At 63.3% G+C, this 57671-nt stretch carries 44 protein-coding genes and 1 pseudogene (2 of these 45 running past the window's edge); 30 read left to right on the plus strand and 15 right to left on the minus strand.

From position 1 onward, the window contains the following. Window positions 1-196: the final stretch of an MFS transporter gene (locus tag AB6809_RS03930; RefSeq protein WP_029967314.1), read on the plus strand. It extends 1136 nt beyond the left edge of the window; the window shows 196 of its 1332 coding nt (coding positions 1137-1332); its start codon lies beyond the left edge, outside the window; the stop codon is at window positions 194-196. A 112-nt stretch (window positions 197-308) separates the two neighbouring features. On the opposite strand, the gene AB6809_RS03935 is transcribed toward AB6809_RS03930, so the two are convergent. After that, complete coding sequence (locus tag AB6809_RS03935; RefSeq protein WP_029967316.1) at window positions 309-548, minus strand: hypothetical protein; 240 nt, start codon at window positions 546-548, stop codon at window positions 309-311. Between the two features lie 112 nt (window positions 549-660). Here AB6809_RS03935 and AB6809_RS03940 point away from each other — a divergent pair, with 112 nt between their 5' ends. Beyond that, a complete protein-coding gene (locus AB6809_RS03940; protein ID WP_307260399.1) occupies window positions 661-1119 on the plus strand; it encodes a hypothetical protein in 459 nt (152 codons plus the stop codon). A 329-nt stretch (window positions 1120-1448) separates the two neighbouring features. On the opposite strand, the gene AB6809_RS03945 is transcribed toward AB6809_RS03940, so the two are convergent. Continuing rightward, complete coding sequence (locus tag AB6809_RS03945) at window positions 1449-2177, minus strand: GntR family transcriptional regulator (protein ID WP_006047482.1); 729 nt, start codon at window positions 2175-2177, stop codon at window positions 1449-1451. 162 nt (window positions 2178-2339) lie between these two features. Between AB6809_RS03945 and AB6809_RS03950 the strand changes: the two genes are divergently transcribed. The 4 genes from AB6809_RS03950 to AB6809_RS03965 all read left to right on the plus strand — a co-directional run bounded on the left by AB6809_RS03950 (window position 2340) and on the right by AB6809_RS03965 (window position 8924). After that, the gene (locus tag AB6809_RS03950; protein ID WP_029967319.1) at window positions 2340-3560 is read left to right on the plus strand and encodes an aminotransferase class V-fold PLP-dependent enzyme; all 1221 of its coding nucleotides are present in this window, start codon (window positions 2340-2342) and stop codon (window positions 3558-3560) included. 173 nt (window positions 3561-3733) lie between these two features. Continuing rightward, window positions 3734-5020 carry an MFS transporter gene (locus AB6809_RS03955; RefSeq protein WP_029967320.1) on the plus strand — a complete coding sequence of 429 codons (1287 nt, stop codon included), beginning with the start codon at window positions 3734-3736 and terminating at the stop codon, window positions 5018-5020. A 3-nt stretch (window positions 5021-5023) separates the two neighbouring features. Then, a complete protein-coding gene (locus AB6809_RS03960; RefSeq protein ID WP_051153901.1) occupies window positions 5024-5809 on the plus strand; it encodes a 2-keto-4-pentenoate hydratase in 786 nt (261 codons plus the stop codon). A 94-nt stretch (window positions 5810-5903) separates the two neighbouring features. Then, the gene (locus tag AB6809_RS03965; protein ID WP_029967326.1) at window positions 5904-8924 is read left to right on the plus strand and encodes an FAD-binding and (Fe-S)-binding domain-containing protein; all 3021 of its coding nucleotides are present in this window, start codon (window positions 5904-5906) and stop codon (window positions 8922-8924) included. 34 nt (window positions 8925-8958) lie between these two features. Here AB6809_RS03965 and AB6809_RS03970 read toward each other — a convergent pair whose 3' ends face one another. Next, window positions 8959-9879: an AraC family transcriptional regulator gene (locus AB6809_RS03970; protein ID WP_029967327.1), complete on the minus strand. Its 921-nt coding sequence runs from the start codon at window positions 9877-9879 to the stop codon at window positions 8959-8961. Between the two features lie 171 nt (window positions 9880-10050). Here AB6809_RS03970 and AB6809_RS03975 point away from each other — a divergent pair, with 171 nt between their 5' ends. The 3 genes from AB6809_RS03975 to AB6809_RS03985 all read left to right on the plus strand — a co-directional run bounded on the left by AB6809_RS03975 (window position 10051) and on the right by AB6809_RS03985 (window position 12174). Further along, window positions 10051-10962: a DMT family transporter gene (locus AB6809_RS03975; RefSeq protein WP_029967329.1), complete on the plus strand. Its 912-nt coding sequence runs from the start codon at window positions 10051-10053 to the stop codon at window positions 10960-10962. 221 nt (window positions 10963-11183) lie between these two features. Next, the gene (locus AB6809_RS03980; protein ID WP_006047489.1) at window positions 11184-11447 is read left to right on the plus strand and encodes a hypothetical protein; all 264 of its coding nucleotides are present in this window, start codon (window positions 11184-11186) and stop codon (window positions 11445-11447) included. A 127-nt stretch (window positions 11448-11574) separates the two neighbouring features. Further along, window positions 11575-12174, plus strand: a complete 600-nt coding sequence (locus tag AB6809_RS03985) for a LysE family transporter (protein WP_029967330.1) — start codon at window positions 11575-11577, stop codon at window positions 12172-12174. Between the two features lie 21 nt (window positions 12175-12195). Here the strand turns inward: AB6809_RS03985 and AB6809_RS03990 are convergent, their stop codons facing one another. The 6 genes from AB6809_RS03990 to AB6809_RS04015 form a co-directional block, all read right to left on the minus strand. Beyond that, complete coding sequence (locus AB6809_RS03990; protein WP_029967331.1) at window positions 12196-13467, minus strand: winged helix-turn-helix domain-containing protein; 1272 nt, start codon at window positions 13465-13467, stop codon at window positions 12196-12198. Between the two features lie 166 nt (window positions 13468-13633). Continuing rightward, window positions 13634-13909 carry a hypothetical protein gene (locus AB6809_RS03995; RefSeq protein WP_006047492.1) on the minus strand — a complete coding sequence of 92 codons (276 nt, stop codon included), beginning with the start codon at window positions 13907-13909 and terminating at the stop codon, window positions 13634-13636. Window positions 13910-14115: 206 nt separating this feature from the next. Continuing rightward, window positions 14116-15831, minus strand: coding sequence for an FAD-dependent oxidoreductase (locus AB6809_RS04000; protein WP_006047493.1), 1716 nt, complete (start codon window positions 15829-15831; stop codon window positions 14116-14118). A 95-nt stretch (window positions 15832-15926) separates the two neighbouring features. Then, window positions 15927-16919 (minus strand): DedA family protein/thiosulfate sulfurtransferase GlpE, encoded by a 993-nt coding sequence (locus AB6809_RS04005; protein WP_006047494.1) that lies wholly within the window; start codon window positions 16917-16919, stop codon window positions 15927-15929. 355 nt (window positions 16920-17274) lie between these two features. Next, window positions 17275-17526, minus strand: a complete 252-nt coding sequence (locus AB6809_RS04010) for a hypothetical protein (RefSeq protein WP_006047495.1) — start codon at window positions 17524-17526, stop codon at window positions 17275-17277. A gap of 417 nt (window positions 17527-17943) precedes the next feature. Further along, window positions 17944-18549, minus strand: coding sequence for a DinB family protein (locus tag AB6809_RS04015; protein WP_029967333.1), 606 nt, complete (start codon window positions 18547-18549; stop codon window positions 17944-17946). A 371-nt stretch (window positions 18550-18920) separates the two neighbouring features. Between AB6809_RS04015 and AB6809_RS04020 the strand changes: the two genes are divergently transcribed. Continuing rightward, a complete protein-coding gene (locus tag AB6809_RS04020; RefSeq protein WP_029967334.1) occupies window positions 18921-22448 on the plus strand; it encodes a response regulator in 3528 nt (1175 codons plus the stop codon). Window positions 22449-22606: 158 nt separating this feature from the next. Here the strand turns inward: AB6809_RS04020 and AB6809_RS04025 are convergent, their stop codons facing one another. Further along, window positions 22607-25993, minus strand: a complete 3387-nt coding sequence (locus tag AB6809_RS04025; protein ID WP_371026012.1) for a YadA-like family protein — start codon at window positions 25991-25993, stop codon at window positions 22607-22609. 988 nt (window positions 25994-26981) lie between these two features. On the opposite strand from AB6809_RS04025, the pseudogene AB6809_RS04030 reads away from it, so the two are divergent. Next, window positions 26982-27088, plus strand: a pseudogene (locus AB6809_RS04030) (IS5/IS1182 family transposase); the annotation flags it as partial. Between the two features lie 46 nt (window positions 27089-27134). Here AB6809_RS04030 and AB6809_RS04035 read toward each other — a convergent pair. Together AB6809_RS04035 and AB6809_RS04040 are read right to left on the minus strand one after the other, a co-directional pair. Next, the gene (locus AB6809_RS04035; protein WP_029967342.1) at window positions 27135-27536 is read right to left on the minus strand and encodes a RidA family protein; all 402 of its coding nucleotides are present in this window, start codon (window positions 27534-27536) and stop codon (window positions 27135-27137) included. 709 nt (window positions 27537-28245) lie between these two features. Next, window positions 28246-29646 (minus strand): GntP family permease, encoded by a 1401-nt coding sequence (locus AB6809_RS04040; protein ID WP_006047500.1) that lies wholly within the window; start codon window positions 29644-29646, stop codon window positions 28246-28248. A 328-nt stretch (window positions 29647-29974) separates the two neighbouring features. Between AB6809_RS04040 and AB6809_RS04045 the strand changes: the two genes are divergently transcribed. The 10 genes from AB6809_RS04045 to AB6809_RS04090 all read left to right on the plus strand — a co-directional run bounded on the left by AB6809_RS04045 (window position 29975) and on the right by AB6809_RS04090 (window position 41464). Continuing rightward, the gene (locus AB6809_RS04045; RefSeq protein WP_029967346.1) at window positions 29975-31450 is read left to right on the plus strand and encodes a sigma-54-dependent Fis family transcriptional regulator; all 1476 of its coding nucleotides are present in this window, start codon (window positions 29975-29977) and stop codon (window positions 31448-31450) included. Window positions 31451-31538: 88 nt separating this feature from the next. Next, entirely contained in the window at window positions 31539-31802 is a 264-nt protein-coding gene (locus tag AB6809_RS04050) for a hypothetical protein (RefSeq protein WP_029967347.1), read from the plus strand. Window positions 31803-32331: 529 nt separating this feature from the next. Continuing rightward, window positions 32332-32535 (plus strand): hypothetical protein, encoded by a 204-nt coding sequence (locus tag AB6809_RS04055; protein ID WP_006047503.1) that lies wholly within the window; start codon window positions 32332-32334, stop codon window positions 32533-32535. Between the two features lie 78 nt (window positions 32536-32613). Beyond that, the gene (locus AB6809_RS04060) at window positions 32614-33813 is read left to right on the plus strand and encodes a serine hydrolase domain-containing protein (RefSeq protein WP_371026014.1); all 1200 of its coding nucleotides are present in this window, start codon (window positions 32614-32616) and stop codon (window positions 33811-33813) included. A 128-nt stretch (window positions 33814-33941) separates the two neighbouring features. Next, window positions 33942-34232, plus strand: a complete 291-nt coding sequence (locus AB6809_RS04065; protein ID WP_006047505.1) for an H-NS family nucleoid-associated regulatory protein — start codon at window positions 33942-33944, stop codon at window positions 34230-34232. A gap of 599 nt (window positions 34233-34831) precedes the next feature. Beyond that, window positions 34832-35356, plus strand: coding sequence for a formaldehyde-activating enzyme (gene fae, locus AB6809_RS04070; RefSeq protein ID WP_029967349.1), 525 nt, complete (start codon window positions 34832-34834; stop codon window positions 35354-35356). Window positions 35357-35418: 62 nt separating this feature from the next. Further along, window positions 35419-36456, plus strand: a complete 1038-nt coding sequence (locus tag AB6809_RS04075; protein WP_029967350.1) for an aldo/keto reductase — start codon at window positions 35419-35421, stop codon at window positions 36454-36456. Further along, complete coding sequence (locus AB6809_RS04080; RefSeq protein ID WP_029967351.1) at window positions 36453-37892, plus strand: NAD-dependent succinate-semialdehyde dehydrogenase; 1440 nt, start codon at window positions 36453-36455, stop codon at window positions 37890-37892. Before AB6809_RS04075 ends, AB6809_RS04080 begins: the two co-directional genes overlap by 4 nt. A 65-nt stretch (window positions 37893-37957) precedes the next feature. Continuing rightward, complete coding sequence (locus AB6809_RS04085) at window positions 37958-39340, plus strand: MFS transporter (protein WP_371026015.1); 1383 nt, start codon at window positions 37958-37960, stop codon at window positions 39338-39340. Between the two features lie 522 nt (window positions 39341-39862). Beyond that, the gene (locus tag AB6809_RS04090; RefSeq protein ID WP_006047510.1) at window positions 39863-41464 is read left to right on the plus strand and encodes a peptide chain release factor 3; all 1602 of its coding nucleotides are present in this window, start codon (window positions 39863-39865) and stop codon (window positions 41462-41464) included. Between the two features lie 147 nt (window positions 41465-41611). On the opposite strand, the gene AB6809_RS04095 is transcribed toward AB6809_RS04090, so the two are convergent. Continuing rightward, window positions 41612-42481 (minus strand): LysR substrate-binding domain-containing protein, encoded by an 870-nt coding sequence (locus AB6809_RS04095; RefSeq protein ID WP_029967355.1) that lies wholly within the window; start codon window positions 42479-42481, stop codon window positions 41612-41614. Between the two features lie 266 nt (window positions 42482-42747). Here AB6809_RS04095 and AB6809_RS04100 point away from each other — a divergent pair, with 266 nt between their 5' ends. The 3 genes from AB6809_RS04100 (at window position 42748) to AB6809_RS04110 (ending at window position 49254) form a co-directional block, all read left to right on the plus strand. After that, window positions 42748-45126 (plus strand): GNAT family N-acetyltransferase, encoded by a 2379-nt coding sequence (locus AB6809_RS04100; RefSeq protein WP_371026016.1) that lies wholly within the window; start codon window positions 42748-42750, stop codon window positions 45124-45126. A gap of 273 nt (window positions 45127-45399) precedes the next feature. Further along, window positions 45400-47310 (plus strand): filamentous hemagglutinin N-terminal domain-containing protein, encoded by a 1911-nt coding sequence (locus tag AB6809_RS04105; protein ID WP_371026017.1) that lies wholly within the window; start codon window positions 45400-45402, stop codon window positions 47308-47310. A gap of 210 nt (window positions 47311-47520) precedes the next feature. Then, a complete protein-coding gene (locus tag AB6809_RS04110; RefSeq protein WP_371026018.1) occupies window positions 47521-49254 on the plus strand; it encodes a ShlB/FhaC/HecB family hemolysin secretion/activation protein in 1734 nt (577 codons plus the stop codon). A 66-nt stretch (window positions 49255-49320) separates the two neighbouring features. On the opposite strand, the gene AB6809_RS04115 is transcribed toward AB6809_RS04110, so the two are convergent. Together AB6809_RS04115 and AB6809_RS04120 are read right to left on the minus strand one after the other, a co-directional pair. Continuing rightward, window positions 49321-49866 (minus strand): hypothetical protein, encoded by a 546-nt coding sequence (locus AB6809_RS04115; RefSeq protein WP_053859735.1) that lies wholly within the window; start codon window positions 49864-49866, stop codon window positions 49321-49323. Window positions 49867-50029: 163 nt separating this feature from the next. After that, on the minus strand, window positions 50030-50818 hold the full coding sequence (locus AB6809_RS04120) for an IclR family transcriptional regulator (RefSeq protein ID WP_006047516.1): 789 nt from the start codon (window positions 50816-50818) through the stop codon (window positions 50030-50032). A 282-nt stretch (window positions 50819-51100) separates the two neighbouring features. Between AB6809_RS04120 and AB6809_RS04125 the strand changes: the two genes are divergently transcribed. From AB6809_RS04125 to AB6809_RS04150, 6 genes are all read left to right on the plus strand, one after another. Further along, complete coding sequence (locus AB6809_RS04125) at window positions 51101-52162, plus strand: sugar ABC transporter substrate-binding protein (RefSeq protein WP_006047517.1); 1062 nt, start codon at window positions 51101-51103, stop codon at window positions 52160-52162. Window positions 52163-52239: 77 nt separating this feature from the next. Beyond that, window positions 52240-53748: a sugar ABC transporter ATP-binding protein gene (locus AB6809_RS04130; protein WP_371026038.1), complete on the plus strand. Its 1509-nt coding sequence runs from the start codon at window positions 52240-52242 to the stop codon at window positions 53746-53748. Further along, complete coding sequence (locus tag AB6809_RS04135) at window positions 53738-54805, plus strand: ABC transporter permease (protein ID WP_371026019.1); 1068 nt, start codon at window positions 53738-53740, stop codon at window positions 54803-54805. Before AB6809_RS04130 ends, AB6809_RS04135 begins: the two co-directional genes overlap by 11 nt. A gap of 36 nt (window positions 54806-54841) precedes the next feature. Continuing rightward, window positions 54842-55168, plus strand: a complete 327-nt coding sequence (locus tag AB6809_RS04140; protein WP_371026020.1) for a UxaA family hydrolase — start codon at window positions 54842-54844, stop codon at window positions 55166-55168. A gap of 42 nt (window positions 55169-55210) precedes the next feature. Then, window positions 55211-56524: a UxaA family hydrolase gene (locus AB6809_RS04145; protein WP_107710675.1), complete on the plus strand. Its 1314-nt coding sequence runs from the start codon at window positions 55211-55213 to the stop codon at window positions 56522-56524. 111 nt (window positions 56525-56635) lie between these two features. Continuing rightward, window positions 56636-57671, plus strand: partial view of an aldo/keto reductase gene (locus tag AB6809_RS04150; protein ID WP_371026021.1) — the 5' portion only. The gene runs 5 nt beyond the window's last position; only the first 1036 of its 1041 coding nucleotides appear in the window; the start codon lies at window positions 56636-56638; its stop codon lies beyond the right edge, outside the window.

Here is a 57671-nt window from a genome sequence, read left to right on the forward strand (position 1 = left end):
GGGCGGCATCGCGTTGATCAACACGCTCGGACAGCTGGGCGGGATCGTGAGTCCGATCATGGTGGGACGCGTCAGGGATCTGACTGGGAGCACGACGCCGGCTTTGTATGTGATCGGGACGATGAGCGTGATTTGTGCGTTGATTGTGTTGCGGGGGTTGCCGGAGTCGCTTAGGGCCAGGGATGGGGTGCGGTAGGGCGTTTGAGGTGTAGTGCGTTTCTATGTGGGGAGACGCGCACTTTGGTGCGCGTTTGCGCAGTTGGGGCGCGGTGTCCCGCGCCCTGCGCCCTGCTTTGTCCTGCGGTGCCTCAATCAGTGATGCCACTCACGCGCAGTCCTTCGGGGACAAGTATCGGGTGCTCCTTGTAGATGGGGATAAGGGCTTCTTCGAACACCTTGTACATAATCTCGCCCATAGCCCGTTTGAACGCCTGAATCTCGATAGCAGAACAGTTGTCCTGAACGAAGACGACTGCTTCGTCTAGCGCGCCGTTCACTTGCAATAGTCGGTCGCTTACTTGCTGCGCGATCGCTTGATCTTGAATCATAGAGGTCCTGCTCCTTCATGCTTGCGCAGTTGATAAAAATCGAGAACGATACGCTCGAGTTGGCACAATGGGCCCGTAGAACTTCTCGAATCAATTACCGCACGATTTGCCCATGACCTACCGCGCCATTACAGTAACCCTTGACGACATAGGAGGCGTTGTTTTTGAGAAAGACAGGAGTGGCGGCACGGTCGCCACAATGTTTAACGTAACGATCGCTGGACGACGTCAGTACTCCGTGAAGATGGACGGCAAGCCGAGGCTTGAAAGCGGCACGGTAGTGACCGCAGTACTGCGCGACCCGGATAACTGGCAGACACTGGTCGGCTGGCTGGATCACGCGACTGGGCAGATCTGCGGCGTCAATTCGCCCGCAAAGTCTTTGGGTTCGTTTGTCGTTATTGCCGTTATCTCAGCCGCTTTTTCAATTAAGTGGTTGGGTGAAGTCCTCAGTGGAGGCGCCAATACGGTCGGAACCGTCGTTTGCCTTCTCGCGGGTTTGGCGATGAATGCATGGGCGCTCTCCCGTTGGCGGAAGTCAGCGACGGTGTACAAACTGCTGAGGCCATGAAGTTGCATCGCTGCCACTGCGTTGCGCCTGGGGTTTTGCCACCTTCCGGCGCGGAATGGCAGATGTCATCCGTAGGCTATTCGAGACAGCGATTGGGAGAACGGCCGTTTCCCTGCACCGCAGCGGGCGTGCGGGGAAACGTAGGTGAACAAATGTTCGAACGACAGCGAGGAATACATTTTTCCGCGCAGGCCGCGATGAAAGCGTACCAAGGGCAGAGTACTCAAACCCACCCCTCCCTGCCCATACATCACCCGCCTGCAAATTCAGCCATCGCATCAACCACTTGCGCCGACTATAAGAACGTTGTCCACAGCCCTATGAACAATTTACGTGGATAACCCCGCTCCCCCCGCCGCCTCTTCCCGCGACTGAACCTGCAACACCGCATCGCGCTTATCAAGCAGATGCTGCCGAAGAATCGCGCTGAGCTTCTTGCCGTCGCGCGCCTCGAGCGCCTTCAGCATTTCATCGTGATCGTGAATCGCGCGATCCCACTTCGGAATCTGAAAATTCGATCGAAAGCGCAGCGCCTGCAAACGCCGGTTCACCGACACATACGTCTGCCGCAGCGCCGAATTGCGCGCGGCCTCGTTGATCTTGTCGTGAATCGCCTGATTGCGGCTGTAGTACCCGGCCAGATCGTTCTGCGCGCGACAAGCGAGCATTGCGTAATGCAATGCCTTGATCTCGGCGAGCTCGGCCGCCGTCATCCGCTCGGCCGCGAGTTCGCCCGAGAAAGCCTCGAGACCGCTCATCAGTTCAAACGTCTCGCGCAGTTCGGCTTCCGACATCTTCGACACCGACGCGCCGCGATTCGGCGAAATCTCGATTAGCCCTTCAGCGGCCAACACCTTGAGCGCCTCGCGCAACGGCGTGCGTGAAATGCCGAGCGTTTCGCACAACTCGCGCTCGTTCAACTTCTTGCCCGGCTCCAATACGCCTTCGACGATAAACCGGCGAATGTGCTCGACCACCGTGTCGTGCAAACGCTGACGCTCCACTTTCGGCAACACTGCCGAACCCGCCGAACCTGCTTCGATTTCAGAATTTTGCATACAAACGTCCTCAGGTGCCTCTCCAGCGCAATTTTATCGGATCACCGCCGACCGCGATACAGCGCGGGTAAACACCTGTGCCCGCACGCAATTTTCGCCTTTCGCTCGCGCAACTTCGTCTGATATAGTTTTTTGCATGCAAAATTCAATCGGAGGAGCGTAATGCTGAAGTTAGATTTCCATCCCGCTGGCCGTCACTTCCTGCAGATCCCTGGGCCGAGTCCGGTGCCGGATCGCATCCTCCGGGCGATGAGCTATCCCACCATCGACCATCGCGGGCCGGAATTCGGCGAACTGGGTTTGAAGGTGCTCGACGGAATCAAGAAGATCTTCAAGACGCAGCATCCGGTCGTGATTTATCCGGCGTCCGGCACCGGCGCATGGGAAGCGGCGCTCTCGAACACATTGAGTCCCGGCGATCACGTGCTGATGTACGAGACCGGCCATTTCGCGACGCTCTGGAAAAAGATGGCGGAGAGTCTCGGCCTGAAGCCCGAGTTCCTCGGCCTGCCGGGTATCGAAGGATGGCGGCGCGGCGTTCAACCGAACCTGATCGAAGAACGGCTGCGCGCCGACACGCAGCATTCCATCAAGGCAGTGTGCGTCGTGCACAACGAAACGTCGACGGGTGTCACGTCCGACATTGCCGCCGTGCGCCGCGCAATCGACGCCGCGGGCCATCCCGCGCTGTTGCTCGTCGACACGATTTCGGGTCTCGCCTGCGCCGATTATCGCCACGATGAGTGGGGCGTCGACGTGACGGTGTCAGGCTCGCAGAAGGGCTTGATGCTGCCGCCGGGCATCAGCTTCAACGCGATTTCGCCGAAGGGTCTGGCCGCCAGCAAGCAGGCAAAACTGCCGCGCAGCTTTTGGGACTGGAGCGACATCGTCGAGATGAACAAGACCGGCTACTGGCCGTACACGCCGAACACGAATCTGCTCTACGGCCTTCACGAGGCAATCGACATGATTCTCGGCGAAGGGCTCGACAACGTCTTTGCGCGTCACGAGCGTCTTGCCGAGGCGACGCGTCGCGCGGTGCGTGCGTGGGGGCTCCAGATTCAGTGCGCCGATCCTTCCGTGTATAGCCCGGTGCTGACCGGCGTGATGATGCCCGAGGGTATCGACGCCGACGCGGTGCGCAAGCTCATCTACGAACGGTTCGACATGTCGCTCGGCACGGGCCTCGGCAAGATGAAAGGCCGCATGTTCCGCATCGGCCATCTGGGCGATTGCAACGATCTGATGTTGCTCGCCACCTTGGCCGGCTGCGAAATGGGCATGCGGCTCGCGGGCGTGCCGCTCGACGAAAGCGGTCTGCCTGCCGCGATGGACTGGTTGAGCGAGCCGACGCAAGCCTCGGGTTTGAGGGCGGCAGCGTAAGCGAGGCCGCATCAATAACAACAAGCAGGCATCAACGAAGTCAGTTCCGTCATGAAGCCGCGCAGTAGAACGCGGCCCCGAACAATGCGATGGCGAGGCGGCGCGTGCCGTCTCGCGACGACGAAGCGCGCCATCTCAGGAACGCCGTCGATACATGCAAATGGAGAGAGACGATGAAGCGGTTTCGTGTGACCAGTGCGACCAGTATCGTTCTATTGATGCTCTGCATCATGTACTTCATCACTTACCTGGACCGCGTCAACGTCAGTACGGCGGCGGCGGGCTTCGGCAAGGAATTCCATCTTTCGCATACGGAAGTCGGCCTGGTGTTCTCGGCTTTCGCGTATCCGTATCTGCTTTTCCAGATCATCGGCGGATGGGTCAGCGACCGTTTCGGCGCTCGACGCACGCTGCTCGCGTGCGGCGCGGTGTGGGGCATCGCGACCTTGCTGACCGGTTTTGCCGGTGGCCTCATCTCGCTGCTGGCAGCGCGCGTGCTGCTCGGTTTCGGTGAAGGCGCGACCTTTCCGGCGGCGACATCCGCGATGGCGCGCTGGGTCGCGAAAGAAAAACGCGGTTTCGCGCAGGGCATCACGCATGCGGCGTCGCGCGTCGGCAATGCGGTCGCGCCCGGCATCGTCGTACTCGTGATGGCGAACTGGGGATGGCGCGAATCGTTCTACATCTGCGGTGCGTTCAGTCTGTTGTGGGTCGTCGTGTGGGCTTTGACGTTCACCGAGCATCCGAAAGACCATCCGCGTATCACGAAGGAAGAACTCGAAGTGCTGCCCGCGCCGAAAGCAAAGTCGGCGGGCGTGCCCTGGAGCAAGCTGTTTCGCCGCATGGCGCCGGTCACGATCGTCTACTTCTGCTACGGCTGGACACTGTGGCTGTTCCTGAGCTGGATTCCGCAGTACTTCCTGCACAGCTATCACCTGGAATTGAAGAAGTCGGCGATCTTCGCTTCGGCCGTGTTTCTCGCGGGTGTCGTCGGCGACACGCTCGGCGGCATCGTGACCGACTTCATCTATACGCGCACGGGGAGCCTGAAGCGCGCGCGTAGCTGGATGGTGTCGGTGTGCATGTTCTTCTGCCTGCTGTCGCTGATTCCGCTGATGTTCACGCACCACCTGTATCTGTCGATGGCGTGTCTCGCGTCGGGCTTCTTCTTCGCCGAAATGACGATTGGACCGATGTGGGCGATTCCGATGGACATCGCGCCGGACGCCTCGGGCACCGCGAGCGGCATGATGAACACGGGCTCGGCGCTCGCGGCGATCATCTCGCCAGTGGTGGGCGGCTTCCTGATCGACTATTTCGGCAGTTGGGAATTGCCGTTCGTCGGCAGCATGCTGTTGATGGCGCTCGGTGTCGTGCTCGCGTTCCGCATGCAGCCGGAAAGCAAGTTCGCAGGCAATGCCGCGGACAAGGGGCAGGTTTCCACCAGCATGGGCGTGTGAGCGATGCTCAAGTCCCCTCACGCCGACGCAATGAAGCCCGGCGCCTCGCCCCTTAGCCGCCTGCTTGCCGATGCCCGCCACGATCATGCGACGCTCGGCAAGCCGCAGCCCAACCTCACGCCCGCCGACGCCGACGCGGCCTATGCGATCCAGCACGAGATTCTGGCGATCGGCGGCGCGCGCATCGGCGGCTGGAAGATCGGCGCCAAGTCGCCAACGGGCCCGATCCAGGGTGCGCCGCTGCCGCGCATCGACTTGCATTCCGACGGCTCCACGTTGCCGCGCGCGGCCTTTGCACCGTTGGGGCTGGAACTCGAAATCGCCTTTCGCTTCGGCCGCCGCTTCGAGCCTTCGGCAACGCCTTATAGCGAGGCCGACGTGCACGCGGCAATCGGTTCGTTCGGCGCGACGATTGAAATTGTCGCGAGCCGTTTCGCCGCGTGGCCCGACATCGACAAGCTCGCGCAACTCGCGGATTTGCAGAACTTTGGCGCGCTGATCGTCGGCGAATTCATGCCGTATCACGACGATTTTCCGTTTGCCTCGCCTGCGCTGCGCTTCGATTTCAACGGACGCGATGTCGTCGAACTGACGCCCGCCAACCCGGCCGGCGATCCGCGCCGCTTGCTCACGTGGCTCGTCAATCACGCGACATCGCGCGGCATTGCGGTGACGCCGGACATGGTCGTCACCACGGGTTCATACACCGGCATGTTCTTCCCGCGAAGCGCGGGCCTCGCGCACGGACGCATCGAAGGACTGCCGTCCGTGAGCGTCACGTTGTACTGAACCTTCGCGCGATGCACGCAACGCACGCAATGCACGCAATGCACGCAATGCACGCAATGCACGCAATGCACGCAATGCAACAACCATCGACGTTATGACGAATCCCACTTCCGCTTTGCTGGTCAAGCCGATTCATCTTGTGCCGTCCGCCGCGCGTCTGACGAGTCCGCTTGCGCAACATCTGCGCAAGGCATTGCGCGGCGACGTGCTGTTCGATGCGGCGAGCCGCGGCCGTTATGCGACCGATGCGTCCATCTACCAGATCATGCCGGTCGGTGTCGTGGTGCCGCGAGATCAGGATGATTTGCGCATCGCGCTGGACATCGCGCGCAGCGAAAAAGTGCCGCTGCTCGCGCGCGGCGCCGGCACGAGTCAATGCGGACAGACTGTCGGTGAAGCGCTCGTGATCGACACGAGCAAGTGGCTCAATAACATCGTCGATTTCGATGCGGACGCACGCACGGTTACCGTCGAGCCAGGCGTCGTGCTCGATCATCTGAACGCGTGGCTCAAGCCGCATGGCTTGTGGTTTCCCGTGGATGTATCGACGGCAGCGCAATGCACGATCGGCGGCATGGCGGGCAACAATTCGTGCGGCTCGCGTTCGATCGAATACGGCAACATGGTGCACAACGTCGAGGCCATCGACGCGATTCTCGCCGACGGCAGCGAAGCGCGTTTCGCATCGTTGCGACAAGTGCCGCAAGGCGCGCGCTTGCAGCAGATACTCGAAGGCGTGAAGCGGATCGCGGAGCGCGAGCGCGACGAAATCGCGGCGCGCGTGCCGAAAGTGTTGCGCCGCGTGGCCGGCTACAACATCGACCTGTTCGATTGTCAGAACCCGCGCGCTTATACCGACGACGGCGTCGCCAACCTCGCGCATCTGCTGGTCGGTTCGGAAGGCACGCTTGCGTTCAGCCGTCAGTTGACGTTGAAGCTCGCGCCGCTGCCCGCGCACAAGACGCTCGGCGTCGTCAACTTTCCGACCTTCTGGCAGGCGATGGATTTCACGCAGCACATCGTCAAGCTGAAGCCGGTCGCGGTTGAACTGGTCGATCGCACGATGATCGATCTCGCGATGAGCAACCCCGCGTTTCGTCCGGTGGTCGCGAAGGCGCTGGTCGGCGAACCGCAAGCGGTGTTGCTAGTCGAGTTCGCCGGCGAATCGCGCGACGCACAACTCGAGTCACTCAGGCAGCTCACCGAATTGATGGCCGATCTCGGCTTGCCTGGCTCTGTCGTCGAAATGCCGGACATGAATGCGCAAAAGGCGCTGTGGGAAGTGCGCAAGGCCGGGCTCAACATCATGATGAGCATGAAGGGCGACGGCAAACCCGTGTCCTTTATCGAAGACTGCGCCGTGCCGCTCGAACATCTCGCCGAATACACGAGCAAGCTGACGGAAGTTTTTCATCGGCATGGCACGGAAGGCACCTGGTACGCGCACGCAAGCGTCGGCACGCTGCATGTGCGGCCGATTCTCGACATGCGCCGCGACGGCGCCGTCAAAATGCGTGCGATCGCCGAGGAAGCCGCGGCGCTGGTGCGCGAATACAAGGGCGCCTATTCGGGCGAACACGGCGATGGCCTGTGCCGCGGTGAATGGGTCGCGTGGCAATACGGCCCGAAACTGAACGAGGCGTTCAGCGAGATCAAAACGCTGTTCGATCCGGACAACCGCTTCAATCCCGACAAGATGGTGCGTCCGCCGAAAATGGACGACGCGCGCTACTTCCGCTTCGCTCCAGGCTATCGCGAACGGCGCATCGACACCGCGCTCGACTGGTCCGCGTGGAATGTGGAACGCGATCCGCTGACGGGCCGCGAGAGCGCGCCGGGCAGCGGCAACGATCTGTCGGGCGGTCTCGCGAAGGCCGTCGAAATGTGCAACAACAACGGCCACTGCCGCAAGTTCGACGCGGGCACCATGTGCCCGAGTTATCGCGTGACGAAAGACGAGCAGCATGTGACGCGCGGGCGCGCGAACACGTTGCGCCTCGCGATCTCGGGACAACTCGGCGAAGCCGGCCTTGCAAGCGACGACGTCAAGGACACGCTCGATCTCTGCGTATCGTGCAAGGGCTGCAAGCGCGATTGCCCGACCGGCGTCGATATGGCGAAGTTCAAGATCGAGGCGCGCGCGGCGCGCGTGAAGCGGCACGGACTGACGCTGCGCGACAAGCTGGTTGCCTTCATGCCGCGTTACGCGGCAACGGCGAGCCGCGTGCCGGGCCTCATCGCATTTGCCGACAACGTGCCGCTGCTGTCGACGTGGTTCAAGCGTTCGGTCGGCTTTGCAAGCGAACGGAGCTTGCCGCGTTTCGCAAAACCGTTTCTGTCGAGCGCGAAGCCGACTGTGAACGCGCGCGGCGCGGCGTTGAACGAAGTGCTGCTGTTCGTCGATACGTTCAATAACAACATGGAGCCCGACAACGCGCGGGCCGCGCAGAAGGTGTTGGAAGCCGCGGGCTACACGGTGCATTTCAACACGCGGCAAGGCGAGCGGCCGGTCTGCTGCGGGCGCACGTTCCTGGCCGCAGGACTTGTCGATGAAGCGAAGCACGAAGCGCGGCGCATGCTTGATCTGTTCAAGCCCTACGTGGAGCGCGGCGTGCCGATTGTCGGACTCGAGCCTTCGTGCCTGCTGTCGTTGCGCGACGAATTCCTGCACTACGGTTTCGGCGACGAAGCGAAGCGGCTCGCGAAACAGGCGTTTCTCCTCGAAGAATTCCTCGTGCACGAGCAACAGGCCGGGCGCTTGCAGCTTGCGCTGAAGCCTTTGGCGACGCAGCAGGCGCTCGTGCATGGCCATTGCCATCAGAAGGCATTCGACGCCTTTACGCCCGTGCAAACCGTGTTGAAATGGATTCCTGAACTGACGGTATCGACGGTGGAATCGTCGTGCTGCGGAATGGCCGGCAGCTTCGGCTACGAAGCGGAGCACTACGCGACTTCGCAGGCGATGGCCGAGCTGTCGCTACTGCCGGCGGTGCGCAAAATGGACGCCGGTACGATCATGGTCGCCGACGGCACGAGCTGCCGTCATCAGATTCATGACGGCGCGGGTGTCGAGGCGATCCACGTCGCGCGCGTGCTGGCGATGGCGCTGCAATGACATGACGCGCGCGCTGCGCTGGAGCCCGCTGCTATCAGACCGCCGACATAGCCTGCCGGTACGCGCCCGGCGACACACCGACGCCTTCGCGGAAACGATGGCTCAGGTGGCTGGCGTTCGCATAGCCGCATAATCCGGCGACTTGGGCGAGCGGCAGCGCGGTGGTGCGCAGCAGCGTCCGGGCGCGTTCTAGCCGCTGCTGCGCGATCCATGCAGCGGGCGGCAATCCGAACGACGTGCGGAACATCCGCGCCAAGTGAAACTCCGACAATGCGGCGACACTCGCGAGTTCGCCGAGCGTGAGCGGCTCGGCGAGATGGCTCTCGATGTAATCGCGCAGACGCCGCCGCGTCCCGACCGACAAGCCGCCCTTCAGCGCGACGCCGCTGCGCCGCACGCCTTGCGCCTGCAGCAGCAGACTCAGCACTTCATGCGCGGTTTCGTTGGTGCGCAGCAAGCCGTCGGCATCGTCCCAATGCTCGTTGGCGAGCGACTGACATAACCCGGCAATGCGCGCATCCTCGAAATACGTGCGATCGGCGAGCGTCAGCTCGCGCGGTTCGCGGTCGAGTTCCTGCACGGCGCGCTGCGTGAAGTGCTCGGGCAGAAAATACAGGTGCATGAAGTGCATATGGCCGCGGACCCACCAACGCGATTCATGATCGCCGGGCAATGCGCACAGCCGGGACGGCGCACCATAACGCCCCGGCATTTTCTGACGCTCCGTGCGATAGCCGCCGTCCAGATAGCACGACAGCGTGTGATGGCCTGGGCGCTCGTAGACGGTTTCCGCGACTTCCGTGTCGCGCGTCCAGACGGCAATCGCGAGACCGTCGCCGAGCCACGCGAAGCGGTCCAGCTTCGCATTCGAGGTGCCCAGCGTGTGACATACCGACTGAATGCCGAACGGCGTTTCAGTGGCGTCGATCACGGGGACGGGCGGGCTCGTGTTCACGGAATGGGCGGGTGTCTTTCTTGCGAGGAATAGTGGCAAGTATACGACCCGCCGCGCATGACGACACACGCCCCGGCGACGCACGCCAAAAAATGCGCAATCCTGGACAAGTGCCGCGAGCCGCGCCGACGCATAGTCGAACTCCCGTATCCGCTGCTTGCAGGCTTGACCATGAATCTCTTTCTTTATGCCATTACCGTCCTGATCTGGGGCACCACGTGGATCGCGATCAAGTGGCAACTGGGCTCGGTGCCGCCGCCGGTGTCGATCGCGTGGCGCTTCTGGATCGCGGCCTTAGTGCTGTTCGCGCTGTTGCGCATCATGCGCCGGCCGATGTGGCCGCCGCGCGCCGCATGGCGCTTTCTGTTCGCGCAAGGGCTCGCGCTTTTCTGCGTCAACTTTCTGTGCTTTTACTACGCCGAACAGGTGGTGCCGAGCGGGCTCGTCGCCGTCGTATTCTCGACGGCGCCGCTTCTCAATTCGATCAACGGACGGCTTTTCATGGGGCGCCCGTTGCAGCCTTCGGCGATTGCGGGCGCGATGCTCGGCCTCGTCGGCATCGTGTGTCTGTTCGTCCAGCAGATGAGCGGGCATCTCGGCGATCACGCGGCGTGGCTCGGGCTTGGCATCGCGTTTCTCGGCACCTTGTGTTTTTCGGCGGGCAATCTGCTGTCGAGCCGTATGCAATCGATGGGCTTGCATCCGTTCGCCACGAATAGCTGGGCCATGCTGATCGGCGCGAGCGTGCTGACAGTGGGCAGCGTGGTCGCCGGTTTCCCGTTCGCGATCGAGCCCTCCGCGCGTTACGTCGGCGCGCTCGCCTATCTCGCGATCTTCGGCTCGGTGATTGGCTTTACCGCGTATCTGATGCTGGTGGGGCGCATCGGCCCGGAGCGCGCGGCCTATTCGACGGTGCTCTTTCCGATTGTGGCGCTCGCGGTGTCGACGGTATTCGAAGGCTATCAGTGGTCCGCGTTGGCCGTGGTCGGATTGCTGCTCGTGGTGGCCGGCAACCTCGTCGCCTTCGACATGACCCGGCGCATCTTCGGGCGACGCGGCCATTGCACGAACATGAAGGCATAAAGACATAATGACATAGAGACGACGACGCACGGACGCCGCGTTCATCAAGGCCATCGGTGAGCTCTTTCGGGAGCGCTGTGAACCCCAGCGCGCGGGCCCGTGCGGCGAATCGCTGCGGGCTCGTCGCGCGGATCACGAATAGACGGCAACGCGCGATCGGTATATAACAAACGTGAAAGGATCGCTCGTTTACCGAAGCTTCAACGGGGAGATGCATCATCATGACGCAAGACGTAACGCCCACGCCCAAGCCGCCCACCGGCGACCGGCCCGATCTCGACAACCTCGACGCGGCGCTCAGTCACGTGAATCAGCAGGTGTCATCCGGCAGCATTGCGTCGGGTGCCGCGAAGGGCATTCTGTACAGCCTGATCGAAACGCTAGGCACGTTCGTCGGCGATCCCGACTTGCCCGAGCATGCGCGTTCCGGTTACGAAGGCTTGCTCGAAGCCGCCCGCGAACTGCGAGCGAAGCTCGAGCACTGAGCGGACTCTCGCGGCTCGCCGCTTGACCCTTGACGATTGCGGCCGGTCATCGCGATAGAGCCTGTTTGCGGGCCGAATCCGCTTCTGTGATAAAAAGGCGCACTGTTTCCAACATTGCGCCTTTTCCATGTTCTCTGTGTCCGCTATCGCGTTATTAGCCGTCGGCATTGTCGTCGTGCTGATCACGCCGGGCCCCACCAATACGTTGCTCGCGTCGGCCGGTCTGCGCCAGGGCGTGCGGCGCTCGCTGCCGCTCATAGCCGCCGAACTCGCCGGCTATCTCGTCGCCATTTCCGTCTGGGGACGCTTTCTCGCACAGGCCGCGCACGCGCTGCCCTGGCTGTCCGTGCTGCTGCGCGTGGCGGCGGGGACGTACATCGCGTGGCTCGCCGTCGATATGTGGCGCGCGGCCGTCGCGTTGCCGGACTCGACGCAAAAAGCGAGCGGCACACTGCGCCTGTTCATCGCGACGCTGCTCAATCCCAAGGCGCTGCTGTTCGCGGGCACCATCTTTCCGGCGGCTGCTTTCGTGCTTTGGCCGGCGTATCTGCTGTCGATGCTGATATTCGCGTGCCTTCTCGCGCCGATCGCGCTCGCGTGGATTGCGTTCGGCGCGGCGCTCGGCAGCGGCAAGCTCGGCTGGCTCGATCCGGCGAAGATCCAGCGCGGCGCGTCGGTCGTGCTCGGCGTGTTTTCGCTGACGCTTGCATGGTCGGCGTTGCATTGACGGCACGCGCTGAAGGCGTGCCTACGCGCTCGCTTTCGCTTTCGCTTTCGGTTTCACGTCTTCGGCTTCGGTTTCCGCTTCGTTGTCACCCGCGCTGAGCGCTTCGCGCCATTCCGGCGCCGCCGACGTGATCTGCAGATGCGGCGTGCCGTGCCAATCCGCACACCGTTGCAACGCGCGCCGCAGATCGCCCGCGAGCCGCGCGCTTGGGCGTGCGCCCGCTTCCAGGTGCACCGATTTCAATTCGAAAACGCCTTCTGCGCGGTGCGCTTTCGCATCGACGCGACCGACCAGACGCCCGCGGCTTAGCAGAGGCAGCACGAAGTAGCCGTATTTGCGCTTCGCTGCCGGCGTATAGCATTCGATCGCGTAGTCGAAGTCGAACAGCGCGGCCACGCGTTTGCGATCCCACACGACCGGGTCGAATGGCGAGAGCACCGTCGTCACCGTCGATGCGAGCTTGCCGCTCGCGGCGTCGTCGAGCATGGGCGCGAAGTCGCGATGCACGAACGTGTCCTGCTTCCAGCCGGGCACCTGCACAGGAATCAATTCGCCTTGGTCGGCAAGCGCATGAAGTTCGTCGCGATACGGACGGCGCGGCAGCCGGTAGTAGTCCGCGACCCAGTCGGCCCGCGCGACGCCGAGCGCGCGGCACGTGCGGCGCAGCAGTTCGTCGGCGACGGCCTGTTGCGGCGGCAGATCGCGGGCGTCGTCCCAATGCGGCAACACGCGTTCCGTGACGTCGTAGACGCGCTGAAAATTGCGCCGCTCGGCCACCATCAATTGCCCGATGGCGAACAGCACTTCCAGATGACGCTTCTCCGGCTTCCAGTCCCACCAGCCGTTGCCTTTGCCCGACTCGCGAGCGAAATCCGCCGAGCGCACGGGGCCCGTTGCTCGAATGTGTTCGAGCAGTGCGTCGATGTCCTTGCGATGTTTGTGGTGCCAGTCGGCCGCGTATTTCCAGCCCATGCCGCTCGGGTCCAGCATGCGATGGCGCAGCAGTCCGTAGTCTTCGATCGGCAGAAAACAGGCTTCATGCGACCAGTATTCGAACAGCTTGCCTGCGGCGAGATGTTCGTCGAGCCATTGCTGCGGATAGGCGCCGAGCCGGCTAAAGAGCACGAGATAAGGACTGCGCGCGACCACATGAATCGTGTCGATCTGCAATTGCGCCATGCGGCGGATTGCTTCGAGCACGTCGGCTTTGGTGGCCTTGCGGCGCGGCGGCGACAGCAGACCTTGCGCGGCCAGGTGGAGTGTGCGGGCGGCGGAAAGCGAAAGAGTCTTCACGCGGACGTCGTTCAGTAAGTGACTGCGATGAAGCGGGCAGAAAGCCCGCCTGAATCAGCAGACGCTACTGTAGCGTGAATGCGTCGGCGCTGTGGTTGACGTCGTGACGAGCGAAGCGCGCAGTGACAAGCGAAGCGGCGAGCGGCCGCGTTGCTCGCTCCGACGATTACCAGCCGCGGCCGTGATGCTTGTCCCAGCCGCGATGACGGCCGTGATCGTGATGCCAGCGGCGCTCCCGGTAATAGTCGTCGCGATAGCCGTAACCGTAGACCGGCTGAGGCGCATAGACGACCGGCGGCGGCGCGTACATGACCGGCGGCGCGGCATAGACGGGGCCCGGCGTGTTGACGAACACGCCCACGTCGACGCGAGCGGAAGCGGCAGTCGATGCGCAGGCGGCGGCAAGTCCGAAGGCGGCGAAGACGATCGCGCGTGTGTTCATGCTTTTCTCCTGTGTCCCAGCAAGACAATGGCTGTTTCGACGGTCGGCATTCACTGTCCAATGGCTGACGTCTATCTTACGAGGCAGAAAGAAAAGCAGGTGCAACGAGTTGCAGGCGTGTGTAACAGGGGATTACTTCGGAGGGGACTACTTCAGGGCCGCCGCCCCGCGTGTGGCGGCGGCAACGGCCCTTGTATGAGCGCGGTTCAGGCCACGGAGGCGACGGCTTCGTCCGCGGAAACGGCCAGCAGCTGATGAATCTGCGCGACCACGGCCGCGCCTTCGCCGACCGCCGCCGCCACGCGTTTGGTCGAGCCCGCGCGCGCGTCGCCGATCGCGTACACGCCTTTGACGGTGGTCGCCAGATCGCAAGCCGACGCGCCGTCCGCGCCGGTGCCCGTCAACACGAAGCCCTTCTCGTCAAGTTCCACGCCGCAGGTGCGCAGCCAGTCGGTGTTCGGGTCCGCGCCGGTGAAGAGGAACAGATGCCGCGTGTCGATCTGCTCCGTGCCGTCGGGCAGGGGCTTTTTCAGGGCGACCGCCGCGAGTCCGCTTTCGTCCGCGATGAGCTGGCCGATCTCCGAATTCGGATGAACGACGACGTTCGGCAACGAGCGGATACGGTCGATCAGATAGCGCGACATGGTCGCCTCGAAGCCGCTGCGCCGGATCAGTACGTGGACCTTGGCCGCGTGCGTCGCCAGATAGACGATCGCCTGGCCGGCCGAATTGCCGCCGCCCACCAGCACGACTTGCTGGCGCTTGCACAGCTTCGCTTCGACGGGCGACGCCCAGTAGTACACGCCGCGTCCCTCGAAACGGTCGAGTCCTTCCAGCGCGGGGCGCCGGTACACGGCGCCGCTCGCGATGACGATTGTCCGCGCGCTGATATGGCCGCCGCATTTGAGCTCGAGCCGGTACGGCGCCTCGCCGCAATGCAGCGCCTTCACATGCACAGGAATGGCGACGTGTGCGCCGAACTTCTGCGCCTGCACGAACGCGCGGCCCGCCAACGCCTGACCGGAGATGCCGGTGGGGAAGCCCAGATAGTTTTCGATTCGCGAGCTCGCGCCCGCCTGGCCGCCCGGCGCGCGGCTGTCGAGCACGATCACCGAGAGACCTTCCGACGCCGCATAGACCGCGGTGGCAAGTCCGGCCGGCCCCGCGCCGACGATCGCGACGTCGTAGACCATGCAGTCGTTCAGATCGGGCAGCAGGCCGAGCGCGGTTGCCAGTTCCGGCATGCTCGGATGGCGCAGCACTGAGCCGTCGGGGCAAATCACCAGCGGCATGTCTCCGTCCTGCGCGCCGAACTGCTCGACGAGGCGCAACGCGTCCTCATCGCATTCGTCGATCGTGGAGTGCGGATGGCCGTTGCGCGACAGGAAGCCTTGCAGCATCACGAGCCGTGCGTCGGTACTGCTGCCGATCAGGATCGGCCCGCCCGCGCCTTTTTCGATCAGCGATACGCGCCGCAGAATCAGCGCGCGCATGATGCGCTCGCCAAGCTCGGCTTCCGCCACCAGCAGCGCGCGCAGCCTCTCCGGCGGAATCAGCAACGCCTTGACGTGAGTGAGCGCCATGCCGTTGACGAGCGCGTGACGCCCGGACAGTTGACCGACCTCAGCGAGGAAATGCCCCGGCCCGTGTTCGCCGATCACCACTTCACGGCCGATGCCGTCGCGCTGGGAAATCTTCACGCGCCCTTCGAGCAGCACGAACATGCCCGGGCCGGTGTGGCCCGTCTCGAACAGCAGCTCGCCAGCCTGCCATTGGCCGACTTCGCCGAACTTGCGCACGCGATCGATTTCCGCCGCGGTGAGCTCGGGAAACATCTGGTGCATGCGCGTCGACAGATTGGAAAACGGTGCGTCCGCGACTACCGCATCGGGCTGTACTTCGGGTTCTGCAGTGGAAAGCATCGAACCGCTCCCTCGATGTTCGTTGATTGACTGAACGAAGGCGCGACGGCGCGCATCCGCCAGCGCGCGCGCTAGCGAAGGTGCCGCGCGCGGCGTCAGACCGCTTTCGGCGCGATATGCTCGACGGCGGCTTCGGGTGGCGGCATGCCGGGCAAGCCCTCGACGGGCCGGCCGGAGTCGCGCCAGGCTTCCATGCCGCCGCGCAACGGCAGCACGTCGTCGAAGCCCGCTTCGTTCAACTGCTTGGCCATCCATGCGGCCGAAATTTCATTCGGGCACGAACAGTAGATCACCAGTTTCTGATCGCGCGGATAAGTGGCGACGATCTGATCGAGCTGCCGTTCGTCGGCGAATTGCGAGCCGGGAATCACGAACGGATCGAGCTTGCGCTTCTCGTGCGAGCGGATGTCGAACAGCACCGGCGTGTTGCCCGCGGCGACCAGCTCGGCGAGCTCGTCCACTTCGATGCGGGCGGACGCGAGCTTGTTGATCAACTGACGACGGCGAATCCAGCGGTACACCGCATACAACAGCAGCAACGCGATGGCGACCGCGCCGGCAGTGCGCCCGAGACGCCCGGCGGCTGCGAATACCATGTCGATCTGACGCGCGAACAACGCGCCGACGATGAGCCCCGTGCCCGACCACAACGCGGCGCCAATGCTGTCGTAGGTGAGGAATGTGCGGTAGCGCGTGCCCATTGCGCCCGCCATCGGAATAGACACGATCGACAGGCCGGGGACGAACTTGGCGACGGCCAGCACGCGCACGCCCCAACGCCCGAAAAAGCGCTCGGTTTTCTTGACGCACGTGTCACGCGACAGCGACAGACGGCAGATCGTTTTCAGCGTATTGCCGCCGTACAGCCGGCCCGCCAGATACCAGGCGCTGTCGCCGATCAGCGTCGCGAAGATCGACAGCACGAGCACCGGCAGCAATTCCGTGCCGACGGAGCCGGGATGCATTGCGGCCATCGCGCCGAACAACACGAGCGACGGCATGGCCGGCACCGGCAGGCCGATGGAGGCGGCCAGCACGTTCACAAAGATGAGCGCCGGGCCATATTGCTCGACGAGGTCATGTAGCATCGACTTACATCCGCGGCCTTTTCAGGCACGGCGCGCAGTAGGGAAGCAAAGGAGAATGGAGCGATTATGGACCATTTTCAAGACGTGCAAAGCCCTTGAAATGCCCCGGTTATTCGGGGTTGGAAGCGGCGTTGGAAGCGCTACCGCCGCGCGGCCCGGATTCTAATAATCAAAAACGATTAAAGCTCGCGCGCTCTGAATAAAATCGGCGCGCGAAGACTGCGGGAAGGACGAGCAACAGAGCGGCGAGCATCAGAACCGCGAGCATCAGAACCGCGAGCAACAAACGCCGACTGCAATGCCGGCGAAAACCGCTGCCTACGCGGCGCCCACCGCAAGGCGCCGCACCTTTGCGTTATTGACGATGATTGTGCTGCTCGCCGGGCAACTCGGCGCCGTGCGCGCGAATCGCGGCAATCAGTTCCGCCGGCGTGATTTCGTAGCGGACTTCCCGATGGATGCCTGGCTTGCGCTCGTCGACTTCGACCAGAAGGATGCCTTTGCCGTCTTCTGTCGACTCGAGGCGCAGCGTGCGCAGTTCACGCCCGGTTGCGTCGTCGTATTCGGTGAGCAGGGCCATTGACCCGGAGGACCCGGTAGTGCGCATCGAAGTTGTCCTTGTTCCGTTGTTGATCGAATCATTGTACGGGCAGCATGACGCGCCGTCTGTCGCGCAATGTTGACGCTTTTGGCGATTGCCGGCGCCTCCGCCTGCAAGCCCGAGCGCCGCCGTGCGCGTGGCCTTGCGGGCCGCGAGTCCATGCAGGCGATGACGTTCGCAGTGACAATGAGTTTAACGGAGTCGTCGCGACGACGGCTGCATTTTTCCTGCCCCGTCGCGGTGCAATCGTTCTTCGACGTTGTCATGCGCATGACGCGCGGTACGGTTAGACGCGACGCGCAACCGCGTGCGCGCTTATCGGCAAAAACGCCCGATGCAAAGCGCACCTGAAGAGATCATGAGGCGCGTGTCGCAGCCTCGGCCCGCAACCCTTGCGCGCCGCAACCCTTGCGCGCCGCGACGCTATAGCGGCGGACGATCACGCTCGTCACGCATGCGCTCCAACTCCCGCATCTCCGAGGCGCGCAGCGGCGCGTCGGCATCGAGAAAGAACTCGTCGAGTTGCGGCGGCGCGATGGCGGTGCCGCTCAACATCGCATGAACCTGTCCGCGATGATGGATCTGATGCACGAACACATGCGGCAGCACGTTGCCGATGCGTTCGCGTTGCACGCCGATCGACGGACCCCGGTCGATTTGCACTTCGCGCTGCAAGTCGTCGGCCGTCAGCGATTCGCAGAAGCTCAGCAGCGCGTGGTCGCTGTCCGCCTGGGCCTGCCATAGTTGCGCGGCGCGCGGATAGGGCACTTCGTCGTCGAAAATCGTGAGGCCCTGGCCGCCGTCGATCAGCGCGTCGAAGTAGTAGCGGTCCACCAGCAGAATGTGATTCAGCGTGAGCTGCAACGACGGAAAGAAGCTCACCCGGTGCGCGGCGAACGCTTCGTCGCTCAATCTCAGACACGCGCGGTAAAGGCGCAGGTTGGACCACGCGTTGTTGCGCGCCATATCGCTGAAATGCTCAGACAGCGCATCGCGCGGCGCAGCGCCTCGCGAGTCGGAACGAACCATGTCTGCCTCCGTGGATGGTGTGCGCACATCGACCTCTGCGCCTGAACAGCATAGACCGCGCACAAAAAAAACGGCCCGTCTTGCGACGGGCCGCTAAACGCCGTTGTTACTTGGGTCAGTCCGCCCCATGCATTCATCGGGCACTGACGCATGCATCGTGGGTCGCCAATTCATCGCTGTCGAGGTGGGAGTAATGCTGATCTATCCGATCAATGCGTAAGGTCAATGCGTGAAAGGTCAATGCGTAAAAGGTGCCGGATGCGTCGCGCATCATCTTCAAAAAGACTACACTGCGCCGGTATAGGTCAGCAGACGTGGTTTGCCAAAGATCGCAGCGGTCTGCCTGCGCGAACCGCAACGTACTTGGGCCGATGCAGAAAATCCTTGATCGTACTCAAGAGTCACTCGCTCAGGCGTTTGCCTCGCTCGCAAAAAACGCGAAGCGCCAGCGGCGGGTTTATCTCGCGACAATCGGCTCATTGATGCTGATGGTGGTGATCTTTTCGCTCCTGCTGGCTGTGGTCGCGGGGCTGAAGCAACTGGAATACCGCCGGACGTTCGCGACGCAAAGCGCCACCGACCTGTCGCTACTCCTGCATCGCAAAGAGTCGTTCTTGCGGCGCACCGAATTCACTCTCGACTATTACTACAGCGCGACCCAGGTGCGGCGCGCACCCGAAGCGGTGGAGCGATCCATCGCGCAGACGGGCGCGGCGCGCGGCAAGGTCGACCGGGTCGACGCGGAATTCGACATCGTCATCGGCCAGGCAACGCGCGCGGCGTGGGGTGCGCAGTTCGGCGACAAAGTCTGGCGGCTGTATGAATCCGCACAATCGACGCTGGTCACGCAGCAGGCGTTCGAACTCGCGCAGCACGCGACGCTGATCGGCCTCGATGAAAATTACGCCGTGATTTTGCCTTCGCTCGCGGATTCGGCAACCGACGTTGGAGCCGGGGCCACGCGGGCGCCGCCGCCGCAAGAGGCGGTAATCGGCACGTTGCGCGACACGATCGAGCACGAACTGCAAGCGCAAACAGGCAAGCGCGTGCCCGGCAAAGGCGAGCACGTGTGGATCGGACCGTATCGCGATCCGCTGCGCAACACGCCGGTCATCTCGGTGGTGAGTGCCTACTACGAAGGCGACAAGCCTGTCACGCTGATCACCACAAGCGTTTCGCTCGACGTGCTCGCCGCGCGCCTTGCGCCGCCCGGCGGCGCGGGCGCGACTTTGCTGATGGGCCCTGACCGGCGCATTCTCGTATCTTCCGCCGCGCTCAGCGCGCAAACCGGCGCGAGGCTGCAACGGACGATAGCCGCGACCCCGTCTCACGCCTTCCACTTCGGCCGCGAAGGCGCGATTTTTCACGAGCCGTTGATGCCGGGCTTCGGCTCGCTGGTCGGCTACGTGCCGTGGGGCGCGCTCGCCGTGGCGCTCGGCTGGCAGCTCGGCGTGATCGGCGGGCTCGCGTTGCTGGTGCTGCTGGCGATCGCGCTGACCGCGCGCTTCTTCGGACTACGGCTTCTGCGCAGTGCGTTCGCCGAGACCTCGCGCGCGCTGGAAAGCGAGACGCTCAATCACATTCTGGTGAGCGCGACGCCGGTCGGACTGTGCATCGTCCGGCGAAGCGACTGTTCGATATTGACGGCGAATGCACTCGCCACCGAACTCCTGGGCATCGAGCCGGGCACGAGCCGCCTGCCCCCGCATATTGCCGCCGAGTTTCTGACGAAGGTGCCGGAGCAGGTGTCGGCGGCCGCGTTGGCGCGGATTGCCGCTTTCGTCGCACCGGCGGGGCCCGTGCAGGAAGTTCAGCCGGCGCCTCCGCAAGCGTCCTCGGCGCCGGTTCAGACGGACAGCACGCCCGCCCGCTTCCTGCAGTTCACCTATGCGCCCGCTCGTTATGCCGGCGAGGACGTGTTGTTCTGCGCGATCCTCGACGTGACCGCGCAGCACGAGCTCGAACAGCAACTGCGGCAAGCGCAGCAGACGTCGGAAGCGATGATGCGCGCGCGCACGAATTTTTTTGCCGCTATGAGTCACGAAATCCGTACGCCGTTGAATGCGCTGCTCGGCAATCTCGAACTGTTCGCGCGTACGCCTGGGCTCGACGCGCATGCGCAGCGGCTCGCCAGTCTGAACGTGGCGGGCGATGCGCTGCGCCGCGTCGTCAACGACATTCTCGATTTCTCCAAGATCGATGCGGGCGAAATGCTTCTGGTGCGCGCGCCCTTTGCGCTGCTCGACGCATTCGAGAACATCGCACTGTCGTATGCGTCGATGGCGGGCGATCGGCGCGTGCGTTTCTATTCGCTGCTTTCGCCCGCGATCGATCGCACGGTGATCGGCGACAGAATGCGGATCGCGCAGGTCATCAACAATCTGTTGAGCAATGCATTCAAGTTCACGTCGAGCGGCAAGATCACGCTGCAAGCCGAACTCGCCGACGATACGCCAGGCCACCCGGTCCTGAAGTGCCGCGTCTCCGATTCGGGGCCGGGCATGAGCGAGGAGCTCGTGGGCCGGCTTTTCAAGCCGTTCGTGCAAGGCGAGGCAGGCGCCTCGCGCGGCGCGGAAAGCACCGGCCTTGGCCTCGCGATCTGCGCGCGGCTGTGCGAGTTGATGGGCGGCGCGGTGTCGGCGGAAAGCGTGGTGGGCGTCGGCAGCGTATTCAATGTATCGATTCCGCTGGTTGCGTCGCCTGACGAAAAACCGGCGCCTCAGCCGGCAACGCGTGGACCGCTGCTCGCGCTGTTTCCCGATCGCGAGGTCGTCAATCTGCTCGACCGCTGGCTCGAGCACTTTGGCTGGAGCGCGCACGTCGTCTCGACGCTGGCTGACGCGCAGAACTGGCTGCGGACGAACTGCGCAATGGCGCTGATTGTCTCCGACGCATACGATCTCGAGGCGATCGCGAGCTTGCGCGCGTTGCAGCCGCTGAGCGCCGTGTGGATCACTCGCGAGGGCCCGGCGCGACCGCGCGCGCGTGATGAAGGCGTGCTCGAAGTGACCGAATTCAGCGCCACGGCGATTCGCAGGGCCATCGAGCAGGCCGTCGACGGCGTGCCTGTTGCTGCGGTGTCCGCATCGGCGGCAGCGGCGGCATCCGAGATGGACGCATCGAACGCATTGGACGCGGCGCCTGCTCCGGCGCCTTCGGTGGCGACGCATCCGGCGTTGCAAGGGCTCAGGGTTCTCGTTGCCGAAGACAATCCGCTGATCCAGAGCCTGATCGCCGAACAGCTTGCGACGCTCGGCTGCGTGCCGACCATCGCGCCAGACGGCGAGCAGGCGCTCGCCACGTTCCAGGCGAAGCGTTTTGACGCCGTGCTCACCGACATCCACATGCCGGCGATGGACGGCTATCGACTGCTTGCCGCGCTGCGCGAGCGGGATCAGCAGGTGCCGGTGCTTGCCTTCAGCGCGGTCGCGGAGAATCAGGAGGCGCATAGCTGGCGCGAGCGCGGCTTCAGCGGTCATGTGTCGAAGCCCGCTTCGTTGAGCGAACTCGAGGCTGCGCTGGTCGCGGTGGCGCCCGTCGCGAAGGACAGCGCGGCGCGCACGACAGGGCCGGCGTCCGCTGCCTCGGCTGCAAGCACACTCACCGTCGATGAGAGAGCGCGCTACACCGCGATGCTCAAGGAGCATTTGAAGAACGACTTGCCGCGGCTTCTCGCCATCGTCGATGAAGAAGACCGGGAGGCGCTGGCCGGCTGGGCGCATAGCGCGAGCGGCGCGTTCGTGATCGTGCAGGAGCCGGGATTCGTCGAGGAATGCAGGCAGTTGCAGCGGCTATGCAACGAAAGCGAGAGCTGGACGACGGAGATGGACGAGCGCGCCGTGTCGCTGCACGAAGCGTTGTGCGATCGCTATGGCGTCGACGAAGCGTCGGCGCATTGAGTCGGCGCATAGATCTAAAGAGAGAAATCTTCATTTTCACCAATGCAGTGATTGAAGCGGCGCCCTTGCCAAGGGTCCGACGGACAAGGGCGCGCTTGCAGTTGGGTCAACGCAGATCCGGTTGACGGACCGGACTTGCGTCCGATCCATCACGGCACTTACCACTGATACGAAGCACCCATGCCAACCGTCGTGTCACCCGCGCTGGTGCCTGCGCCGGCCTTGATCTTCAGGTTGTCAGTGATACGCGCCGAGATGCCGAGCGCCACAGCCTGCGCACCCTTGTACGAACCGCCGCCGATACCGACCGCGATCCTCTTGTCCTCATCGACGTCCGGGATCATCGTCAGCGCGGTGGCTGCCGCAATACCCGAGTAAGCGCTCCTGGCGACCTGGTTGACGCTGTTCTGCACCGAGTTGATCTGCTGATCGACGTAGGTCTTTGCCGTCATGCCGGCCGGCAGATTGCCGATCGCGTCGTTCAACTGACCAAAGTTGACTGCGTCGTGCGTCGCCGTACCGGCTGCGACGTTGGCGACCTGGCGCTGGTTCGTTGCCGAGCCCACCGACACCGTGTTGTCGCGGTCTGCCACCGAGTCGGAACCCAGGGCAACCGAACCCTTGCCGGTCGCCTGAGTATTGGCGCCGATCGCAGTTGCACCTTCACTGCTTGCGTTGGCATTGTTGCCGGCTGCAATCGACTGCTTGCCGCCGGCATTGGCGCTGGCACCCATCGCAGTCGAATACGAGCCAGTTGCGCTAGCCATCTGCGTGTCCTGGTTGCCGTCTGCTGCAAACATCGGGTTGCTGGCTGCTTTGGCAATGTCCGTCGCCGTCGAGATCGCTGCGTTCATCTGGTCGACGTTGACTGCGTGGTTACCGGACGTGCCTGCCGCCACGTTGCGGATTGTCGTGCCGCCCGCAGCACCGTTACCCATCGTCATGCTGCTGTAGTTGGTCGTACCATCGGCGTTGTGGTCGTACGTGACTGCCGCGTTGGTCGTGCCGTTCGGGTTGATGATGCCCGAGGCCTTCAACTGAGCGAGGTTCACTGCGTCCGTGTCGGCCGTGCCGGCTGCGACGTTGGTGATCTGGCGTTCGTTGCCCGCCGAGCCGACCGACACCGTGTTGGCACGATCAGCCGCCGAGTTCGAACCCAGCGCAACCGAGTTCGTCGCGAGAGATTGCGCGTTGCCGCCGATCGCCACCGATTCCGCGCCCGTCGCCTGTGAATCCGGCAACGTCGTGTTGGCGTGGAAGTACCTGGTAGAGACGCCGCCATTGGTGATGTTGTTCAGCGTGTTGTTGATGTTGGTGATGTCCGACGTGTTCTGCGTCGTACGGCCGTCCAGATTGGTGAGCGCGTCACCCACGTTGTTGACGGTCGTGCCGCCCACCGAGCACGTCGGGTTCGTGATCGTGCCCGTCGTCGTGTCGTAGGTCGAACCGCCGCCCAGCGAGGACGCCGTGCTCGTGCCGATCTGGTTCACCTTCGCATCTTCCGACTGCAACTGGCTCACATTCACTGCATCGGTCGCATTCTGACCTGCTGCCACGTTCGTGATACGACGCTCTGTACCTGCCGCGCCCACCGACACCTCGCCGCCGGCTGCCGTGGCTGCCGAGATTGCGCTGCCGCCAGGGTTGAAGCCTGCCGTCGCCAGCGTCGCCGAGTTGGCCACCGAGTTAGACCCCAGTGCCACCGAGTTCGCGGTCGTCGCCCGAGCATTTCCGCCGATCGAAACTGCATCCGTGCCCGTTGCCGACGAGTCCGCCAGCGTCGAGTTAGCGTTGAAGTACTTGATGCCGCCGCCGCTGCTGATGTTGTTGACGACGTTCGTCAGGTTCGAGACGTTCTGGTTCGTCGCGTACAACTGCGAACCGTTCACCGCATCCACGCTCGTGGCGTTGAGCGCGCCTGCTGCTACACCGGTCAGCGTGCGCGAACCTGCCGTACCCGTGAAGTTCACCACCGTGCCGCCGATATCCTTGCCCACCGTGATGTTGCGCGACGTTGCGTCCTGCTGCACCAGACCGACCGTACCGTTGTTGATGTTCTGCGTCAGGCTGTCGATGTTCGTCGTGTTCTGCGTCGTACGGCCATCCAGATTGGTGAGCGCATCACCCACGTTGTTGACGGTCGTGCCGCCCACCGGGTACGTCGGGTTCGTGATTGCGCCCGTCGTCGTGTCGTAGGTCGAACCGCCACCCAGCGACGCCGCCGTGCTCGTGCCGATCTGGTTCACCTTCGCGTCTTCCGATTGCAACTGGCTCACGTTCACCGCATCGGTCGCATTCTGACCTGCTGCGACGTTCGTGACGCGACGCTCCGCACCTGCCGCGCCCACCGACACTTCGCCGCCTGCCGCCGTGGCTGCCGAGATTGCGCTGCCGCCCGGGTTGAAGCCTGCCGTCGTCAGCGTGCTCGAGTTGGCAACCGAGTTGGAGCCCAGTGCCACCGAGTTCGCCGTCGGCGCCTGAGCGTTGCCGCCGATCGCCACTGCATCCGTGCCCGTTGCCGACGAATCCGCCAGCGTCGAGTTAGCGTTGAAGTACTTGATGCCGCCGCCGTTCACGGTGTTGCTCAGGTTGTTCACGTTGTTGTTGATCGTGTTGACCTTCGCGTCTTCCGACATCAGCTGGCTCAGGTTCACCGCGTCCGTGGCGTTCAGGCCTGCCGCGACGTTCGTGATGCGACGCTCTGCACCTGCCGAGCCCACGGACACTTCGCCGCCGGCTGCCGTCCCTGCCGAAATAGCCGTGCCGCCCGTCGGCGTGAAGCCTGCCGTCGCCAGCGTCGTCGAGTTCGCCACCGAGTTCGAGCCGACCGCTACCGAGTTCGCCGTCGCTGCCGACGCTCCGGCACCCAGCGCGGTGCCGGAGCTACCTGTCACCACGCTGCTGTGACCGACAGCGACTGCGAATGTGGTTGCCGACGTGTCGGCACTATTACCCAGCGAACTTGACTGACCACCCGATTTTGAGTCTCCGCCAATTGCAATCGAATTGTTGAGAGTCGCCGCATTGGTGGCGCGTTGACCGATCGCGATATTGGCAATGCCAGTGGCGGTTGCATTCTGGCCGATTGCAACAGCAGCCGTACCGTTGGACATACTTAGCTGGCCCACGGCAATCGCACCACCGGAGGATGCGGCCGCGGCCCCACCGATCGCGATCGCCTCGGAGCCAATCGCCGACGAATCCGCCAGCGCCGAGTTCGCGTGGAAGTACTCGATGCCTGCGCTGAGCTTGTCGCTTAACTTGCCCAGGGCTGTATCGACCGTAGCGAACGCCGAACTCACGTTGTTAGCCGGGCCCGACGTCCCATCGATTGCATTCGCTTGCGGCAGCGCGTAGCCAGGCGCAACGATCGTGCCGTTCGCCGCCATCGTCGTGCCTAGCGCGGCCGCCGTGGTACTTGCCGTACCGTAAAGCTGGGAACCGCTAATAGCATTCAGGCTTGAGGCTGTTACTGCTCCTGGCGCCAGGCCGTCCAACAACACGTTGGTGTCAGACACGCTCATTGTGAGCGTGTTCTGGGTCATCGTGCTGGCCAGGCAGTACGTTATGTTTCCAGCCTGGAGCACGATGCCGGCAGCTCCAGACGGCGAGCCGGATTCGAGGAGGGCATAGTAGTCGCTGGAGGGCACGTACCGGCTTGAACAGCCACTAGCAAATGTCGAATTACTGGAGACCTGGTCTTTTCCAATGTTGTCATACAGACACAAAACGCTTGCAGATGCCGGCAAAGAAAAAATCGCAAGCGCAATGCCCGCCGTACCGCCTAACGACCAGGAAATAGCGCTCAGCCTACTCTTACAAGCGGGCTTCGAATTTTTGCTTATTCCTTTTGCATCTTCCTGCGCAGCCACCCAAGTGCCGGTTGACTCGTTCCAAACCGAGCGAATGCTTTATTCATTTAAAACCCCTTATTGAACAAATATCGTCACGCGTCTGTCGCTGCTCAACTCAGGCTTGGGAGTGGACGTGACGATTACTGCGCTCGGCTCGTCACAATTAAATCGCCCAAAAATCAAATGAATCGCACACCGATTCACGATTTTGCGACGACTGCTCGTCCACTATGGATTTGAATTCAGCTCGATAGCTAAGTCACACCCCGTCTCAAAATTGCCGGCAACAACCGAACTTTATGAGACTTGAACGATGGCTCAATAGGACTATTCCTAAATACCGGGGAAAATTCAGAAATCAGCGGTGACGGAGATCAAGAAAATGCAAGACGCAAGAATGTGGCGCGGACGCTTTTAGGAATTGTCCTAACGAAAAACACTGCAAGGTGTGATAGCGCCGAAATGCTTGAATAGTCGCCTCAATTTCAGCAAGCGAAAATATCAGCGCGGACATGTGCATTGAATGTCGGAAAATACTGATCGTATTAGATTTAATAGAAACGCCGCCGCCTTCCCCGCTGCATGCAATTATTAATGGTCACAATGGGACTTTTTACATCGCCCGTTTTAATCCATTCGCATTTGATTGGATAATTAGTCCGCTCTCAATAAGCCGGACGTCATGGAGAAGGCAATTGCCCATTCAACCGATTCGCGATTCTCGAACGGTGTCGCGAACATCGGGTGAAGGCCGCGGCACGGCACGGCCTGAAGCTGCGGCAAAACGAATTGTTCTGGATGGGCTATCGAGCCAGTGCTGAGGCGTCGACGCTCAGCCCGGCCGTCGCGCGATGAAGTCGATTTCCACCAGCGCGTCACGCGCCAATGCCGTTACGCCGACGCACGTCCGGGCAGGCAGCGCGTCGGCGGGAAAGTACGCGCGATAAGTCTCGTTCATCGCCGCATAGTCGCGCTTGAACTCGGTGAGGAAAATGCGCACGGCAACCACGTGTTGCAAGCCGAGTTCGAGACCTTGCAGCACGAGCACGAGGTTGTCCATCACGCGCTTCGTCTGCGCGACCACGCCTTCGGGAAGCGGCGCGGCGTCGTCGGTGGGCGAGGTCGGCATCTGGCCGGTGAGGAAGACCCAGCCGTCGGTTTCGACGGCGTGGGAGAACGGGCCGACCGGCGTCGGCGCGCCGGGGACCATCCAGAAAGCGGGGGTAGGGCTCATGGAGATTGCACCTCACGGCTGCGAATGTGGGGTGACACGATAACCGATCAAAAGTCGCGACGCGTGGCCGACGCCGATGCATGGACATCGTGGAATCACTTACTGATTGACGCGCTTCGCGAACGTCGGGATCGCGTCGGCCATTGCTTTCGGCTGCTCAGGCGCCATCGCGTGACCTGCGTTGGGCAACACGACACAGTCACCCGCTCTCCGAGCATGTTCTCGAGCACTTGCGAAAATCGGCGAGGCGCCACTGCGTCGTTCTCGCCCATTTCCGGCACCGTCGATCGCTTTGCGCACACGGACACCAAGAAAATGATTGCAGCGAGACCCTGTTTCCTGGAGGTAGTGACTCAATTGAATTTGCTATTCGAAGCCGGATATGACATGACCACTGATAGGTAGTGATACTAACGTTCTACACGGCCAGCGCGGAAACTTGACGCCATGACTGGCTAGTTCATCTGCGGCTGCTCGAGCCCGCTACTGTCGAAAATCGCGAGCGCATGTTCCGACTTCAGGAACGCGAGCTACCGAGATTCGCCACCGCGTCGATCGCGATTTTGCAGGAGGAGTTAGCACGCTTGATGGGCAACGAGCCGTGGAAAGACGATGTCGTCTGGCTCGCAAACGATACTGACGACTCACCGCGCCAGATGCTGATGGGCGGGTTCAGGACCAGCAGTCCCCGAACCCGCCCAAGCCCTTCTTAAACCAGCCCCGTCGTGTAATAAACGGCGATCACGAAGAACACCGCCAGCGTCTTGATGACCGTCACCGCGAAAATGTCGCGATACGACTGACGGTGCGTCAACCCGGTCACCGCCAGCAGCGTGATCACCGCGCCGTTATGCGGCAGCGTGTCCATGCCGCCGCTTGCCATTGCGACCACGCGGTGCAGCACTTCCATTGGAATATGCGCCGCCTCCGCACCCTTGATGAACACGTCCGACATGGCCGCGAGCGCGATGCTCATGCCGCCCGACGCCGAACCGGTGATGCCCGCCAGCGAACTGACCGACACGGCCGCATTGACGAGCGGGTTCGGAATGCTCTTCAGCGCGTCGCTGACCAGGACGAAGCCGGGCAACGCCGCGATCACGCCGCCGAAACCATATTCCGACGCCGTATTCAGCGACGCCAGCAGCGCGCCCGCCACGGCGGCCTTCGTGCCGATCGCAAAGCGCTCGCGCACGCGGCCGAACGCCGTAACCACAACCATGACGATGCCGAGAAGCAGCGCGCCTTCGACAGCCCAGATCCCCAGCACGGTTTTGATCGTCGTGGTGAGCGGCGTGTGAACGCCCGGCAAAATATCCGGCGCGACGGTGTACGAGGTGCCGTACGCGTCGGGGATCCAGCGAGTCAGGAAGAAGTTAGCGACGCCCACCAGAACCAGCGGCGCAATGGCCAGCAACGGATGCGGCAATTGCTTCGACTCGACGCGCTCCGGCTCGTTGACGAGTTCCGTGCCGTAGCCTTCGCCGGTTGCCATCGCCGAGCGGCGGCGCCACTCGAGATAGGTGAGACCCACCACGATGATGAACAGCGAGCCGATCACGCCGAGCGCGGGCGCGGCCCACGACGTCGTCTTGAAGAACGTCGTCGGGATGATGTTCTGAATTTGCGGCGTGCCCGGCAGCGAATCCATCGTGAACGAGAATGCGCCGAGTGCAATGGCGCCAGGCATCAGGCGCTTCGGAATATTGCTCTGGCGATACAGTTCGGCGGCGAACGGATAGACCGCGAACACCACGACGAACAGCGAGACGCCGCCGTAGGTAAGCAGCGCGCACACCGCGACGATCACCGCATTGGCGCGCGAGCGGCCGATATAGCGAATCGCGGCCGCCACGATCGACTCCGAGAAGCCGGACAGTTCGATGACCTTACCGAACACGGCGCCGAGCAGAAAGACCGGGAAATACAGTTTGACGAAGCCGACCATCTTCTCCATGAAGATGCCCGTGAACACGGGCGCGACGGCGGCGGGATCGACCAGAAGGACGGCGCCGAGCGCGGCGATTGGCGCGAAAAGGATAACGCTGTAGCCGCGATACGCGGCGAACATCAGAAACGCCAGCGCGGCAAGGACGATGACAAAGGACATTGAGTCTCCAGAAGCTTGGTTTGTTCTACGTGTACGCCGTCTCCCGCTGACGACGGCATGGCGCCCGCGAACGCAGGTTCCATGCCATGCGGCCGGCATCGGCTCGCGCGCTGACGCGGCGGGCCAAAAGCCGGCAAAACCGGGAGACGTGGCGCCGCCGATTGTACCCAAACGTCTCCAAACGGGGACGTCAATCCTGCGAAATGTGCCCGGTATTGACACGAAATCCGCATAGCGATGGGCTTGTCGGCGATCTCCACCTTGAGATAAGCTTGTCCACGAAAAGAGACAAGCGACAAATAGAACGATAGCCGGAGACATCGACAACATGATGAACGACTGGGCGGGACTTCCCGCCATCTACGGCGACGTGCTGCGCCGCGCGATGGATTCCCTCTTCCGCACATTCGAGAACTTCAGCGAAGGCACGTTTATCGTCGACGCCGACGCGCGCGTCGTGTGGATCAACAAGCGCTACGCGGCGCGCTTCGGCTTTGCCGACCCCGAGCAGGCGATTGGCCGCGATTGCGAAGCGGTGATTCCAAACAGCCTCATGCGCGAGGTCGTCAAAACCGGCAAGCCGATTCTGCTCGACATTCTCGAAACGGACCGCGAGCCGCTCGTCGTCACGCGTCTTCCGCTGAAGGACGACGCCGGCGCGACGGTCGGCGCCGTCGGCTTCGCGCTGTTCGACGAGTTGAAGGCGCTCACGCCGCTTTTCTCCCACTACTCTCGCGTGCAGGAAGAATTGATCGCGACGCGTCAGTCGCTGGCGCAGGCACGCCGGGCCAAGTACACGTTCGGCAGCTTCGTCGGCACCAGCGCGGCCAGTCTCGAAGTGAAGCGCCAGGCGCGCCGCGCGGCGCAGCTCGAATCGCCGGTGCTCTTGCTTGGCGAGACCGGCACTGGCAAGGAACTGCTCGCGCATTCGATCCACGGCGGCTCGGCTCGCGCGAATCAGCCGCTCGTGACCGTCAACGTGGCGGCGATCCCGGACACCCTGCTCGAAGTCGAATTCTTCGGCGCAGCGCCTGGCGCGTACACGGGCGCGGATCGCAAGGGACGGGTCGGCAAGTTCGAGCTCGCGAACGGCGGCACGCTGTTTCTCGACGAGATCGGCGACATGCCGCTGCCTTTGCAGGGCAAACTGCTGCGCGTGCTGCAGGACAAGGAGTTCGAGCCGCTCGGCTCCAACCGGATCGTGCGCGCCGACGTGCGGATCATCGCGGCCACCTCCGCGGATTTGCCGGCGCTGGTCGCGGCGGGCCGTTTCCGCGCCGATCTGTTCTATCGACTGAACGTGCTGACGATTCATGCGCCGTCGCTGCGCGAGCGCACGTCGGACATTGAAGCGCTCGCGTACGCAATGCTCGAGGACCTGTCTACGCAGGCACGCGGCGGCAGTCACTACGAATTGCAGGACGACGCATTGCGCCTCTTGTGCTCGTATGCGTGGCCAGGCAACGTGCGCGAGTTGCGCAATACGCTGGAGCGCGCGGTGATGCTGTCGGACAGCGAGCGGATCGACGCGCGCGCGCTGGCGCCGTTCATCGGTTCGGGACAAAGCGGCGCGCAAGGCGCGACGGCGCAGACGCCGGACGGCTCATCACAGACGGCTGCGAGCGGCGCGGATGCGGCGCGCGAGCCATCGTCATGGAGCGACGCGATGGCGGCGTTCGAAAAGCGCTTCCTGAGCGATGCGTTGCGCGCGAACGGCGGGCGCGTGATCGAGACCGCTGCGCAAATCGGCATGGGGCGCGCGACGCTGTACAAGAAGATCGCGGCACACGGCATCCAGGTTTGAGCGGAGCGGGCCTGCATCCTGTCACGCAGCGTCATGGCCGCGTGGCACAATCGCGTGATCGAAAAACAAGACGTGATCGGGGTTTCATATGAACCGGAGCTTCTCTTTCCTTGCGCGCTATCTCGGCCTGATGCTGGCGGTGTCAGCCGGCGCCGCGCTGGGCGGCTGCGGCAGCAGCGCGCCGCTGTTTCTGTCGGACGGCCGCCCGACGACGCTGGTCGAATGCCCCGCGGGTTCCGACTCCTGCGCGCAGCAGGCGGCCGCAAGCTGCAGCGGCGGTGCGTTCGACACCGTGCGCCAATCCACGAGTAACGGCACGCTTAGCCTGATCTACGCCTGCCGCGCCAGGTAACGCGATGCGCGCCGCGTCATGCGGCGCGCGGCCGGACTTTCACTGTATTCTGCGATTCGCAACCCGTCGACGGGCTGCGCTCGCCTTCCTTTAAAAAGCGGCTTAATCCGCGCGCCGTTGTCTGCGCTCTCCTCATTACTCCACGTGCGCGTTTCCCGATACGTGCATCCGCGTCATAAATATATGCTTCTAATGCGGCGAGACGAAGGAAGTTCCACTATGCGCGCCGCATAATGAATTTCGATTTGACAAGATTTATTCCGAACGGATCGACAGCAATAAAAAGTCACTGTATTTTTTCGCACTGGAGTGAAGTCGGTGCGGAAGGTAACGGAACCCTGAATTAAGCGGCAGTATTCTATTTTCACAGGTTCGCTAACGCATGCGATCAGCAGCTTTTGCCGGATAGGGAGGCCAATCGGCAAAAGGCGGGAAGAACTTGCCGACCAAGAAAAACAGGCTTTGAGCGGCACAATCTGTGCTTAACGTTGCGTTTCGAATTAAGTCAACGAGCATTCCGGGGAAACGAATGAATCACCATCAACTCGAAAAAGACATCCGACATCTAGAACACGTCATTTCACACATTTCCGCTGAAGACCGAATACCGCTGTCTTATTGGCGTAACCGCATCGATTCGGTTTCCGGCGCGGTTCGCGTGCCAACGCAAGTCAATCGCATCAAACGGCTGAATGCCGCGCTCGCCGCACTCGAGGAGCGCCAAAAAGCCTGAGGCGATAGCCTCTGCTGTCGGCAGCGGTTTTTCGCCTCATTTCGATCCATCGACGAAGCCAGGCCGGACAACATCGATATGCAAGCAGTGGGATTTTCATCGCCTCGGCTCGCGGTGCTGACGGGTACGTTGCAGGGCTACGTCGAACGAGGCGATGTGGCCGGCGTCGTCGCGCTCGTCTGGCGGCGCGGCGCAACCGCATACTTCGAGGCGCTCGGTCTGCGCGACGAAGCCGTGTCATTGCCGATGGAGCGCGACACGCTGTTTCGCATCGCGTCGATGACCAAGCCGGTGACGAGCGCCGCCATCCTCATGCTGGTGGAAGAGGACCGGCTCACGCTCGACGCTCCGATCGCGCAGTGGCTGCCTGAATTCGCCGCGCCGCGCGTGCTGTGCGACCCCGGCGGCCCGCTCGATCAAACCGACCCGGCGCGCAAGCCGCAGACCGTGCTCGACTTGCTGACTCATCGCGCGGGCTTCGCTTATCACTTCACGGCGACCGGGCCGCTGGCCGAAGCCTATGCGGCCGCCTTCAACGGTCTCGACGCGCGCGCCGATGTGAACGCGTGGCTCGCACGCATCGCCGGATTGCCATTGATGTTTCAGCCCGGCTCGCGCTGGCACTACAGCGTCGCCACCGACGTGCTCGGCGCATTAATCACACGAGTGACCGGCATGCCGCTGGGCGAGTTTTTCCGCACGCGGATTTTCGAGCCGCTCGGCATGCGTGACACCGCTTTCTGGGTGCCCGAGCCGCAGCTCGCCCGCCTGGCCACTGCCTATGGCGTCGATGCCGGCACGCGGCGGCGCGTGGTCGAGGATCACGCGTCGGCGAGCCGTTGGGCGAATCCGGCGCGTTTTCAAAGCGGCGGCGGCGGGCTCGTTTCCACCGCGCAGGACTATCTGCAATTCGCGCAGTTGCTGTTGCGGCGCGGACGCGTCGGCGACACGCGCTTGCTCTCGCATCGCTCGGTCGATCTGATGCGTTCGAACTTTCTGACGCGCGAGCAGCGCCGCCTGCCGGCGTTCGGTCATGCGATGTGGACGGGTCAGGGCTTTGGCCTCGGCTTGTCGATCGTCGACGATCCTGCGCAGCAGTTGCCGCAAGGCTATCGTTCGATCGGCTCTTTCGGCTGGCCCGGCGCTTTTGGCACGAGCTGGTTCGCCGATCCGGTGGAAGATCTTATCGGCGTCATGCTGATTCAGCGCCGTTCAATCGATCCGTTTCCCATGGCAGTCGACTTCGAACGTCGCGTGTACGATGCAATTGACGATTGAGCGCGCGCCTCGCCGATGGTCCGCCGCTCGTTCAAGCGCCGCACGATGACGGGCTTTCTCTTTCCAGCGTTTTTTGGTCTGATAGCGTCCGCATGTCGGTCCGCCACAATCAATGGGAGCATTTCGTCATGGCCTCTTACAAGCAGTTGACCGCTCAGCTCGAAAAGCTTCACAAGGAAGTTGCGGCGGCTCGCGAAAAGGAGATCGCGCAGGCGATCGCCGACATCAAGCAGAAGATTGCCGAGTACGACCTGACGGCCGAGGAACTCGGCTTCGCGAAAACTCGTACGGCGGCGAGCAAAGGCGCTGCGGTCGCCAAGTATCGCAACCCGAAAACCGGCGAGACGTGGAGCGGGCGTGGCCGTTCGCCGGGCTGGCTTGCGGGCAAGAATCGCGATCGTTATCTGATCGACGCGTAGGGCGCATTGCGTGACCCATCACTCTCAGGTGACGATGCCCGCGGCTTTTTTCGCACCGCTGCGCAAGTCCCGAAAACGCTCACCTTTGCTTCAAATTCCCGATTCGACTGGTGAATAGAAACCGGCGGCTTGCACCTGGCGGCATTGCTTCGGTGAGCCTGGTTTCTCTGCGGCGCGCACCGGCCGCGGGGTGAGCCCGGCGCAAGCATCGGGTCTCACCGACGCGCCGCAAACCCGCGCCAGCCTTTGCTGGCGGGCATTCCCAGGCTGTGCGAAGAATCCGGCGAAGCTTCCGCTGCGTCCGTCGGCCTTTCACGGATAGGCGTCGGCGCGCGGCTCGCGCGGTATCGTCGGTGCAATAAGCACTTCGCGGATGCTCACCTTTCGCTGTCCTCCACGCCTCGTCGCTGCTAGTCCCGAAAACCCTCACCTTTGCGCGCGTCGTCACCGGCAACGCGATGCGTCGTAACGTTCGCCCGCGCTCGTCGGGACAAACCCGGAGTTGAGTTCGCCTCATACCCCGGATCAAAACTCATCGATACATGGTCGCGGACGCCGAACGCCACAATCGGTCATCCACTTAACTCGACGGAAAGACCATGAGCGTATCGGCGGACAAACAACTCTTTATCGGCGAAGGATTCGAAGGGCCGGGCGTGAACCTCGCGCATATCAACGTGCTGGTCGGCCCACGCAACGGTCCTGCGGGGCAAGCGTTCGCGACGGCGCTGGCGACGCCTTCGGCGGGTCACGCGCCGTTCGTCGTCATCGCGCGGCCGGGCGTGCCGACCAAGCCGTTGACGCTCTACGTGAACAAGGCGCAGATCGGCAGCGAGTTTCACGGCAACGCGACGTGGGGCGCGTCGCAGGCGGGCATCGCGAAGGCAGTGGCCGAGTCGCTCGAGAACGGCACGCTGCCGCCCGAAGCGGAGAACGACTGGGTGGTCGTATCGGCGAACTGGGTCAATCCGGCCACCGACGACCTCGACGCCGTCTTCGAAAACAACTACCGCGCGTGCAGGAACGCCATTGTCGCGGCGATGAAAGGGCTGCCGCATCGCGACGAAGTGTTCGCGGCCGCGCGCGACGTCTCGAATCCCTTCTACACGCCGAAACAACGCTGACCACACGCGGAGCGCGGCGCCGACCGCACGCGCCGCATCCGAACTACAAGGAGACAGGTTTCATGGAATACATTCGCCTCGGCCAATCCGGCCTGAAGGTTTCGCGCTTGTGCCTCGGCACGATGAACATGGGCACGCCGCACTGGAAGCCGTGGATTTTCGACGAAGCGCGCAGCGAGCCCATCGTTCGTCACGCGCTCGAGGCCGGCGTCAATTTCATCGACCTCGCCGATTTCTATTCGACGGGCGTCGGCGAAGAAGTCGTGGGCCGCATTCTGAAGCGCCTCGCGCGCCGCGAGGAAATCGTCGTGACGACGAAGGTCGGCTACGACATGGGCGTGTATCAGAACGCCGGCGGCCATTCGCGCAAGCACATCATGGACAGCATCGACGGCTCGCTCGCGCGCCTCGGCATGGACTACGTGGACATCTACATGCTGCATTTCTTCGACGTGAACACGCCGGTAGAGGAAACCATGAGTGCGCTGAACGATATCGTTCGCGCGGGCAAGGCGCGCTATATCGGCGTATCGACCATGTACACGTGGCAGTTCGCGAAGATCATGCAGGTCTGCGAGCGCAACGGCTGGCATAAGCCGATCAACATGCAGTTGCAGTTGAATCTGGCGTATCGCGAAGAAGAGCGCGAGATGATCCCGTATTGCCAGGATCAGGGAGTCGGCGTGTCGGTGTTCAGTCCGCTCGCGCGCGGCCTGTTGACGAGCGACGCCAACTCGACGCGCAATCAGACCGACTTCTTCACCGCGCAAATGTACGGCGATAACGTGTCGCGCGAAATCGCGGCGTCGGTCGCTCGCGTCGCCGCGCGGCGCGGCGTGTCCGCGGCGCAGATCGCGCAGGCATGGGTGCTCAACCACGAAGGCGTAGCGAGCATGCTGGTCGGCGCCGATACGCCGGCGCAGTTCGACAGCGCGCTCGCCGCGCTCGGCACGACGCTCTCCGACGATGAGTTCTTCGAACTCGAACGCAATTACACACCGTGCGATCTGATCAACGATTACACCGCCGGCAAGCGCATTGCGCGCGAGCCGCGGCTTGCGCAAGGCGCGTTCGTCGAAAACCTGGAGAAAGCGGCATGAGCGAACTTCTTCGAACCGGGCATTACATCGGAGGCGAGTGGTATGAAAGCGCGGAGACCTATGCGGTCCGCAATCCCGCGACAGGCGAAGTGATCGCGCAAGTCGCGAAGGGCGGCGCGGCGGAGACGGCGCAAGCCATTGCCGCCGCCGAGCGCGCGCTTTCCGCGTGGCGCTTGCTGACCGCGAAAGAGCGTGGCGCGCGCGTCAGGCGTTGGGGCGAGTTGATGCTCGAGCATCGCGATGCGCTGGCCGAGCTGTTGACGCGCGAACAAGGCAAGCCGCTTGCGGAAGCGCGCGGCGAAGTCGGCTATGCGGCGAGCTTTTTAGAATGGTTCGCGGAGGAAGCGAAGCGCGCCTATGGCGACGTGATTCCGAGCCCGAATCCGAACGCGAAGATCATCGTGACGCGCGAACCCGTGGGCGTCGTCGCGGCCATCACGCCGTGGAATTTCCCGCTCGCGATGATCACGCGCAAGGCCGGTCCCGCGCTCGCGGCCGGTTGCACGATGGTGCTCAAGCCATCGGAAGAAACGCCGTTGTCCGCGCTTGCACTGGCCGTGCTGGCCGCGAAAGCGGGCATTCCGCCGGGCGTGTTCAACATCGTTTCCGGCGATGCCGCCGCGATAGGCGGCGCGCTGACCGAATCGGACGTGGTGCGCAAGCTGTCGTTCACGGGCTCGACGCGCGTGGGCAAATTGCTCGCGAAGCAGTCGGCGGATACGTTGAAAAAGCTCTCGCTCGAGCTTGGCGGCAATGCGCCGTTCATCGTTTTCGACGATGCCGACATCGACGCCGCCGTGCAAGGCGCGATGGCTTCAAAGTTTCGCAACACCGGGCAAACCTGCGTGTGCGTCAATCGCTTCTATGTGCAGGACGGCGTCTACGACGCGTTCACGCAGGCACTCGCACAGGCCGCGCGCAAGATGCGCGTGGGCGACGCGTTGCAAGGCGACGTCGAACAGGGTCCGCTGATCAATCAGGCTGCGTTGAGCAAGGTCGAAGCGCACGTCGCCGACGCATTGCAGAAAGGCGCCAAGGTGTTGACCGGCGGCAAGCGGCACGCGCTGGGCGGCACCTTTTATGAGCCGACGGTTCTCGTCGATGCATCCAGTTCGATGCTGATCGCGCAAGAAGAAACCTTCGGGCCGGTCGCCGCGTGCTTTCGCTTCAAGACCGAAGACGAAGCCGTTACCGCTGCCAACGCAACGCCGTTCGGACTCTCCGCGTATCTGTACACGCGCGATCTGGCGCGCGCGTGGCGTGTCGGCGAGGCGCTCGAAAGCGGCATGGTCGGCATCAACGAAGGGATTCTGTCCACCGAAGTCGCGCCGTTTGGCGGCGTGAAGCAATCGGGCCTTGGCCGCGAAGGGTCGAAGTACGGACTCAATGAATACACCGAGCTTAAGTACATGATGATGGGCGGCTTGGGGCGCTGATCGTTGGACCGTTGGCGGATGTCGTTACGCGGCATCCGTCGCTCAGAACAATCACAGGAGACAAGATGAATAATCAGGATATCCAGGCAAGTGCGCTCGGCCTCGCGCCTGCGTTCCCCGCTGCGGCGTCGTCCGCGACGCGCGCCGTTTCCATCGACGACGTGCCGCTGAACGCCTTTCACGTCAAGATTGCGGGCCTCACGTTCGGCGCGCACTTCACCGAGGGATTCGCGCTCGGCACCATCGGCTACGCGCTCGCCGCGATGAATCGTCAGATGCCGATCGACGCCTTCTGGATGGGCATGATCGGCAGCTCCGCGCTGATGGGCATTTTTCTCGGCAGCCTCGTGTTCGGCTGGCTGTCGGACCGGCTCGGCCGGCAGAAAATTTTCCTGATGAGCTTTGTCATCATCACCGTGGCAGCTTTTGCGCAGTTCTACGTGCACTCGCCTTTCGAACTGTGCTTGCTGCGCGTGCTGATCGGCTTCGGCATGGGCGGCGACTTCGCCGTCGGACATGCGATTCTCGCGGAATTCTCGCCGCGCAAGCATCGCGGAACATTGCTTGGATCGTTTAGCGTGATATGGACCGTCGGCTATGTGGTCGCAAACGTGCTGGGCATGCATTACGCCGATGCGTCGCCCGATGCGTGGCGCTGGCTGCTCGCCTCGGCGGGAATTCCTGCGGTGATCGTGCTGGTCGCGCGCATGGGCACGCCGGAGTCGCCGCGCTGGCTGCTCGGCAAGGGCCGCGTTGCGGAGGCGAAGTCGGTCGTGCTGAAGCACTTCGGCGAAAAGGTGACGCTCGACGGCGTGCACGACGAACACGCGCAAACGGCCAGCGGGTTCATGCGTCTCTTCGAAAAAGACCTGATTCGCCGGACGATTTTCAACTGCGCGTTTTTCGTGTGTCTCGTCATTCCGTACTTCGCGATCTACACGTTCTTGCCGACCATCCTGAAGGCGATTCACCTGAACAACGATTCAGGCGCGGATCTGCTGCTGAACGGCTTTCTGGTGCTTGGCGCACTGATTGGGATCTGGCTGACCATCAAGCTGTCGCGGCGACTCTTCCTGATCGGCTCGTTTGCGGTGACGTGCGTTTCGCTGATCGCGTTGAGCGTGCTGCCGGAATCGGCGACGCTCGCGATGATCGTCGCGTTCGGCATTTTCACGCTGACCATGTCGGCGTTCTCGAATCTCGTCGGCGTGTTCCCGCCGGAGTGCTTTCCGACCGAAGTGCGCGCGTGCGGCGTCGGTCTCGCGATTGCGTGCAGCCGTCTCGGCTCGGCGGTGGGTACGTTTCTGTTGCCGCTCGGCATTGCCGGCTTCGGGTTTCACGTCACGATGATGGTGCTGGCGGCGGTGCTGCTCGTCGGCATCCTTGTGTCGATCGCGTGGGCGCCTGAAACGAAGCATTTGACGTTGAACCAGGCCAGCGGCGGGTAGGGGTATTTGCGGCGAGCCGGGAGCCGCGAGCCGCGAGCCGGGAACCGCGAACCGCGAACCGCGAACCTCGAACCTCGAACCTCGAACCTCGAACCTCGAACCTCGAACCTCGAACCTCGAACCTCGAACCGCGCGCGAACTGCCCGGCGCCCGCCGCCAAGTTCCGCTCGCCACGGCGACCACTACGGCACGAAGGCACGACCGCCCGCGGACCACTGCAACGATCTAACGCACTCTCCGCCTCCCCAATCCCCCTCCCCAGACAGCCGCCCCTCGCGGGCGGCTTTCCCACGTCCGGCGCCCCGGCGTGTATCATTCGTTCCCTGCGCTGTTCTGCGCTGGCGATTATCCGTATTGTCGAACGCTCGTTCCCGACCTGTTTTCCGACGCGGCCCGGTTGCCATAGTGATGCGGGTTCCCGACCCGACTCCCGCAGCTCGACGCCGCCGCGCCACGCGCGGCAGCCCGGAAGCCAGCCGCTTCCGAAGACCGCCGAACCCCTATCCGTGACCGCCAGACCCGATGTCAGTCTCCGAACTCAAACGCCGCCGCACCTTCGCGGTTATTTCCCACCCGGACGCGGGTAAGACCACGCTGACCGAAAAACTGCTGCTGTTCTCGGGCGCGATTCAGATCGCCGGCACCGTGAAGGGCCGCAAGAGCAATCGCTACGCGACATCCGACTGGATGGAGATCGAAAAGCAGCGCGGCATTTCCGTGGCCAGCTCGGTGATGCAGTTCGAGTACGGCGACGCGGTGATCAACCTGCTCGACACGCCGGGCCACGAAGACTTCTCCGAAGACACGTACCGCGTGCTGACCGCGGTCGATGCCGCGGTGATGGTGATCGACGGCGCGAACGGCGTCGAAGCGCAAACGCTCAAGCTGCTCGAAGTCTGCCGCAGCCGCAAGACGCCCATCGTCACGTTCATCAACAAGCTCGACCGTGAAGTGCGCGAGCCGCTCGACCTGCTCGACGAAATCGAACAGCATCTGGGCGTGGCCGCGGTGCCGTTCACGTGGCCGATCGGCATGGGCAAGGAATTCCAGGGCGTCTACGATATTCAGCGCGATCAGGTTCGCGTGTTCCGCGCCGGGCAAGACAAGGCGGGCGGCGACGTCGAAACGCTGCAGGCGCTGAGCAGCGAGGAAGGCGAACGCCGCTTCGGCCAAAGCTGGGTGAAGGCGAAGGAAGAGATCGATCTGATTACCGGCGCCACGCCCGATTTCGACCGCGAGCAGTTTCTTGCCGGTCAACAGTCGCCGGTGCTGTTCGGCTCCGCGATCAACAACTTCGGCGTGAAGGAAATTCTCGACGCGCTGGTCGACCTGGCGCCGCCGCCGTCGATGCGCATGACCGTGCAGCGTCCGGTGATGCCCGACGAGCCGAAGTTCACCGGCGTCGTGTTCAAGGTGCAGGCGAACATGGACCTGGCGCACCGCGACCGCGTGGCGTTCATCCGCGTGTGTTCGGGGCGTTTCGAGCGCGGCATGGCCGTGAAGGTGACGCGTTCCAACAAGACATTCCGCGCGAATAACGTGGTGACGTTCCTGTCGCAGCGGCGCGAGACGGTGAGCGAGGCGTATCCGGGCGACATCATCGGTATTCCGAATCACGGCACGCTGAGTCTCGGCGATACGTTGACCGAAGGCGAAGCGCTGCAATTCGTCGGGCTGCCGTTCTTCGCGCCGGAAATTTTTCAGACCGTCGAAGTGGTCGATCCGATGCGCGCCAAGCAGCTTGGCGAAGCGTTGAAGCAACTCGGCGAGGAAGGCGCGATTCAGGTGTTCCGTCCGGAAGTGGGCGGCTTGATGATCCTGGGCGCAGTCGGGCAACTGCAGTTCGAAGTGGTGTCGCATCGGCTGTCGACTGAGTACAAGGTCGATGTGCGCATGGCGCCCGCGCGCTACCGCATGTCGCGCTGGGTCACTTGCGACGATCCCGCCGAACTGCGTCGCTTCACCGATTCATACGCGGCGCGGATCGCGCTCGACGCATCCGACGCACCGACGTATCTCGCTTCGCATGTCTCGGAAATCGAAGTCGCGCAAAAGGCGTGGCCGAAGATCGTGTTCAACGAGTTGCGCGAGCATTCGGGCGCGCCGTTCAAGAAGGCGATGTAACGCAGGCGGGCCGCGAGCTCACAGCGGCTTACGTAACAAACTTACGCAACAACAAAAAGCCGCGTGGTGCAGTCATGCCCACGCGGCTTTTTCCATTCGATTGCGGGCTCATTGCCTGCATAGGCGCTGCCGCCGGACACGACTCCATCAGCCCATCTTCAACACTTCTTCCCGCAGCCAGGCCGCAAACGCCTGCACGTATTCAAGCGCGGCGTGCTGCGGCGCGACGTCGAGCCAATAGCCGAACGGGCCGGCCACTTCAACGTCCGAGAAGCGTGCAAGACTGCCGTCCGCGAGTTCCTCGACGATCATGTTCCTGTCGACGATAGCCAGTCCCGCGCCCTTGCGCGCCGCGCGAATCGCCTGTTCGAGCGTCGAGAATTCAATGCCGTTTTCCGCGTAACGCGCCGGCAGCCCCGCCGTGGCCAGCCAGTTCGGCCATAGGTCGAGCCTTGCGTCGTTGTGCAGCACATGCAGCGCGGGCATGTGTTCGAGCAGCCTGTCGAGCGGCTCGCCGAGCAGCCTCGGCGCACCCACGAGCACATGGCGCTCGGTCATCAGCAATTCGGAATGCGTATCGGCCAGTGCGTGCCGGCCAAAGCGGATATTGCAATGACAGTCCGTGGTGGGCTCGGTGCGGATCGACAATTCGACGTCGGGCATTTCGTCGGCCAGCGAACCGAGCCGCGGCGAGAACCACTGCGTCGCGAACGTGGGCGGCACAGCGACCACGAGACGGCGCCGGCCCTTGGCCGCGGTGATCTGACGGAAGCCGCGCTCGATGGTATCGAATGCGTCGGACAGGCAAGGCAGAAACTGCACGCCCACCGGCGTCAGGCGGATGCCCTTGTGATCGCGCTCGAACAGCTTCGCGCCGAGCGATTCCTCGAGCAGCTTGATCTGCCGGCTGACGGCGCCTTGCGTCACGCACAGTGCACTCGCCGCGCGGTTAAAGCTCATGTGGCGCGCGGTTTCCTCGAAAAAGCGCAGCGCGATGAGCGATGGCAAGCGTCGCATACATCACCTTCTGATTCTTTGACATCCGGGGCAGTGCGGCCGATGGGAAGGCGCGCGGATCGTCTGCGATTGTCGCACTGAAGCGCGGTATTTTGCCTGCGCACGCTAAAAAAATCCGGGCGCGCGGTCGCGTTAATCAAGCGTCGATTGACGGCGGCCAAGGCTTGCGTTCGAGAAGCGCCGCGCGATCGCTCCACTTCGCCTATCCTGACGAAGACGCGCGCGTCGATGCCCGAGCGGCGCGCCCTTTCATCTGCGGAGCGCCTGTGACCGTTCGCAATCTCGACGCGTTGTTCCGACCGAAGTCCGTCGCCGTGATCGGCGCTTCCGAGCGGCCGGGCAGCACCGGCGCGATGGTGTGGGCGCGGCTCCTGGAAGGCGGCTTCGACGGCCCGCTGTGGCCCGTCAATCCGAAGTACCACACGCTCAACGGCCACGCCGTGATCGCCGATGCCGGCGACTTGCCTCAAGCGCCGACCGTCGCGCTGATCTGCACGCCGCCCGCGACCTGGCCTTCGATCATTCACAAGCTCGGCGGTTTGGGCACGCGCGCGGCGATTATCGTCGGCGAAGCACGCTGCGACGATGACCGGCTCGCGTTGCGGCATGCGCTTTCGGCGGCGCGGCCGCATCTGTTGCGGATCGTCGGGCCGGGTAGTCTCGGCGTCGTGTCGCCGGCGCTGCGCGCGCATTTCGGCGCGCCGTCGTGCACGGTGAAGGCGGGCGGCGTCGCGTGGGTGTCGCAATCGAATGCGCTGACCAATGCCGTGGTCGGCTGGGCGCACGCGCGCGGCCTCGGTTTTTCGCACGCGGTCGCGCTGGGCGGCGAGGCTGATGTCGACGCGGGCGACGTCCTCGACTATCTGGCGAGCGATCCCGGCACGCGCGCGATTCTGCTCGAACTCGACAGCGTGCGGGCGGCGCGCAAGTTCATGTCGGCGGCTCGCGCGGCGGCGCGCAACAAGCCGGTGCTCGCGCTGCGCTCGGGCCGCGCCGATCCGGCGGACGCGCTTTACACCGCTGCGTTCCGCCGCGCGGGCATGGTCCGCGTGGACGCGCTCGACGATCTGCTCGACGAAATCGAGACGCTCGGCGTGGGCCGCGTCGCGGCGGGCGCGACGGCGACGCTGATTACGAGCGACCGCGGCCTCGCAACATTGGCCTGCGACGCCTTCGCCGCCGCCGGCGATACGCTCGCGCCGTGGCCGGAGGAAGCATCGCAGGCATTGCAGCAAGCGTTGCCGAACGTGGTGGGCGGCAATCCGCTGCAACTCGGCGACGACGCGCGTCCCGAGCATTTCGGCACGGCGCTAAAGCTGCTGGCGCAACATCGCGGCACCGGCACGGCTTTCGTCGTGCATGCATCGACGCATAGCGCGCCGGTCGACGAGGTGGCGCAGGCGTTGATCGCGAATCAGCGGTTCGCCTATCGCGGTCTGCTCGCGTGTTTCTTTGGCGGCGTGGACGCGGCTACGCGCGATGCGTTGCACGCGCAAGGCATTCCGGTTCACACGACGCCGCAGCGGCTCGCCCGCGCGTTCGCACGTCTCGTCGATTATCGGATGGGGCGCGAATTGCTGATGCAGACGCCGGAGGGTTTGCCTGCCGAAGTCCCCGACGCAATCGACGCCGCGCAAGCGCAGGTTTGCGCGGCGCTCGCGGCAGGTGAGCACCAACTAACCGGCGAAGCCGCGGCGGGCCTATTGGAGCGGTTCGGGCTTCGGGTCGAAAACGAAGCGGGCGGCGCGCATGAGGCCAAGCCGATAGTCGGCATTGCGGTCGCGCTTCACGACGACGATAACTTTGGCCCGGTGTTCCGCTTCACGGCGCCATCCGCGGATGGTGTCTCCGAGCCGTTGCGCGTGTACGGCCTGCCGCCGTTGAACCCGGTTCTCGCGCGCGACATCGTCACGCGGTCGCCTTATGCGCGGCTCGTCGCGCCCGAGCCGGCGCTCGCTGCGCTCACGGCGCTGTCGCACGCGGTGTGCGATGTGAAGGAGATCGTCGGATTGTCGTTGACGCTCAATGTGTACGACGACCACGTCGCGGTGCTTGAGCCGATCGTCAGCATTGCGGCGAAACGCAGCCGGCTTGCGATCGTGCCGTATCCGCGCCGTTTCGAAGAGACGCTCGACTGGGAAGGTCTGCGTGTGACCGTGCGGCCGATTCGCCCGGAAGACGAGGCCGCGCATCACGATTTCGTCGAAGCGATGACGCCTGAGGATTTGCGCTTGCGGTTCTTCGGCGCGGTCGGCAGCTTCGATCATTCGCAGCTCGCGCGCATGACACAGATCGACTACGACCGCGAAATGGCGCTGATCGCGACCGTGCGGGACGAAGCCGGCGTTTCGCGCACGCTCGGCGTGGTGCGCGCTGTTGCCGATCCCGATAACGAAACGGCCGAGTTTGCGGTGGCGATCCGCTCGGATCAGAAAGGGCGACGGCTCGGGCGGTTGCTGACGGACCGGATCATCCGGTATGCGCGGGCACGCGGCACGCATTGGCTGGTGGGCGAGGCGCTGCGCGAGAACACCGCGATGATCGCGCTCGCGAGGGCGAGCGGCTTCACGATGACGCCGACGGAAGATCCGGGCGTGGTGGGGTTTCGGATGGCGCTGGATGAGGGGGTGGATAAGCAGGGTTAGCGATGTCAGCGGCATGTGCGCCATTGAAGGATCGTTATCCGTTCGCCGACTTTCTACTGACGCCGCAGTGATGCTTGACGCACATTGACCCAGCCAAACACACAACCACACGCTGACAAAACAACGGGGTGCTCGGAAGTTTCCGCAAGCATCCCAACAGAAGCGTGAATAGAATATTACGACTTAATTACGCTTCCTTTCGAGTGTCGTCGCGCGTGCTCTATACGCTTGCTCGCATGACGATTTTATTTAGCTGTCTTAACAGGTTGACAGATGACTAAGAAAATTACCCGCGAGACAAGCGGGCGCGTCACAGAGCCGAATTATCGCTTCGCCGTTCTTCCCGCCATGCTGGCTGCGGCCTTGGGCTGCAGCAGCACAGCATGGGCTGTCGAAGGCGGAATGGTGGCCGCAGGCGCGGGCACGATCAAAACGCAGGCGAACAAAACGACGATTTCGCAGTCAAGCGACAAGATGATCGTCAACTGGAAGAACTTTAATATCGGTCAGGACCAGTCGGTGGTCGTCAATCAGCCGGGCACGAGTTCAGCGCTGCTGAACCGTGTGACCACGGCAAATCCTACACAGATTGACGGTGTGCTGAAGGCGAACGGCAGGGTGTTCGTGGTGAATCCGGCGGGCGTCGTGTTCGGCAACGGCGCCAAGGTCAATGTCGGAAGCCTGGTGGCGTCCACGCTGGATGTGAACGACCAGCAATTCATGGAAGGCGGCAAGCTCGTCCAGAATAAGCGCTACCTTAATTTTTCTGCCGGCGGCGGAGAAGGCAAGGTAACGAACAACGGTCAACTGACCGCGCAGGAATCCCTGGCGTTGCTCGGGCCTCAGGTTGTTAACAACGGGTCGATTCGCGCTAAAGACGTCGCGCTCGGCGCTGCCAATGGCGTGGCGATGGCCATCAACGACTCGGGCTTTTCAGTCCAGGTGGGTCGGCAGGCGGAGCAGGCATTGGCCGCCAATTACGGTGTGATCGTCGCCAAGGGCGGCAACGCCACGCTGTCCGCTGCGGCCACTGGCGCGGTGCTCGGCACTGTGATTCAGAACAACGGCCAGATCGAGGCAACCAGTGCGTCGGCGGGTCAAGGCGGCACTGTCCAGCTTGCCTCGCGCGACGGTGGCAAGATCAGCGCGAACGGTCAAATGACGGCTGACAGCGGTATCTCGATCACGTCCTCGGCCGTCAGGGGAAATGTGGCGCCAGCTTTCTATCAGATGTTCGATTCGTCCGCCGCTCCCCGGGCAGTATCTCCCGCACCATCAAGCCGTGAAGTGACCGTCGGCGCCGGGGCAACCTTGAAGACCGGCGGCTCCGTACAGGTTCACTCTGACGGCGGTCGCGTGGATATGAACGGTCTGATCAACGCTGGTGGCGATGTCAACATCGGGTCCGCAGCCTACTACGGCGACAACATGACTGTGCCTGACGCCAGCGGCGTCGTTACGACGAATGGCCGCATCAACGCGAGGTCCGTGTATCTGGACGGGGCTGATGTCAACGTGAATGCGCCGATTCGCGCTCTCGACAGTGTGTACGCTCAAACCTACACGGGCGATATGCATCAACGCGCCAGTATGATGGCGACCACGGGCTCGGTTAACATGATTTCCGGCGCGAATCTCGTCCAGGCCGACGGCGTCAACACGTCTGCTGGAACCGGCGTTACCCTGAAGTCCGAATCGCGCTTACCGGTCTGGCCGCGGCGCCCGAACGGTTCATTGCGCGTGGCGAATGTCCAGGCCAAGACCATTAACATCGACGGCGGCGACGTTACGCTCACTGGGAACGTGAAGGCGGACGGCAATATTTCGGTCAATTCCAGAATGTACAACCCGCCGTGCCCCGCAGACATGGCGTGCATAGCGGTAATGGCCGGCGGCCAGCTCTCGCAAACGGGTAACGTGGTTAGCGGCAATGGCGACGTTGCGCTGCACGCGGACGCTTCCCTGTCACAGAGTCGGTTCTCGCGTACCAAGGCAGGCAACAACGTTACGCTGAGTGGCCGCAATGTTGAAACGGGTACCGTGCAGGCCGGAAACCGGATCACCGTCGACGCGAATTTTGCCCACCTTGGTGGAAAGCTGACGGCGCAAGAAATCAACCTGCCGGCCAACACAACGAACAAGGACGGCAATATCCGCATCTTGCCGAAGTCCGCGAACCTCTAGGCACTACGGCTGGCGCGACGAGGTGACGCTCGTTGCGCCAGCGGCTTTTATTCATGAAGCGAAATAGCGCGCAAGCATGAGACGCAGAGGTGTGTACCACCTCTGTTCGTCTTTTTCCGTGCTGCCGCGTCGCTTCACCATTTTCCCGTTTCCCCTCCTGACGTCGCGGCCGCTCGTATGAGCTGTCGCCGACGCGCTTGCCTATCCTTCATGCCGAAAGCCGCTGTTCGATTCAGATATTTGCGCCAGAGTCTTGGCGGCGCATGGTTACCGCTATTTGGTTTGACTGCCTGGCATGCTACCGCTCATGCATACGAGCCAACGAACGCCGGCTCTTTGCTTCGGCAGAATCCTGAACTTAAGCAAGGGGTCGGAGTTGAGCCCGGAATGGTTCCAGCAATGCCTGGCGAGCCGTCGAATTCGCACGAAGCAAAACCCGACAGCGGCGAGTTCACTTTCCCCGTGTACGGTTTCGACTTTGGCGGTGCGCTGTCTGACGAGGAGCAACAGCGCGTCGATGAATTCCTCGCGCCGTGGCGCGGGCGTAACGTCACGCTGTCACAGCTGCGGTTGCTGCGCGATGCGCTTACCACCGTGCTATACCACGGCGGCGATTCTCTCGTACGCGTCATCCTCCCTCCGCAGACAATGACCGACGGTATCGTGCACTTCGAGATCGCGCGCGGACACGTTGAATCCGTCAATGTTGAAAACCACTCCGATGTCGCCACCGACCGCCTGCGCGAAATCATTGAGTCGACCCATGACGGAGCACCTTCCTTGCGCGACATTGAGCGCAACACGCGTCTTGTTGAAGGTATCCCCGGCATTGACTCGACTGCGTCGACGTTGTCGGCGGGAACGGAGCCGGGTGGCACGATCGTCACGGTGGACGTGGTGCCGGGAAAACGCTTCTACGGCGCGGCAGTCATGGACAACGCCGGCTCGAGACAAGCGGGCTGGCGCCGCGTTGGGCTGACCGGCGGCATCAACAATCCGTTAGGACTAGGCGATCAGTTGCAGGCGACGGTCTATGCCACGCCGCGCTTCATGCAGACGCGCGGCGGACAAGACGGGCGAACTCGCCTCGGCCGCATTTCCTACGACATGCTGACGGGTCTCGGAGCGAGCCGCGCCGGCGTCGCATACTCGCATGTGGATTACCGGCTCGGTGGAATCTTCGCAGGTCTGGGAACGGGAGCGGCGAACGTCGTCAGCATTTATGGCAGCGGTCCGTTGATCCGTTCAGACGCGGCCAGTCTCGATGTAGGCGCCGGTTTAGACTTCAAACGTTCGAGCGATGAGCGGTTCGGCGACATACTCCGCACGGATCAGCGCAGTGTCGTTGCGTCGGTGCGCGCGGAAGGTGTCGCGGCGGGCGAAATCGGCGAGCGCCGAAACGTTATCCAATACAGCGCAGTGCTTAGCCGAGGTACGTCAAAGCTGAGAGAGGCGGACTACTCAGGTAGCGCGCCGGCGCTGAACGGCCGGCGATTCGACTTCTACAAAGCCGAGCCATCTTTCGCTTACGTCCAGGCCATTACACCGACCATCCGCGCGACGATACAAGTGCGCGGCCAATACGCCAGCCGCAGTCTCGACAGTCAGGAAAGAATGGGGCTTGGCGGTCCGCTTGCCGTGCGCGCTTATGACCAGAATGCGGCCTCGGTCGACGACGGGCTGATCTTGTCGATTGCCGCCAGCAAGTCCCTAAGTATGCTGCCAGGCGCATCTGTGCAGGTGTTTTATGACGACGCCCGAGGTCGAACGCGCGCCGACGGCCCAATGCCCGCCGCTTATGCGCGGCTGCAGGGTTACGGCATTGGCGCCAGCTACGGCGGCAAGCGCGTCGCCGCGCAGCTAAGTTATGCGATGCGTGCGGGCCGGCCGCTCGCTCAGACTGCGCGGCAGCAGACCTGGGTCACTGTGTCCGCGACCTTCTAGGAAAGGCGGCAATAACGACGCCCGCAGCGTCTCGTTGCTTCTAAATCAGGGCCGTTGGCGCAGGTGTCACGCCCCCAACTTCCCCGCCGCCTCATCAACCTGCGCCCGCGTCACCGCCAACTCTTCGAGCCACGCATCCGCGTACACCGCACCGGTTTCCCGCTCCAGACGCGCGATCGTCGCCGCGCAACGATTGGCATCTTTCGGCGTCGCGATAAACGACTTCACCGACTGCCCCGCCTTGAACGCATCGAACAGCGGTACGCGAATGTCGTCCGGCAGCGCGCGCGTCGTCCATTGGTACGGCTTGCCGTTGAACGTGAACGACGGCGGCAGCACGCGCTCCTTCTTGGCCGCCGGAATCAGGCCATAGGTGCGCGCCGCTTCGCCAATCTGTTCCGGCGAAAACAGCTCGTCCGGGCTGATGTCGAATTGCTGGATGAAAGTCTCGATGCTTTGCATTGCCGCCGCGCGATCGTCGCGGCGCTTCTGCGCATGAGCGACGATGTCGCGCAGTTCGTCGGCTTCTTCCGGTGTAATCGTGAAGCTCGATTGCTTCTGCTGGAGTTCGGAAAAACGCTGGAATTCGGAATCGGTCAGAAGTTTCGCCATTGCTTATCGATGGATGCGCACGAATGACTTCACGCGGCGTCGTTTTTTGAGAGGGCCGCCATTCTAAACCATATGCGCAAGCGGCCCGCTTCTAATCAAACTTGCCGCGGCGAATTCCATCGACCACACGCCGCAGACACCGCAACTGCACTTCCACCACACCTCAAACCGTCTGCTCGCGAAACATCGAAAGCGCCTGCACCGTTTCGCGCAGCAGCGTCGTTGCGGCCGCGAGCGTGGGCGCGACATATTCGTCGATACGCTTCAGATACGGGCAGGTGAGCGCCGCAATCGCCTGGCCGGACGGACCGAGAACCGGGAACGTGACGTCGGTCACGCCGAACGTCTGCTGGCTGTCCTTCTGCGAGAAACCGGCCGCTCGAATCCGCTCGCACGCGGCTTCGAGCGCCTCGCGGTCTATCGTCACTTCGCCCTTGACCTTGGTGTGCTCGGCAAGCATCTGCGCGCGCTGTTCGACGGTCTGGAAAGCGAGCATCACGCGGCCCGAGCCGGTGTCGATCAAGCCGACGCGCGAACCGAGCCGCACCGACATGCCCCACGTGCCCGGTCCATCCACTTGCGCGATGACGAGCAGATTGCCGCGGTCGTACACGGCCAGATGACACGATTGTTCGGCGGCATCGGCGAAACGTTGCATCAGCGGCAACGCCTCGGAGATGAGCCGGTTCATCGGCGGATGACGATGCGCCAGCGCATACAGCTTCAGGCTAAGCGAATAGCGGTCGCCGCCCGTGGAGCGCACCACGTACTGCCGCGCGACAAGGCGCTCGAGCATCCGATACATCTCGCTCGCGTTGCGCCCGAGCAGCTTCGTGATCTCGGCGCGCGTGAGCCCTTCCTTCTGCTCGGCCAGCAACTCGAGGATGTCGAGGCCCTTGTCGAGCGCGGGCGCGCGATAACGGTCGGCATCGTCCTTGTCTTCTGCGTCCATCGTGAGCGAGTTCCGTGAGCTGTTCTCAGTAAGTGGCGCTTGAGTGTAAGTGCCGCAGCGCGCTCCGTGCGCGCCGATGCGTCCAGGGAAAACACGGACGGTTGGTGCAGTGCACTTCGCTTGACTTCGAAAAGTCCGTATATGAATAATACGTTCATTGGTGAATGAGCGCACGCCAAGATTCGCACAGAGTCGCCAATGCACATAAGAAAGCGCAGGACGAAGTGCCGGCATCCACGACCGGTTCACGCAGTTCAACAACGCATATCAGGAGACACAGTCATGTCGTTCGCGAAAGAGCCGAAGCCGGCTCGCCAATCGTTTTCCCGTTCGTTCCGTCAGTCGCTCTTCACGGTGGCCGCGTCCGCGTGCATCGCCGGTTTGAGTCTGGGCGGCGCTGCGCAGGCCGCCGAGGCAGGCAAGGTCGGCCTCGGCCTGCCGCTGCTGACGTCGCCGTTCTGGCAGTCGTATAACAACTATCTGCCGAAGTACGCGAAGGAGATGGGCATCGACATCCTCGCGCCGGTGAATTCGAACGGCGATCCGGTACAGCAGATCACCGACATGAACAACCTGTTGAACCTGGGTGCGAAGGGCATCGTGGTCGGCCCGCTCGACTCCGCCGCGATCAGCCGCGCGCTCGACGCCGCGACGGCGCGCAACGTGCCGGTCGTCGCCGTCGATGTCGCACCGACGCAAGGCAAGATCGCGATGGTCGTGCGCGCCGACAATCACGCGTACGGCGAGAAGGCGTGCAAGTACATCGGCGAACACGTGAAGTCGGGCAAGGTCGTGCAGATCATGGGCGACCTCGGTTCGGTGAACGGACGCGACCGCTCCGAGGCGTTCCGCTCATGCCTGAAGGGCTTTCCCGGTTTGAAGCTGCTGGAAATTCCGGCGAGCTGGAAGGGCGACGTGGCGGCTACCGGGCTCGACAGCCTGCTTACCGCGAATCCCGACGTGAAGGCGATCTACATGCAGGCGGGCGGCGTCTATCTGTCGCCGACGCTGCAAACGCTGCGTCGCAAGCAGATGCTGTTTCCGGCCGGCGACGCAAAGCACGTCGTGATCGTCAGCAACGACGGCATTCCGCAGGAATTCGACGCGATCCGCCGCGGCGACATCGACGCCACCGTGTCGCAGCCCGCCGATTCGTACGCGAAGTACGGCCTCTACTACATCAAGGCGGCGTTGGCCGGGCAGACCTTCAAGCCGGGCCCGACCGATCACGGCAGCACGATCATCCAGCTCGCGCCGGGCATCCTCGAAGACCAGTTGCCCGCGCCGCTCGTCACGAAGTCGAATGTCGACGACAAGGCGCTGTGGGGCAACACCGTCAAATGAGCGGCGACATGAGCGGCGACATGAGCGGCGACATCAGCGGCGACATCAGCGGCGACATCAGCGAGCGCGCTTCATCCATGCGAATTGCTTCGGTGGTCGAAGCATTGTCGGTCACCAAACGCTACGGCTCGACGGCGGCGCTGAACGACGTGAGCATTCGCGTGATGCCCGGCGAGTCGCATGCGCTCGTCGGGCGCAACGGCGCGGGCAAGTCGACGCTCGTGTCGATCCTGACCGGCTTGCGCAAACCCGATACCGGCGACGTGCGCTTTAACGGCGAGCCCGCGCCGCCGCTCGCGGACCGCGATGCATGGCGCGAGCGCGTGGCCTGCGTCTATCAGCATTCGACGATCATTCGCGACCTGTCCGTCGCGGAAAATCTGTTCATCAACCGGCAGCCGTCGCGAGGCGGCGTGATCGACTGGCGAACCATGCGCCGCGACGCGCGCGCCTTGCTCGACCACTGGAAGATCGACGTGCGTGAAGACGCGCGCGCCGGCGACCTGAGCGTCGAGGCGCGGCAACTCGTCGAGATCGCGCGGGCGTTGTCGTACGGCGCGCGCTTCATCATCCTCGACGAACCCACTGCGCAGCTCGACGGCGACGAAATCAAGCGGCTCTTCCGGCGTATCGAGGAATTGCAGCGCGAAGGCGTGACCTTTCTGTTCATCTCGCACCATCTGCAGGAGGTGTACGAGATTTGCCAGGCGGTCACGGTGTTGCGCGACGCGCGGCATATCGTCAGCGCGCCGGTTTCCGCGTTGCCGCGCGAACAGTTGATCGAAGCGATGACCGGCGAACGTGGCGGCCTTCTGGTCGCGGACGCGGCGGCGCGCGAACCGTTGCGCGCCGACACCGCAATTGCGCTGCAAGTCGACCGGCTCAGCGGCGCGGATTACGAAGACGTGTCGTTCGCCGTCAAGCGCGGCGAAGTCGTCGGCTTGACCGGCGCGACGAGCAGCGGCCGCACAAGCGTAGCCGAAGCGATTGCCGGCTTGCGCGCGGCGAAGCGCGGCACGATCAGCGTGGACGGCGTGAGCCTGCCGCCCGGCGATGTGCCCGCGGCGCTCGCGCACGGCATCGGCTGCGTGCCTAAAGACCGCCATCACGAGGGGCTCGTGTTGACGCAATCGATCGCGGAAAACGCGTCGATGACGATCGCGCGGCTCTTCGGCAAGTTCGGCATCGCGACGCCCGCAAAGAAAAACGCGTTCGGCCAGAAGATGATCGACGCGCTCGGCATCGTCGCTCAGGGACCGGAGCACGTCGTATCCGGCCTCTCGGGCGGCAATCAGCAGAAGGTCGTGATGGCGCGCGCACTCGCCACCAATCCCAACGTGCTGGTGCTGATCGACCCCACGGCGGGCGTCGATGTGAAATCGAAAGAAGCGCTGCTCTCCGTCGTGGATCGCGTGCGCGAAGAAGGCAAGGCCGTGCTGGTCGTGTCCGGCGAACTCGACGATCTGCGCACCTGTGACCGTGTTCTCGTCATGTTCCGTGGCCGTATCGCCGCGGAATTTCCCGCGGGCTGGCAGGACCAGGATCTGATTGCATCCGTTGAAGGAGTAAGTCTCCATGAAGAATAGTGTGCCCAGTCCCGCGTTCGGCGCGGCGCAGGCCCAAGCCCACGCGCAAGCGTCCGCATCCGCATCTGCATCGGCTTTGCGCGGCAAACGCGGACGCTCGCAACTTGCCCGCTTGCGTGAACTCGCGCTGTTGCCGGCGCTCGTGCTGCTGATCGTGATCGGCGCGTTCGTGAGCCCGAGCTTTCTCACGCGTGCGAATCTGATCAGCGTGCTCGGCGCATCGGCGGCGCTCGCGCTCGTCGTGCTCGCCGAATCGCTGATCGTGTTGACGGGCAAGTTCGATTTGTCGCTGGAATCGACGGTCGGCATTGCGCCGGCCGTGGGCGCGATGCTCGTGATGCCGGCCGCCTCGGCCGGATTCGGCACGCAATGGCCCGCCGCGGCCGGCTTGCTGGCGATTCTCGCGGTCGGCGCAGTAGTCGGCGCGATCAACGGTTTTCTGGTGGTGCGTTTGCGGCTGAACGCGTTCATCGTCACGCTGGCCATGCTGATCGTGCTGCGCGGCATGCTCGTCGGCGCGACGAAGGGCGGCACGCTGTTCGACATGCCGCCGTCGTTCTTCTCGCTCGCCACCACCATCGTATTGGGCTTGCCGTTGTCGGTGTGGCTCGCAGCGGTGGCCTTCGCGATCGCCGCCTTCATGCTGCGCTATCACCGGCTCGGCCGCGCGCTCTATGCGATCGGCGGCAATCCGGAAGCGGCGCGCGCGGCGGGCATTCGCGTCGAGCGCATCACGTGGGGCGTGTTCATTCTCGGCAGCATGCTCGCTTCGCTTGGCGGCCTGATCGTGACCGGCTATGTCGGCGCGATCAATGCGAACCAGGGCAACGGCATGATCTTCACGGTGTTCGCGGCGGCGGTGATCGGCGGCATTTCGCTCGACGGCGGCAAGGGCACGATGATCGGCGCGCTCTCCGGCGTGCTGCTGCTCGGCGTCGTGCAAAACCTGCTGACGCTTGCGCAAGTGCCGTCGTTCTGGATTCAGGCGATCTACGGCGCGATCATCCTCGGCTCGCTGATGGTGGCGCGCCTCGCGAGCGGCGAAGGCCAGAACTAACACAACGCTCATTCAACGGCCTGACGGAGAACTCATTTGACGAGCCGCCAACATGAAACCGATCCGCGACTGATCCTGCTCAGTCCGGACGACAACTGCCTGATCGCGGCGGCGCGTCTCGACGCCGGCACGCAGGTGCAGATCGAAGGCGAGAGCGTCACGCTGTCGCGGACCATCGAACTCGGGCACAAGGTGGCGCGCCGCGATCTGGCGAAAGACGACAAGGTGCTGCGCTACGGCGCCGTGATCGGCCACGTCACCGAAGCGGTGCCGCGCGGCGAGCATCTGCATACGCACAACCTCGAAAGCGATTACCTGCCGACGTACACGCACGACGCGGGTCATCAATTCGTCCACCACTGATTTGCGCATCACGAGGCGGCCTTGCGCCGCGCTGGAACGAACATGACTGAGACATCCGTAGCAAGCGCCTCTGCGCAACAGCCGACGCTGCAAGGCTACCTGCGCAGCGACGGCCGCAAGGGCATCCGCAACGTGGTTGCCGTCGCGTATCTGGTCGAGTGCGCGCATCACGTGGCGCGCGAGATCGTCACGCAGTTTCGCGAGCCGCTCGACGCATTCGGCGACGCGCATGCCGCGCATGAAGCGCCGGTTCATCTGATCGGCTTTCCCGGCTGCTATCCAAACGGCTACGCGGAGAAAATGCTCGAGCGGCTGACCACGCATCCGAACGTCGGCGCGGTGCTGTTCGTGTCGCTGGGATGCGAGAGCATGAACAAGCACTACCTCGTCGATGTCGTGCGCGCGAGCGGCCGTCCCGTCGAAGTGCTGACCATTCAGGAGAAAGGCGGCACGCGCAGCACGATTCAGTATGGCGTCGACTGGGTTCGCGGCGCGCGCGAGCAGCTCGCCGCGCAGCAGAAGGTGCCGATGGCGCTGAGCGAACTCGTGGTCGGCACGATTTGCGGCGGCTCCGACGGCACCAGCGGCATCACCGCGAATCCGGCCGTGGGCCGTGCGTTCGATCATTTGATCGATGCGGGCGCGACCTGCATCTTCGAGGAAACCGGCGAACTCGTGGGCTGCGAGTTTCATATGAAGACGCGCGCGGCGCGGCCCGAACTCGGCGATGCGATCGTCGAGTGTGTGGCCAAGGCGGCGCGCTATTACTCGATTCTCGGCCACGGCAGTTTCGCGGTCGGCAACGCGGACGGCGGCCTCACCACGCAGGAAGAAAAGTCGCTCGGCGCGTATGCGAAAAGCGGGGCGTCGCCAATCGCGGGCATCGTCAAGCCGGGCGATATTCCGCCGACCGGCGGCCTGTATCTGCTCGACGTGGTGCCGGACGGCGAGCCGCGTTTCGGCTTCCCGAACATCAGCGACAATGCGGAAATCGGCGAACTGATTGCTTGTGGCGCGCATGTGATTCTGTTCACGACCGGACGCGGTTCGGTGGTGGGCTCGGCGATCTCGCCGGTCATCAAGGTGTGCGCGAATCCGGCCACGTATCGCAATCTGTCCGGCGACATGGACGTCGACGCAGGCCGCATTCTGGAAGGGCGCGGCACGCTCGACGAAGTCGGCCGCGAGGTGTTCGAGCAGACCGTGGCGGTGTCGCAAGGCGCGGCGTCGAAATCGGAAATGCTGGGCCATCAGGAATTCATTCTGACGTACAAGACGTTCGAGCCGGTCGGGCCCGCGTGCCTGCCGTCGAGCGTGGCGGCGCCGCGTCGTGTTGTTGCGGTCGAGCCGCAGTAACGCAACGCAATAAGGCAACGAAGAACCGCAGTGAAGAACCGCACTGAGCGTCGGCTCGCGGTGTGATAAAAAGCTCATTCGACAGAGTGTGATTAGGATGGAGACGCGTACATGACCGCAACGATCGGTTCGAAGGTTCGGCAGCGCCGCCGCGTCGGGCGTAGCGCGCTGGAATTAACCGGCTTGAGCCTCGGCAGTGCGCCGCTTGGCGGCCTCTATCGCGACCTGTCGGATGAAGAAGCGCACGCGACCATCGCGGCCGCGTGGGACGCCGGCGTTCGCTATTTCGACACCGCGCCGCATTACGGGCACACCAAGGCGGAGCATCGTCTGGGCGACGCATTGCGCCGCTATCCGCGTGGCGAGTATGCGCTGTCGACGAAGGTAGGCCGCCGCTTCGTGCCGCGCACGACGCCTTATGACGGCAAGGAAGGCTGGCAGAACCCGCTGCCCTTCGAGGCGATTTACGACTACACGCATGACGGCATTCTGCGTTCGTTCGTAGACAGCCAGCAGCGGCTCGGCATCGTCGACATCGACATTTTGCTGGTGCACGACATTGGCCGCGTCACGCACGGCGACAACAATCCGCATTACTGGCGGCAACTGACCGAAGGCGGCGGCTTTCGCGCGCTCGACGAACTGCGCTCGGCCGGCGCGGTGAAGGCCGTGGGACTCGGCGTGAACGAAAGCGCCGTGATTCTCGACGCGATGGCCGAGTTCGATATCGATTGCGCATTGCTTGCGGGCCGTTATACGCTCCTCGAACAGACGACGCTCGACGACCTCCTGCCGGCGTGTGAACAGCGCGGCGTCAGCATCCTGTTGGGCGGCGCTTTCAACTCGGGCATTCTGGCGCGCGGCGTCGAAGGCGATCTGAAATTCAACTACGGCGAGGCGCCGCGCGAAGTGATCGAGCGTGTTGCGCGGCTTGAAGCGGTGTGCCGCGCGCACGGCGTGCCGCTCGCCGCCGCGGCCTTGCAGTTTCCGTATGCGCATCCGGCGGTCGCCACCGTGCTGACCGGCGCGCGCAGTGCCGAAGAACTGCGCGAGAACGCGGCGTCGTTCGAGTTGCCCATCCCTGCGGCCTTGTGGTCCGCCTTGCGCGACGAGGGCCTGCTCGACGCCCGCGCGCCCGCGCCAGAGG

It is taken from the genome of Paraburkholderia sp. RCC_158 (genome assembly GCF_041355255.1).
GTDB lineage: Bacteria > Pseudomonadota > Gammaproteobacteria > Burkholderiales > Burkholderiaceae > Paraburkholderia > Paraburkholderia graminis.

What these genes read in the sequence shown, in the direction of transcription:
- AB6809_RS04115 (WP_053859735.1), bottom strand. Translation starts at nt 49,866, where the DNA reads ATGGCGAAACTTCTGACCGATTCCGAATTCCAGCGTTTTTCCGAACTC.
- AB6809_RS04085 (WP_371026015.1), top strand. Translation starts at nt 37,958, where the DNA reads ATGAATAATCAGGATATCCAGGCAAGTGCGCTCGGCCTCGCGCCTGCG.
- AB6809_RS04060 (WP_371026014.1), top strand. Translation starts at nt 32,614, where the DNA reads ATGCAAGCAGTGGGATTTTCATCGCCTCGGCTCGCGGTGCTGACGGGT.
- AB6809_RS04105 (WP_371026017.1), top strand. Translation starts at nt 45,400, where the DNA reads ATGACTAAGAAAATTACCCGCGAGACAAGCGGGCGCGTCACAGAGCCG.
- AB6809_RS04020 (WP_029967334.1), top strand. Translation starts at nt 18,921, where the DNA reads ATGCAGAAAATCCTTGATCGTACTCAAGAGTCACTCGCTCAGGCGTTT.
- AB6809_RS04090 (WP_006047510.1), top strand. Translation starts at nt 39,863, where the DNA reads ATGTCAGTCTCCGAACTCAAACGCCGCCGCACCTTCGCGGTTATTTCC.
- AB6809_RS03955 (WP_029967320.1), top strand. Translation starts at nt 3,734, where the DNA reads ATGAAGCGGTTTCGTGTGACCAGTGCGACCAGTATCGTTCTATTGATG.
- AB6809_RS03965 (WP_029967326.1), top strand. Translation starts at nt 5,904, where the DNA reads ATGACGAATCCCACTTCCGCTTTGCTGGTCAAGCCGATTCATCTTGTG.
- AB6809_RS03940 (WP_307260399.1), top strand. Translation starts at nt 661, where the DNA reads ATGACCTACCGCGCCATTACAGTAACCCTTGACGACATAGGAGGCGTT.
- AB6809_RS04010 (WP_006047495.1), bottom strand. Translation starts at nt 17,526, where the DNA reads ATGCGCACTACCGGGTCCTCCGGGTCAATGGCCCTGCTCACCGAATAC.
- AB6809_RS03985 (WP_029967330.1), top strand. Translation starts at nt 11,575, where the DNA reads ATGTTCTCTGTGTCCGCTATCGCGTTATTAGCCGTCGGCATTGTCGTC.
- AB6809_RS04000 (WP_006047493.1), bottom strand. Translation starts at nt 15,831, where the DNA reads ATGCTTTCCACTGCAGAACCCGAAGTACAGCCCGATGCGGTAGTCGCG.
- AB6809_RS04040 (WP_006047500.1), bottom strand. Translation starts at nt 29,646, where the DNA reads ATGTCCTTTGTCATCGTCCTTGCCGCGCTGGCGTTTCTGATGTTCGCC.
- AB6809_RS03975 (WP_029967329.1), top strand. Translation starts at nt 10,051, where the DNA reads ATGAATCTCTTTCTTTATGCCATTACCGTCCTGATCTGGGGCACCACG.
- AB6809_RS03935 (WP_029967316.1), bottom strand. Translation starts at nt 548, where the DNA reads ATGATTCAAGATCAAGCGATCGCGCAGCAAGTAAGCGACCGACTATTG.
- AB6809_RS04065 (WP_006047505.1), top strand. Translation starts at nt 33,942, where the DNA reads ATGGCCTCTTACAAGCAGTTGACCGCTCAGCTCGAAAAGCTTCACAAG.
- fae (WP_029967349.1), top strand. Translation starts at nt 34,832, where the DNA reads ATGAGCGTATCGGCGGACAAACAACTCTTTATCGGCGAAGGATTCGAA.
- AB6809_RS04015 (WP_029967333.1), bottom strand. Translation starts at nt 18,549, where the DNA reads ATGGTTCGTTCCGACTCGCGAGGCGCTGCGCCGCGCGATGCGCTGTCT.
- AB6809_RS03980 (WP_006047489.1), top strand. Translation starts at nt 11,184, where the DNA reads ATGACGCAAGACGTAACGCCCACGCCCAAGCCGCCCACCGGCGACCGG.
- AB6809_RS04145 (WP_107710675.1), top strand. Translation starts at nt 55,211, where the DNA reads ATGACTGAGACATCCGTAGCAAGCGCCTCTGCGCAACAGCCGACGCTG.
- AB6809_RS04110 (WP_371026018.1), top strand. Translation starts at nt 47,521, where the DNA reads ATGCCGAAAGCCGCTGTTCGATTCAGATATTTGCGCCAGAGTCTTGGC.
- AB6809_RS04045 (WP_029967346.1), top strand. Translation starts at nt 29,975, where the DNA reads ATGATGAACGACTGGGCGGGACTTCCCGCCATCTACGGCGACGTGCTG.
- AB6809_RS04075 (WP_029967350.1), top strand. Translation starts at nt 35,419, where the DNA reads ATGGAATACATTCGCCTCGGCCAATCCGGCCTGAAGGTTTCGCGCTTG.
- AB6809_RS04050 (WP_029967347.1), top strand. Translation starts at nt 31,539, where the DNA reads ATGAACCGGAGCTTCTCTTTCCTTGCGCGCTATCTCGGCCTGATGCTG.
- AB6809_RS04135 (WP_371026019.1), top strand. Translation starts at nt 53,738, where the DNA reads ATGAAGAATAGTGTGCCCAGTCCCGCGTTCGGCGCGGCGCAGGCCCAA.
- AB6809_RS04130 (WP_371026038.1), top strand. Translation starts at nt 52,240, where the DNA reads ATGCGAATTGCTTCGGTGGTCGAAGCATTGTCGGTCACCAAACGCTAC.
- AB6809_RS04125 (WP_006047517.1), top strand. Translation starts at nt 51,101, where the DNA reads ATGTCGTTCGCGAAAGAGCCGAAGCCGGCTCGCCAATCGTTTTCCCGT.
- AB6809_RS04025 (WP_371026012.1), bottom strand. Translation starts at nt 25,993, where the DNA reads ATGACCCAGAACACGCTCACAATGAGCGTGTCTGACACCAACGTGTTG.
- AB6809_RS04055 (WP_006047503.1), top strand. Translation starts at nt 32,332, where the DNA reads ATGAATCACCATCAACTCGAAAAAGACATCCGACATCTAGAACACGTC.
- AB6809_RS04035 (WP_029967342.1), bottom strand. Translation starts at nt 27,536, where the DNA reads ATGAGCCCTACCCCCGCTTTCTGGATGGTCCCCGGCGCGCCGACGCCG.
- AB6809_RS04095 (WP_029967355.1), bottom strand. Translation starts at nt 42,481, where the DNA reads ATGCGACGCTTGCCATCGCTCATCGCGCTGCGCTTTTTCGAGGAAACC.
- AB6809_RS03950 (WP_029967319.1), top strand. Translation starts at nt 2,340, where the DNA reads ATGCTGAAGTTAGATTTCCATCCCGCTGGCCGTCACTTCCTGCAGATC.
- AB6809_RS04080 (WP_029967351.1), top strand. Translation starts at nt 36,453, where the DNA reads ATGAGCGAACTTCTTCGAACCGGGCATTACATCGGAGGCGAGTGGTAT.
- AB6809_RS04005 (WP_006047494.1), bottom strand. Translation starts at nt 16,919, where the DNA reads ATGCTACATGACCTCGTCGAGCAATATGGCCCGGCGCTCATCTTTGTG.
- AB6809_RS03995 (WP_006047492.1), bottom strand. Translation starts at nt 13,909, where the DNA reads ATGAACACACGCGCGATCGTCTTCGCCGCCTTCGGACTTGCCGCCGCC.
- AB6809_RS03945 (WP_006047482.1), bottom strand. Translation starts at nt 2,177, where the DNA reads ATGCAAAATTCTGAAATCGAAGCAGGTTCGGCGGGTTCGGCAGTGTTG.
- AB6809_RS04120 (WP_006047516.1), bottom strand. Translation starts at nt 50,818, where the DNA reads ATGGACGCAGAAGACAAGGACGATGCCGACCGTTATCGCGCGCCCGCG.
- AB6809_RS03960 (WP_051153901.1), top strand. Translation starts at nt 5,024, where the DNA reads ATGCTCAAGTCCCCTCACGCCGACGCAATGAAGCCCGGCGCCTCGCCC.